This window comes from Oceanimonas sp. AH20CE76 (genome assembly GCF_039654065.1).
Lineage (GTDB): Bacteria > Pseudomonadota > Gammaproteobacteria > Enterobacterales > Aeromonadaceae > Oceanimonas > Oceanimonas smirnovii.
This window is the reverse complement of sequence record NZ_CP155481.1, coordinates 189,645-243,759: the sequence shown is the minus strand read 5'-3', so window position 1 is coordinate 243,759 and position 54,115 is coordinate 189,645. Positions and strand designations below refer to the sequence as shown.

The following is a 54,115-nucleotide window of genomic DNA, read 5'->3' as shown; positions in this document are numbered from 1 at the left end:
CAGAACGGTGTGGGCCGTGTATTGCTGATCGACGGTGGCGGCTCGCTGCGTCGTGCATTGATCGATGCGGACATTGCTGAAACAGCAGCAGAAAATGGCTGGGAAGGGATTGTCTGCTATGGCTGCGTACGTGAGGTGGATGCGCTGGAAGAAACCGATATCGGCATTCAGGCACTGGCGTCCATTCCGGTGAGCGCCGACGATAACAACATGGGTGAGCTGGATGTGCCGGTCAACTTTGGCGGCGTGACCTTTTTACCGGAAGATCATCTCTACGCCGACACCACAGGTATTATTCTCTCGCCGGAAGCCCTCGATATCGAGTAATACTGTTCTGATGATAAAACGCCGGCTTTAAGCCGGCGTTTTTACAGAAAACAGCGGTTATCAGACGCTTTCTTCTACCTGGTCAATTTTGCCCAGCAGTGCCTGCAGGCGCTCTTGCCAGGCTTGCTGCTGCTGACGCAGCTGCTGGTTTTCGTCGCCCAGCTTGCCGTTCTGCTCTTTCAGCTCGTCCACTTCCATCTGCAGCAAAGAAATGGTATCCACCGCCGTCTGGATTTTGGCTTCCAGCTTTTCCAGTACATCAAAAGACATGTTCTAACCCCTGTAATTCACGTTTACCGGCCATCGGGCCACACACCGTCGAGCATACCTTGGCCTCAGGATGACAACAAGATGCCATATGAAGCACAAGCGCAATTGGCGCAAAAATCTGCCTGTTGGCGTCAGATATTCTGACTCATATCAAAAGAAGGCTTGTCTGAACCGGGCCGGCCTACCACCCTGGCCGGCACACCGGCTACCGTGGTGTGAGCAGGAACCGGATCCAGCACTACACTGCCGGCACCAATTTTGGCCCCTTTACCCACTTCAATGTTGCCCAGAATTTTGGCACCAGCACCTATCATCACTCCTTCACGGATTTTAGGGTGGCGATCACCGCCTTCCTTGCCGGTCCCCCCCAGGGTCACACTTTGCAAAATGGATACATCGTTCTCGATAACGGCGGTTTCGCCCACCACTATGCCGGTGGCATGGTCAAACATTATGCCTTTGCCAATGCGTGCCGCCGGATGCACATCCACGCCAAACACCACCGAGATCTGGTTTTGCAGATAGGTGGCCAGCGCCCGCCGGTTGTGATGCCACAGCCAGTTGGCAATGCGGTAGCCCTGCAGGGCATGAAAGCCCTTCAGATACAGCAGCGGGGTGGAGAACAGATCCACAGCCGGGTCCCGCTCCTGCACCGCGCAGATATCGGCAGCCACCGTATCCAGAATGGCGGGCTCTTCATCCAGCGCGTCCTCAATAATTTCCCGCAAACAAATGGCCGGCATCACGTTGCTGTCCAGCTTGTTGGCCAGAATAAAGCTCAGGGAGCATTTAAGGGTGTCGTGGTTCAGAATGGTGGAGTGAAAAAAGCTGCCGAGCATGGGCTCTTCCGCAATCATGCGTTTGGCTTCTTCACGAATGCGCAGCCAGGTTCTGGATTGAATGCCGTCTTCCATGGGTAAAACCTTGTTTTTAAAATGTATGTTCACTTACCTTCGGGTCGGGTCACGAAGGCACTACCGACACAGGATCCATGTGGATAATGATGTCGGCGTCGGGAAACAAGCCGCGAAGTTTGCCCTCGGCCTGGTCGGCAATGCCGTGAGCTTGCACCAGGGGAAGCTGGTCATCCAGCTCCAGGTGCAGCTGAATAAACCGGGTGCGGCCCGAGCGCCGGGTGCGCAGATCATGCAGCCCGCGCACGCCTGCCACGGCCAGACAGCAGTCCATAATGCGCTTTTGCTCTTCATCGGGCAACCGTCTGTCGAGCAACATTTGAGCAGAGTCGTACCCTATTTTCAGAGCACCATACAAAATATGGCCACCAATCAGCACCGCAAACAGAGCATCGGCCCAGTGCCAGCCAAGCCAGGACAATATAATGGCCGCCAACACGGCCACATTCAGCAAAATGTCGGCACGGTAATGTAATTGATCGGCCTTGATGGCCAAAGACTGGGTGCGGCGAATCACATATTGCTGAAACGCAATCAACGCCAGGGTTAATCCCAGGGAAAACAGCATAACCCAGATACCGGCTTCCGGCCGCTCTACTATCTGAGTATTCAGCAGCCGGGAAATACCGTTAATGATAAGGAATACCGCCGAGCCGCTGATAAAGGCAGACTGGGCCAGCCCCGCCAGAGACTCTGCCTTGCCATGGCCAAAGCGATGATCTTCATCCGGCGGCACCAGAGCGTAGCGAATGGCCATCAGGTTTACCAGAGAGGCACTGATATCCAGCAGGGAGTCGGTAAGGGAAGCCAGCATACTGGCGGAGCCGGTATAGAACCAGGCGCCCAGCTTGGCGATAATTAAAAGTCCGGCAACCAGGGTAGCCGCCATGGCTGCCGTGGTTACCAGACGGGAATAAGTCTGAGTCATGAACCGGCTGATAAATACGTTTGCGTTATTATAACGCCGGCCGGATTATCGTCAGGAGATTTCGACCAAAGTACGAGATCAGGCGAGATCACACATCAGCTCTTCCAGCTCATCACGACTGTCTTCCATCAAATGATACAGCTCAAAGGCATCATGAGCCGACAGTGACAGGCAAACCGGTGCGCCGGCCACATCTTCACAGATAACCACCATGCCCCGCTCGCCCCGGCGAAACAGCACATGGTCAAAGTCCACTATGAAGTGTTGCTGTCGTTCAGCTACCTCCACTTCCAGCTCACCACCGGGGTGCAATACCATACTGGCTTTCGCCGAATGCGCATCTGTCAGGACATAGCTGCACTTTCTGATCAACATGACCTTTATCCTCCACTGGTTGCTGGCGTCTGCGACCAAGTGTAGGCCAGATTGCTCAATAAACAACCAGGAAGAATGAATATTATTTCTGTTTACTGTTCGGCACTGACTGCTCCGGCAAACCCCTGCTGCCGCCAGGCTTCATAGCTGATCACCGCCACCGCGTTGGACAGGTTCAGACTGCGGCTGCCGGGCTGCATGGGAATGCGAATACGACAGCCGGGCTCAATGCTGGCCAGCACCTCATCGGGCAGGCCCCGGGTCTCTGGTCCAAACAACAGCACATCACCGGGCTGATAACTTGCCTCATGATGATGACGGCTGCCCCTGGTGGTACAGGCAAAAATGCGCCGGCCGGCCATGGCCTGCACAAAGGCGGCATGGTCTTTGTGCAGGGTGATTTGGCCATAATCGGTGTAATCCAGCCCGGCCCGGCGCAGTCGTTTCTCATCCAGGCTGAACCCCAGCGGCTCTATCAAGTGTAAGCGGCAGCCGTTATTGCGCACCAGGCGCATAATATTGCCGGTATTGGGTGCAATCTCCGGCTCATACAGAGCAATTTCAAACATGCATTATCTCTTTGCGGGCAGCCCGTCGGGCACAAAAGCACGGCGCTGGTCCAGCTGCCGCCAGGCCCAGCCCAGGGTCAGGCCCCGGGCCGCCATAAAACACAACATGGCCAGCCAGAGGGCATGATTACCCAGACTCTGGCTCAGCCACCACACCGGAAAGAATACCCCCAAAGTGGATACCAGCATCATATTGCGCATGGCCCGGCCCTGAGTAGCACCAATAAAAATACCGTCCAGCACAAAACACCAGCAGGACACCAGCGGCATGGCCACCAGCCAGGGTAAAAAACCATAGGCCTGCTGCTGCACCGGTTCAATGCTGGTGATCTGATCAACCAGTGTTTTTCCCGCCAGCCAGAACACCAGAGTAAACAGCATCGCCACCAAAGCGCCCCAGATCAGGTTAAGGCCGCAGGCCAGCCGAAAGTGCCGCCGGCTGCCCCGGCCAATGGCCTTGCCCACCATGGCTTCTGCCGCATAGGCAAAACCGTCCATGCCGTAGGAGATAAACATCAGAAAATTCATCAGCACCGCATTGACGGCCACCACGGCATCGCCCAGCCGGGCCCCCTGAAAGGTCATAAACACAAAGGTCAGCTGCAGGCAGAGCGCACGAATAAAGATATCCCGGTTCAGCCCCAGCAACCGGCGAAAGGCATCGCCGCTAAGGGTATTTCGCCAGAAGCCGGGATCCGGCACAGTGCCGCGTCGCTTGAGAGTGCGCCACACCAGCCAGGCACCCAGCGCCATGGCGGCATAGTCCGCCAGCACAGAGGCGGCAGCAGCTCCTTTTACCTGCCAGCCCAGCCCCACCACAAACCAGATATCCAGTACTATATTGGCCCCGTTACCCAGGATCAGCAGCCACATGGGCGCTCTGGCATTCTGGTTGCCCAGCAGCCAGCCCAGCAGCACCAGATTGGTGAGCGCCGCCGGTGCACTCCAGATGCGCACACTCACATATTGCCGGCCATAGGTTTCTACCTCGGCGCTGGCACCCGCCAGCCGAAAGGCCAGCTCGATAATGGGAACCTGCAGCAGTAACAGCCCCAGCGCCAACGCCCAGGCCAGCACCAGCGCCCGCACCAGCACGCCCAGCAGCTCCTGCTCCCGGCGGGCACCAAAGGCCTGAGCAGTAAGCCCAGTGGTAGACATGCGTAAAAAGCCCAGCAGAAAAAACAGCAGGCTGATAATGGCCGCACCCACGGCCACGCCACCCAGATAATACGCCTGCGCCAGATGGCCGATAACCACTGTATCAACCAGCCCCAGCAGAGGGACGGTAATATTGGACAGCACCATGGGCATGGCCAGGGCAAACACCTGGCCATGCCGGCGGACACTCATCAAGGAAGTCGTCAAGAAAAGCTCGTTATTACACAGTAAGGATCAGTCGGGCCAGCGATTTACAATACGCTCAAAGTCCTGCAGCAGCAGCTGGCCATCCACCAGCGGAATGCCGCTGCCTTCATCAAATACCGGGCGGAACGAGGCATGCAGCTCACCCTTGGGGTTAACCAGAGACACAGAGGCGGAGTGATCCACCAGATAGTCTTGTTCGCCACGCTCGTGCACGCCATAAATCAACCCCAGCTGCTGTACCGCCGGCATCAGCTTATCGTGTTCGGCAGTGGCAGCGATAAATGCCGAATTAAAATGGGCGGTATAGGCTTTGAGTCGCTCCGGCGTATCCCGCTCGGGATCCGCCGACACAAACACCACCTGAGCCTTGTCACTTAATTGCATCAGCTCGGGGTAGATGCGGGACAGATCCGACAGGGTAGTCGGGCAGATATCCGGACAAAAGGTATAGCCCACAAACACCAGGCTCCAGTGATCCTGCAACTGAGCTTCGGTAAAAGGCTGACCTTCGGCGTCGGTCAGCGCAATATTGCTCAGGGGCCGGGGCTCGGGGTATACCACTACGGCTTCTGTCAGGGTATTGGCCCGGTTGTTATACCAGGCAATGCCGCTCAGCGTGCCTGCCACCAGCAGGGTCAGCGCCAGTAACCAAATCAGCTTGTTTGTGTTAGCCATAGTCTATCCAGTGATCCGCCAGAATAAGAACAAACAGCCACATCAGGTGACTGATTGAAAAGCGGAAACATTGTAATGCGGTTTGCGGCCCGGGTCTAAACTTGAGCCGCCAGGCCCACTGCATAAAGCGCAGATTCAGCACCAGCGAACCCAGCAGATAGGCCGGCCCCGACATGCCCACCACCCAGGGCAGCAGACATACCAGGGTCAGCAGCAGGGTATAGAGCAGCACACAGGTTTTGGTGAACTCAATGCCGTGAGTGACCGGCAACATGGGAATATCGGCCTTGGCATAATCGTCCCGCCGGTGAATGGCCAAGGCCCAGAAGTGCGGCGGCGTCCAGGTAAAGATAATCATCACCAGCAACAACGCATAACCGTGAAACTCACCACTGACCGCCGTCCAGCCCAGCAGTGGCGGCATGGCCCCCGCCAGACCGCCAATCACAATATTTTGCGGCGTGGCCCGCTTCAGCCAGACCGTATACACCACCGCATAACCCAGTAAGGAGGCCAGGGTCAGCCAGGCGGTGAGCGCATTAACAAACAACAGTAATATGATCAGACCGATGGCCGAGAGCGCCAGCGCAAACGCCAGTGCCCTGGGCGTGGCTACCCTGCCTTGCGCCACTGGTCTGTGATGAGTGCGCGCCATTTTAATGTCGATGCGCCGGTCCAGCACATGATTAATGGCCGCCGCTCCGCCCGCCATCAAACCAATGCCTGCCGTTGCCGCCACCAGCGTCTGCACCGACGGCAGCACCTCGGTCAGAAACATGCCCACCACGGCGGTCAGCAAAATAAGCGCCACCACCCTGGGTTTGGTCAGTGCGAAATAGTCCTGCCAGATGTGTGACCGGCTGGTGAAAATTGCCAGGCTTCTTGCCATTTTTCCTCCCCAAAGCGCCCCTGGCGCTCTCCCGTTCCGGTTAAAATCAACAGCAATACGGCAGCACCGCCGTTATGAGCCACCGCTACCCACAACGGCAGGTGCAGTACCACATTGGCCACGCCCAGCGCCAGCTGCAGCAGCACCATCAGCCCCAGCGCCAGCCCCCAGAGGCGCAAGCCGGGATGACGACCAAGCTGCCGGGCCAGGGCCAGCAACAGCACGGCGGTGACCATGGCCCACAGCCGGTGAGCGGCATGAATGGTGGCCCGCTCCAGCTGGCTGAGCACGCCATACTGGTAGGTTTCTGCGGGCATGCCATGAGGATGAAAGGCACTCCACTGCCACTGGCTCAGCCAGTCGCCCTGACATACCGGCAGCTCGGTGCAGGCCAGAGCGGCATAGTTGGCCGCCGTCCAGCCACCAAGGGCAATCTGCAGCACCAGCGCCGCCAGCGCCAGCCGGAACAATCCGCTCACGCCCTGCATCTTTGGCTGGGGTCCCTTGTACGCTCCCTGCCGGCACCATAGCCAGAACAACAATGCCAGTATGGTAAAGCCGCCCAGCAAATGCCCCATCACCACAAAGGGCATTAAATTCAGGGTCACCGTCAGCATGCCCAGGGTCGCCTGCCCCAACACCAGCGCCAGCAACAAAAAGGCGGGCAGCCGGTAACGGCGGTTGGCAGGTCTGAGCGACACCAGCGCCATCACTAAAATGGTCAGCCCCAGAGTGCCGGCGGCATAGCGGTGGATCATTTCATTGCGCGCTTTGGTCACTTCCAGCGGCGCATCGGGAAAGCGCTCGGCGGCCAGGGCATGTTCACCGGCACTGGCGGGTACATAATTGAAGCCGTAGCAGCCGGGCCAGTCGGGGCAGCCCAGGCCGGCATCGGTGAGCCGGGTAAAGGCTCCCAGCAGCACCACCACCAGGGTCAGCACAAAGGCAAAGCCACATAATGCACGCATGCAGCCTCCTTATCCGGCCCGGGAATATTTCAGCAGGCGGCGCAGGTCTTCCAGCAGTGCCTTGCCGGTATGGCGGTTCTGTTCTGCGCTCTTGTCCATGGGGTAGCGCATCACCAGCAACCCCGGCGGATCGGCAATATAGACAAAGCCAGCCTCCAGCAATTCATCAGCGGGCTGCTCGGTCACCATCACCCTGCCCTCGTTGCGGCCCAGCGCCAGATCCAGATTATGCAGCAGGCTTTTGGCCGGTGCGCAGTAGTCACAGGGCTCGTCGGTTACCAGCACCAGCCGCCACTGGCCGGCGGCACTGATATTGCCGTTAACCCATTCACCGTGGCCGGCCACACCGGGCGTGAACCAGCCTTTGGCCAGCACCAGCCAGGCCAGCAGCGGAGGAAGTAAAAACACGGCCACCAGGGCCAATACCGGTTTATGTTTCATAAGGCCTCCGATACCACCATATAGCCGCCAGCCAGATGGCTGCGGTCATGGCAAACCATTGCACCGCATAGCCAAGGTGTTTTTCCGGCCCCATCACTACCGGCTGCCACTGGCCGGCGTCCATATCGGTTTTCAGCACCATGGGCAGCACCGGCTGGCCCCAGTGTGCGGCCAGCAACACAGGATCCAGACTGACTACCCGGCGGGACTCTGTAGGGGCATCACCACCAAAACTCAGCGGTGGCTGCCAGGGACGCACCAGCACACCACTGAGTTGCACCGGGCCATCATCAAGGGCGGGAGTAACAGGCAATTGGTCACGATCGGCGCTGGCCGGCCACCAGCCGGTGTCTACCGCCAGCAGCCCCAGCGCGGTTTGCAGCGGCAAAATACGGCGATAACCGGGCTGGCCATTTTCAATCTGGTTATCCAGAAACAGCTCGCCGCCCGCAAGAAATACACCACCGGCCTGCAGCTCGTAACCAAAGGGCTGCTCCATGGTCAGGGCCTCTTTCAGCTCCAGCTGAATGCCGCTGCGCTGCTGCCACTGCTCCAGCAGCACGCGCTTTTCATCGGCCCGGGACAGCTGCCAGATGCCCATGAATACCATCAGCCCGGAGATGGCTGCGGTTAATACCAGTAATCCGCCGCGTTTTCCTATACTCAAGGCTCACATCCTTTTGTTACGCCCGTATATATGCTTCTTAAACTACTGATAATATTATTGTTGTTATTAATGATCGGTAACCTGATGCTGGGCCTGAAAGCCATGCTCAGCCACCGGGATCCGGCGCTGATGGCCCGCTACATCGGCCGCCGGCTCTGGTGTGCCGGGCTTGTTCTGCTGCTGCTGATCATCGCGCTGGCCACCGGTGTGCTGAGCACCAAGCCAACGCCATTTTAAGCACCGTTTGAAACACTTATAAAATATAGACAAAGACAAACAGGCACAGCCAGACCACATCCACAAAATGCCAGTACCAGCTGCTGGCCTGAAAGCCGAAATGCTGGGCCGGCGTAAAATGCCCCTTGTTGACCCTGAGCCACATAATAAACAGCATTATGGTGCCCAGAGTAACGTGAGCACCGTGAAAACCGGTCAGCAGAAAAAAGGTATTGCCATAAATGCCCGAGTCGAGCCGCAGCCCCAGATCCTGATAGGCATGCACGTATTCCCACACCTGCAGGCCGAGAAACAACACCCCCAGCGTCACAGTGGCACCCAGCCAGGCCTTGAGCCGGCTGCGTTGCTGCTGCAACAGGGCCAGGTGCGCGGCATGCACGGTGACCGATGAGGTCAGCAGTATCATGGTATTGATCAGCGGCAGCCCCAGCCAGCCCATGGCGGTGGTTTCCATGCCGCCGGGAGTGGTCAGCAGCGGCCATACCGGCTGAAAATCGGGCCACAGCACCTGGTGGGTCATGGCATTGTTGCCGGCCCCGCCCAGCCAGGGCACCGACAGCACACGGGCATAGAAGAGCGCACCAAAAAAGGCACCAAAGAACATGATTTCCGAGAAAATAAACCAGGTCATGCCCTGGCGAAAGGATCTGTCCATCTGCTCGCTGTAGAGGCCCTGATGAGACTCACTGATCACATTGGAAAACCAGCCGAACAGCATTATGGTCATCACCAGGGTGCCGGCGGCAAACACCACAGGGCCGGCAATGCCCCACAAACCTGCCGACCAGAGCCCGGCCCCGGCCGCCAGCAAAAACAGGCCCAGAGCGCCGGTCAGCGGCCAGGGGCTTTGCGCCGGTACATAATATTTATCCGTTTTGACCGCCATCATTGCCTCCTTGTACAGCCACCTGCTCGCTGATGTCGTAAAGGGTGTAAGACAGGGTAAACACCTCTATGTCGGCGGGCAGGGCTTCATCCACATAAAAGGTCATGGGCATTACCGCAGTGGCCCGGCCATCCAGCGGTTGCTCCTGAAAGCAAAAGCACTCTGTCTTGCGCAAATAGGCTGCCGCCCGCCCCGGTGACACCGATGGAATGGCCCGCAGCACCTGGCCGCTGATGCCCGGATTGGTGACGGTAAAGTCCACCCTGTGCATCTCGCCCGGATGCACGCTCAGGCGCTGCACCGAGGGCGTGAACTCCCCTCTCAGGCCGGCACTCTGGTAGGTGATAAATTCCACCGTAATTTGTCTGTGCTCACTCACACCCTTTGCTGCCGCCGCGGCGATATTGTCGGTTTTACCGTTAAGCCCGGTAATGTCACAGAAGACGTCATACAAGGGCACCAGCGCAAAGCCAAAGCCAAACATGGCCACGGCCAGCAGCCCCAGTTGTCCGGCTTTTTTAGCGATGCTCATTATTTCACCTCGGGGGGCGTATCAAAGGTGTGATAGGGCGCCGGTGACGGCACTGTCCATTCCAGCCCTTCGGCACCCTCCCAGGGGCTGGCCTCAGCCTTGGCACCACCGCGAATACATTTGATCACCACCGCCAGCAGCAACAGCTGCGACAGACCAAAAGCAAAGCCCCCTATGCTGACTAGGGCGTTAATATCGGCAAACTGCAGCGAGTAGTCGGGAATGCGCCGGGGCATGCCACCCAGCCCCAGAAAATGCATGGGAAAGAACAACACATTCACCGACACCACTGAGCACCAGAAATGCCACTTGGCCAGCCGTTCATCAAACATATGGCCGGTCCATTTGGGCAGCCAGTAATACACGGCCGCCAGCACCGAAAAAATGGCCCCGGTTACCAGCACATAGTGAAAATGCGCCACCACAAAATAGGTGTCGTGATACTGAAAGTCCGCCGGTGTAATGGCTAGCATCAGGCCGCTGAAGCCACCGATGGTAAACAGCACAATAAAGGCCAGGGCAAACAGCATGGGCACTTCAAAACTGATGGAGCCCCGCCACATGGTGGCCACCCAGTTGAACACCTTGACCCCGGTGGGCACCGAGATCAGCATGGTGCAGTACATAAAGAACAGCTCCGCCGCCACCGGCATGCCCACGGTAAACATATGGTGGGCCCACACCAGAAAACTGAGGCCGGCAATGGAGGCGGTGGCATACACCATGGAGGCATAACCGAACAGCCGCTTGCGGCTGAAGGCGGGAATGATGGCCGAGATAATGCCAAAGCTCGGCAATATCATGATGTAGACCTCGGGGTGACCAAAGAACCAGAAAATATGCTGAAACAGCACAGGATCCCCGCCCCCGGCGGCTTCAAAAAAGCTGGTGCCGAAGTATTTGTCGGTCAGCACCATGGTGGCAGCCCCCGCCAGCACCGGCATCACCGCAATCAGCAGAAAGGCGGTAATAAACCAGGTCCAGCAGAACATGGGCAGCTTCATCCAGGTCATGCCCGGCGCTCGCAGGTTCCAGATGGTCACAATGACGTTAATGGCCCCCATAATGGAACTGATGCCCATAATATGAATGGCAAACACAAACAGCGCTGTGCTGTCGGGGCCATAGGTGGTAGACAGGGGCGCGTAGAAGGTCCAGCCGAAGTTGGGGCCGCCGCCGGGCACAAACAGGGAGCCCAGCATCAGCACAAAGGCAAAGGGCAGAATCCAGAAGCTCCAGTTGTTCATGCGCGGCAGTGCCATGTCGGGCGCGCCTATCATCATGGGAATCATCCAGTTGGCCAGCCCCACAAAAGACGGCATGACGGCACCGAAGATCATCACCAGGCCGTGCATGGTGGTCATCTGGTTAAAGAAGTTGGGCTCCACCAGCTGCAGCCCGGGCTGAAACAGCTCGGCCCGGATTACCATGGCCATGGCCCCGCCCACAAAGAACATGGTGAGGCTGAACAGCAGATACATGGTGCCAATGTCTTTGTGGTTGGTGGTAAACAGCCAGCGGCCTATGCCCCTGGCGGGGCCGTGATGATGTTCATCACCAGTGAGGTGAATGTCGGCGGTTTCCGTGCGATCCATCTGTGTCATGCTGCCCCCTATTGTCCCTGCCGGGCCTGATCAATGTCTTTGGGCTGCACCAAGTCACCGGTGTTGTTGCCCCAGGCGTTACGCTCATAGGTGATGACCGCTGCCAGCTCTTTCAGCGTCAGCTGTTTGTCAAAGCTCTGCATGGCGGTACCGGCCTTGCCGTACAGCACTATATCTATATGGGCGGCGCGGTCGTTCAGCACCAGCTCACTGCCTTTGAGCGCCGGAAACACACCGGGCAGGCCGGTGCCGCCGGGCTGATGACAGGCGGCGCAGGCTTTCTGATATACCTGTTCACCCAGGGTCATCAATTCTTCCATGCTCATTTCCATGCCCAGCAGATCCTGTTCGGCAGCTTTAGCCTCGGCCTGCTCGGTTTTCAGCTGAGCCAGCCAACCGTCAAACTCTTCCGGCGCGCGGGCATCAACGACGATAGGCATAAAGCCGTGATCCTTGCCGCACAGCTCGGCGCACTGACCGCGATAAAGGCCGGGCTCATTGATGCGGGTCCAGGCTTCATTAATAAAACCGGGCACGGCGTCCTTTTTTACCGCAAAAGCAGGCATCCACCAGGAGTGGATTACGTCGTCGGAGGTGATCAGAAAACGCACCTTGCGATCCGTGGGCAGCACCAGGGGCTGATCCACTTCCAGTAGGTAATTTTCGCCCTTGTTGATTTGCCCCTGAATCTGCTCGGGCATGGTGGCCAGCAGGCTGTAGAACTCGACGCCTTCATTAAAATATTTGTAGTGCCATTTCCATTGGGAGCCGGTGATCTGGACGGTGAGATCCGACTCGGAGGCGTCTTCCATGGCCACCAGGGTTTTGGTGGCGGGTACTGCCATGGCGATAAGAATAACGAAGGGAATAAGGGTCCAGAGAATTTCGACCCTGGTGCTTTCGTGAAACTGGGCCGCCTGAGCCCCTTTGGATTTGCGATGATGAATCATGGCCCAGAACATAATGCCGAACACCACCAGACCAATAACGGCACAAATGGCCAGAATGGTCATGTGCAGCCCGTATACCTGCTGGCTGATATCGGTGACCCCTTCGGTCATGTTAAGGCGTGTTTGCGCTTGTGCAGGCATAACGGCCAGTAATGGCCACAGCAGCAGAATAGGCTTCACGTGCACCCCCAATCATTTCATCCTGTAAACCGGAGTACTCGGCGGTTTTACCCAAATGACTACATGCTTCCATTCGGTGTTTTAAGTAAAGCAGCAGTTAAGGAAATGTAAAATGTAAAAGCGGAGATTGGGGATTGGGGATTGGGGATTGGGGATTGGGGATTGGGGATTGGGGATTGGGGATTGGGGATTGGGGATTGGGGATTGGGGATTGGGGATTGGGGATTGGGGATTGGGGATTGGGGATTGGGGATTGGCAGGCCATGATGAGACAGCGGCCTGCCGAATCAAGAAGCGGCTCAGAAGTCGCCGTTGCGAATCACGCCTACGGCCAGGCCTTCAATAATCAGTTCCTGAGTGCGCAGATCTACTTCAATGGGTGAGAGCTCTTCGTTTTCAGGCAGCAGGTTGACCTTGTTGCCCTTGCGCTGAAAGCGCTTTACCGTGACTTCGTCGTCGAGGCGGGCGACCACTACCTGACCGTTGCGGGCTTCCTGCACCTTGTGCACCGCCAGCAGATCGCCGTCCATAATGCCGATGTTTTTCATGCTCATGCCCTGCACCCGCAGCAGAAAGTCGGCCGACGGATGAAACAGGCCCGGGTCGAGCTGATAGTGGCTTTCTATGTGTTGCTGCGCCAGTATGGGTTCGCCGGCGGCCACCCGGCCAATCAGCGGCAGGCCCGGCTCTTGCTCTGCTTCTTCACCGGCGAGACGAATGCCCCGTGACGTGCCGGGCATCATTTCAATCACGCCCTTTTTGGCCAGGGCCTTGAGGTGTTCTTCGGCGGCATTGGCAGACTTGAACCCCAGCACCTTGGCAATTTCCACCCGGGTGGGTGGCATGCCGGTTTGCTGAATATGATCCTTGATGATGTCCAGCACCTGAGACTGGCGGGGAGTTAGGGCTTTCATGATGAGACCTGTCTGTTTATACAGTTAACTGTCAGTATATCCAGTAATCAGCACAGAGCAAGCCCCGCAGTGCGAAGCGGCAGTGCGGTTCCACTCCGCCGACACGCTACAAGACCTCCATGTAACGCTCGAAAATGCCATCCATGGCGTTTTATGGTCGGCTACGGCAAGCCCTACTGCCACTTCGAGCAAGATCAAAGCCGCTTTATTTACCACAGCGCCAGCACCAGGCCGGCGAAGATGGCCATGCCGGCGTGGTTGTTGTTAAGAAAGGCGCGAAAGCAGGGCATGCGCTCCCGGTCGCGGATCAGCCGTTGCTGATACACAAACAGGCCGGCGGCCACCAGCAAGCCCCAGTAGAAGGGCGCGCCCAGTTCAAAGGTCCGGCCGGCGGCAACCAGCAGAAAAAGGGTGGCCAGCTGCAGCAGGCCCACTATGAGCTTGTCGTGCCGGCCAAATAGAATGGCGGTGGATTTAACGCCAATTTTGAGGTCGTCGTCTCTGTCTACCATGGCATACATGGTGTCGTAGGCAATGGTCCAGGTGAGGTTGGCGGCAAACAGCAACCAGAGCCCGGCAGGCAGTTCATTGCTGGCGGCGGCAAAGGCCATGGGAATGGCCCATGAAAAAGCAATGCCCAGAAACAGCTGAGGCAGATGGGTGTAGCGCTTCATAAAGGGATAGAGCGCCGCCCAGAACAAGCCGGCAAATGCCAGACCAATGGTAAACAGGTTGGTGGTGAGCACCAGCACAAAAGAAATGCCCACCAGCAGGGCAAAAAAGCTCAGGGCCTGGCGCTCGGTCAGTTCACCGGAGGGCAGCGGCCGGGCATGGGTGCGTTTTACATGACCGTCGATATGCCGGTCGGCATAGTCGTTGATCACACAGCCGGCAGAGCGCATGGAAAACACACCGGCCACAAATACCACCAGCAGCCAGAGTGAGGGCATGCCTTCGGCGGCTATCCACAGTGCCCACAGGGTGGGCCACAGCAGCAGCAGGGTGCCAATGGGCTTGTCGAGACGGGCCAGCGCCATATAGGCGCGCCAGCGCGGACGGGAAGGAGACGTCAGGGTGGTCATACTAAATCCTGATAAGGGGCCGAATTCGGCAAAAACAGTTCGGTGACCAGCACGCTGGCTTTGCCGGTGCTGAGGGCAGAGCGACGGGCCCAGGGCATGATGGCCGGCTCGGTGGCGGCCAGCCCCGCATGTGCAGCCAGCTGCTGATATTGGGTTGGGGTCAGGCCGGCCAGTTCAAAGGGAGTGCGGGTCAGATCCGGCGCTTTAAACATCAGCTCGCCCAGCGCCTTGCTGCCCAGACCGGACAAGGCCGGCAGCGCTGCCTGAGTGGCCGGAGAATACAGCGAGGTGGCATAGACCCAGGGAAGATTATCGCAGCACAGCAGCACTTCCCGGCAGTAGCCTTGTCCGGCCTGCAGCCATTCGGCCTGCGCCGGCATCAGCGGCCTTAATACGCCATCGGCCAGCACTTTTACATGAAACTGTGCACAATGACGCCGCAACCGGCGGGTCAGCGAGCCCGGCTCATGCAGCCAGCTTTGCAGCGCCGGTAATGCCGGTGGCAACTGGCCCCAGTGCCACTCACTGTCTATGCTGGGCGTCGTGTTTGTTTCTTGGAATAACAAAGACATAAAAACTCATCGGGTCCTGCCTGGCCGTTTAACTTGACCGCACCGGCAAAAGTTTAAACAATGCCCGCTCGATTCCTTATCGGAGACTCATATGTTTCGGTTTGCTGCCTTTTACCTGCTGCTGGCCGCCTCGGCCACCCTCAGTGCACAGGAACAACCGGCGGAGCCCACCGGGCCAATATATTACACCATGACGCCGGACATTATTACCAACTACCAGAACTCCGAGCAAAACCTGGGCTATGTGAGAGTGGCAGTGGATTTGATGCTGGAGCGGCCGGAGCAGCTGCCGCTGGTGGAGAATAATATGCCGCTGCTGCGGGATGCCCTCAATGATCTGCTGGCAGAGAAAAACCGGCAGGAAATACGCTCCCTGCCGGCCCGCACCGAGCTTGCCAACGAAGGCCGGCAACGGCTGAATGAGCTGCTGCTGAAAGAAACCGGCGAGACTCCGGTGCGGCGAGTGCTGTTTACTACCTTTCTCTACCAGTAAGAGTGCGTCTGTTATCCAGCCAGGCCTGCAGCAGGCCAATCACGGCACCGCCCAGGTGAGCCATATTGGCCACCGGAGTGCCGAGCATATCGGCAAAGCCCAGCACCAGCCAGACAACCATAAACACCGCCATGCCATCGGGCAGGCCAATGCCTCTGGCAGGGTTAAGCCGGCCACTGAGCCACACATAGGCCAGCAGGGCATATACCACTCCCGACAGTCCGCCAAAGCGGGGGCCGCTTTCCCAGAACTGCAGCACATTGGGCAATACGGCTGCCACCAGCAGCAGAGTAAGCAGCTTGCCACTGCCCAGCCGGCGTTCCACCATGCCGCCCAGATACCACCACCAGAACAGGTTAAACACCAGATGCATCAGGGAAAAATGCATCAGCGCCGGCGTAAAGCCGCGCCAGAACTGGGCTCCGAGCAGGTCACTCAGCTGAGCGGGAAAAGACAGCACGCCAAACATGGGCAAACCCAGCCAGCTCAGGCCATAAATGGCCAGGCAGGCCAGTAATACCAGCAAATTAACCGGTCCAGTCTGGCGCAGCACATCACCGAGCAGACCCCGCTGCGGGCCATCGGCAAAGTGCACCTGGCTGTCTCCCCGCTTCCAGGACGCTTCCTGATAGCGCGGATGCAGTGGCTCGGCCAGAAAGCGTTTTACTTCCCGGTGCGCCTCTTCATAGCGGGTTTCATCCACCAGCCAGATATGCACATTGCCGCTGTCGTCCTGGGTCAGCTCACAATGCAGACCGGCTTCGCCCAGATAATCCACAAAGGCCTGCGCCCGGCGCGGATCATCCAGCACCAGCAGCGCTTTCACGAGGCTTCAACCACGGCCTGACTACGCCGCCAGGCTTCAAAGCCGCCATCCAGGCTATACACTTCTTCAAAGCCCTGATTAATCAGGTACTGAGCGGCCCCCTGGCTGCTGATGCCGTGATAGCACATCACTATCACCGGGGTCTCGTAATCTACCTCGTTGGTAAAGCTCACCAGGCTGTCATTGGTCAGGTGAAAAGCACCCTCGGCATGGGCCACAGCAAACGACTGGGGATCACGAATATCCACCAGCCGGGCCCGGCCTTCGCTCAGCATGGTGTGCGCTTCATCCACCGAGATGTGGGCAAACTGTTCCATAAATTCCTCCTCAAGAATACGACGGCCAGTGTACCCAATTCGGCCTCAGCCGCCCAGATAGGCGTTACGTACCCGCTCGTTGGCCAGCAGCGCCGCACCGGTGTCGGCCAGCACCACGCGGCCGTTTTCCAGCACATAGCCCCGGTCGGCCAGCTTGAGCGCCTGATTGGCGTTCTGCTCCACCAGAAAAATGGTCATGCCTTTTTCATCCCGCAACTGAGCTATGGTGTCAAAAATCTGATTAATAATAATGGGGGCCAGCCCCAGAGAGGGCTCGTCCAGCAACAGCAACCTGGGTTTGCTCATCAGTGCCCGGCCAATGGCCAGCATCTGCTGCTCCCCGCCCGACATGGTGCCGGCACGCTGCTGCCGGCGCTCCTTGAGCCGCGGAAACATGGCAAACACCTCGGCCATCAGGCCGGCATGCTCGCGCTTATCTACAAAAAAACCGCCCATATGCAGATTTTCTTCCACCGTCAGCCGGGCAAAAATACGCCGCCCTTCCGGCACGATGGCAATATCCCGGCGCATAATGGCGGCGGTGTCGAGGCCGGTTAAGTCCTGCTGCTCATACATCACCCTGCCCTTGCTGGGCTTGGGATCACCACAAATGCTCATCATCAGGGTGGTTTTGCCCGCCCCGTTGGCCCCGATAAGGGTCACGATTTCGCCCTGTTCAATATGCACTGTCACGTCTTCCAGGGCCTGAATCTTGCCGTAGTGGGCGCAAATATTATCAACATGCAGCATCAGGTTTCTCCCAGATAGGCCTTGATCACATCAGGATGATTGCGCACTGCTTCCGGATTGCCGTCGGCCAGCGGCCGGCCCTGATTCACCACATAGATATGGTCGGAGATATCCATCACCAGTTTCATGTCATGCTCTATCAGCAACACGCTCACGCCTTCATTGGTGCGCAGATCCTGAATAAGCCGGTTCAGCTCCTGAGTTTCAAAGGGGTTCAGCCCCGCCGCCGGTTCGTCCAGCATCAGCAGCGCCGGCCGTGCCGCCATGCAGCGGGCAATTTCCAGCCGGCGCTGCTGACCATAGGCCAGGTTGCCGGCAGCGCGGTTGGCAAATTCGGTCAGATTCACTTTTTCCAGCCAGTAATGAGCCCGCTCCAGCCCTTCCCGCTCGGCCCGGCGAAAGGCCGGGGTTTTCAGCAAGCCCGCAAGAAAGTGCGTATTAAGGTGGGCATGCTGGGCCACCAGCAGATTTTCCAGCACCGTCATTTCCTTAAACAGGCGCACATGCTGAAAGGTGCGCACCATGCCCAAACGGGCAATTTTATGGCCGGGCAGGCCGGCAATGGCCTGACCGCGAAAGTTCACACTGCCACCACTGGGCCGGTAAAACCCCGATAAGCAGTTGAAGACGGTGGTTTTGCCGGCCCCGTTGGGGCCGATAATGGACACGATTTGCCGCTCCTTCATGGCCAGCGCCACGCCGTCTACCGCCACCAGGCCGCCAAAGCGCATGGTGAGGCCGGCTACGTTCAGCAGTTCACTCATGATTTCAGCTCCATATGAGGGCGATGCATAGGCAGCAGGCCTTGCGGCCGCCAGATCATCATCAGCACCATCAGCAGGCCAAACAGCAGCATGCGGTATTCATTAAATTCCCGGGTCAGCTCGGGCAATATGGTCATGATAATGGCCGCCAGCACCACGCCAATTTGTGAGCCCATGCCCCCCAGCACGACGATGGCAAGAATAATGGCCGACTCGATAAACACGAATGATTCCGGGCTGATAAAGCCCTGCCGGGCGGCAAAAAAGCAGCCGGCAAAGCCGGCAAAAGCGGCTCCTATGGTAAAGGCACTGAGCTTGATCAGCGTCGGGTTCAGCCCCAGGGAGCGGCAGGCGATTTCGTCTTCCCGCAGCGCCTCCCAGGCCCGGCCCAGCGGCATGCGCAGCAGCCGGTTGATAATAAAGATGGTCAGCACCACCAGTATCAGCGCCAGCAGATACAGAAAAATCACCTTGTAGCCCGAGTTATAGGCAATGCCGAAAAACTCGTGAAAGGTGTTATCGCCCCGGCGCTCGAACTCCAGCCCGAACAGGGTGGGTTTGGGAATACCGGCAATGCCGTTGGGGCCGCCGGTGACCTCCGTCATGTTATTGAGCAGTATGCGAATAATTTCGCCAAACCCCAGGGTGACGATGGCCAGATAATCCCCTCGCAGCCGCAGCACCGGAAAGCCCAGTAAAAAGCCCGCCAGCGCCGCCAGGGCACCGCCCAGCAGCAGACAGGTCCAGAAATCCAGCCCGAAGTAAGCATTGAGCAGCGCATAGCTGTAGGCACCCACCGCGTAAAAGGCGACGTAACCCAGGTCGAGCAGACCCGCCAGCCCCACCACCACGTTCAGCCCCAGCCCCAGCATCACATAAATCAGGGTCAGGGTGGCCAGATCCACAGCCCCGCGGGAGCCCATAAAAGGCCACACCAGCAGGATGCCCAGCACCAGCACGGTCACAATGCGATACAGCCAGGGCTGCTCTTCCGGGGCCGGCAGCGCAAAGCTGCCCTTGCGATCCGCCAGATAGCGAAAAGGCTTGCGCCATTGCTCGGCAAACAACTGGGCCACAAACACCAGCCCGGCCCCCAGCGCCAGCCACTGCCAGCTGGTATTCAGCCGGTTGGCCACTATCAGTTGCGTGCCCTCGGTTTCCAGCCGAAAGCCAAGCAGCCAGCCCGCCAGCAGCAGAAACAGACCCGCGGCAATAACAGAAGGTTTAAGTCGGCTCATACCTTTTCTACCTCCGGTTTGCCCAGAATGCCGGTAGGCATAAACAGCAGCACAAAAATAAGCAGGCCAAAGGACACCACGTCTTTGTATTCGGTACTGAAATAAGCGCCTGTCATAGCCTCGGTCACGCCCAGCAGCAGGCCGCCAATCACGGCACCGGGAATGCTGCCAATGCCACCGAGCACGGCGGCGGTAAAGGCCTTGAGCCCGGCAATAAAGCCGATATAAGGGTTGATCACACCGTAATAGGAGCCCAGCAACACACCGGCCACCGCCGCCAGCGCGGCACCAATCACAAAAGTGAGCGCGATAATGCTGTTGCTGTTAATGCCCAGCAGGTTGGCCATTTTCAGATCTTCGGCGCAGGCCCGGCAGGCCCGGCCCATGCGCGAGCGGGAAATAAACAGCGACAGCAAGGTCATGGCAATAAAGGTGACCACAAAAATGATCAGCTGCATATAAGACAGGCTGGCCTGAAAGCCCTCTCCGCCAAAGCTCCAGCCACCCGGCAACAGCGGCGGAATGGCCACATCCCGGGAGCCCTGGGCCAGACGCATCATGTTTTGCAGAAAAATGGACATGCCGATGGCCGAGATAAGGGCAATCAGCCGTTTGCTGTGGCGCAGCGGCCGGTAGGCCACCCGCTCGATGGAATAACCATAGACGCTGGTAATGATAATGCTCACCAGAAAGGCGGCACACAGCAGCAGCACTGTGCTGTCTATGCCCAACATGGCCAGGGCCGTCATCACCATAAAGGCGGCGTAGGCCCCAATCATGTAAACCTCGCCGTGGGCGAAGTTAATCATGCCGATAATGCCATACACCATGGTGTAGCCGATGGCGATCAGGGCGTAGGTGCTGCCGATGGTCAGACCATTAAGCAGCTGCTGAATAAAATAAAGAAGGGGCTCGGACATACAACCTTTCCTTGTCGTAGCACGATGAGCGCCGTCAATGCAGGCGGAGCAGGCTCCGCCCGTTGACGATGAAATGTCTTACTATGATTAAAGCTGAGTGGAAGAGCCGTCTTTGTGCCACTCGAACACGCCGAACTCAAAGCCCTTGAGATCGCCCTTGTCGTCCCAGGACAGCGGCCCCATCACGGTTTCTACCGGCTCGGCGCGCAGCGCCGTGGCCACGGCTTCCGGATCGGTACCGGCCCGTTTTATGCCCTCGGCAAAGGCCTCAATGGCGGCGTAGGTGGTCCACACAAAGGGGCCGGTGGGATCTTCACCTTTAGCCTGAATGGCGGCCACTATGTCGGCGTTGGCCGGCTCGAGGTCATATTTTTTGGGCAGGGTCACCAGCAGGCCTTCCGAGGCATCACCGGCAATGGAGGTAATATCTTTATGACCGACTCCTTCCGGACCCATAAAGCGGGCATTGAAGCCTTTTTCAGCAGACTGACGCAAAATCAGCCCCAGCTCAGGGTGGTAACCGCCGTAATAGACAAAGTCCACCTTGTCTCTCTGCAGTTTGGCAATCAGCGCCGAGAAGTCTTTATCGCCGGAGGTAATGCCCTCATAGGCCACCACATTGGCACCGGATTCCTTCAGGGCATCGCGCACGCTGGAGGCCAGACCTTCACCGTATTGCTTCTTGTCGTGAATAATGGCGATGCGCTCGGGTTTTACCTTATCCACGATATGGCGTGCGGCTGTGGGGCCCTGATCGCTGTCGAGGCCTATGGTGCGCATCACAAACTCAAGATCACGCTCGGTAATGGTGGGGCTGGTGGCCGCCGGCGTAATCATCAGAATGCCTTCGTCGTCATACACATCCGACGCCGGCAGGGTGCTGTCGGAGCACAGATGGCCGGCCACAAACTGAATGCCGTCATTGACAATGCGGTTGGCCACCGCCACCGCCTGCTTGGGATCACAGGCGTCGTCGAACTCCACCGCTTCCAGGGTGTGCTCGCCCAGCTTGCCCGATTTGTTGATAAGCTCCACCGCCATGCGGCCGCCGGTAAACTGCATATCACCATACTGGGCCACCGGACCGGTAATGGGGCCGGCAATGGCAATTTTAATGGTCTCGGCGCTGGCAGCAAAGGCAGCGCCATAACCCAGGGCCGCAAACACTGCCAGTGCGACCGCCTTTTTATTCCTTGTCACCATACGAACATCCTCTATTCGAACAGGGCAGCCGGAACGGCTCCGGCCGTCTTCCACAGTTCTAACCCTTGTACAAAATTAGCACAAGAGGAAAATGCTTCGAATGGGACCGGACTCTTGCTCACTACCACAGGAAAGCGCTGCCATGATGAACTGCGATCAACATGATTATCTGGAGATTGCCTGTATGTATCGTTATGAAATCAGGCTGACACTGACCACAGGCGAACAAATTACCGGCATAGCACTGGACACCAGCCGCAATGAACACAAAGAGGAATGCCTGAAGCTGAACACAGGCACGCAGGTGTGCCTGCTGCCGCTGTCGGGCCTGGCCAGCATGAGCGCCACCAGGCCCAATCCGCATTTTCAGCACATTAACTTCAGCTAGGCGGTAATACCCTCGCGGGCGGTGCCCTGACTGGCAAACCGGCTGCTGTCGTAATAAAGCAGGCCATGCCGGCGGGCCAGCGGTGCCAGCCGGCGGGCAATTTGCCGGCCCATGCGCTGGCCGTTGCGGCTGGTGTAACCGGCATCAAACTGCATGGCCGGCGCCGCCGGCAGTGCCTCTGGCATGGCTTCTGCCAGCGGCGGCGACAGCACTTTGCAGATCAGCTCACTGACCACGCGGTTAACTGCCGAGCCCACACCATAGCCCTGCCATTCCGGCAGCAGATACAGGCTGTTCAGGGTCATTTCCAGTGCCGGTGCCGGCCGCTCTGCGGGAATGTCGACGGCAAAGCTCAGCACCCAGTTGCCCACCATGCGCGGCTGTTTCTGTTGATGGTCCAGCAGGGCCACATTACAGCGATAATCCATGCCGAAGTCGTGAATACGCGGTGCCGCATCGGCACCTTGTTCTTGCGGCCGGCTCTCGCCCCAGAACAGAGGCCGGGGCGCATACACATCTTTATGCTCGTGCAGGGCGCTATGGCGAAAACGCTCAAACAGCGGCCTGTGCTTGGGGTGGTGCCAGTCCATCAGCTGTAAAGACAGCCGGTCCAGCCATTCGGGAAATAACCAGGGATAATCGGAAAACTCATCACGCAGCCGGGTGTAATCCAGCAGGTGATTCAGGGTCCAATGTCCACGGCTGAGGTAGCCGGCCTCACGGACAAAGGTGTGCTTGAGATGTTTGAACAGGGGATAAGTATCGGCGGCCACCCGCCGGCGCTGATGTTGGGCAGGCATTATGTAAACCACCCCTTCTCGCTGTATTCACCGGTAGCAACACACAACAGGGGCCGCGCCGCCAGGCTGATGCCGCCCGGCCGTTCACAATGAGAAAACTGCATAGGCTTTGTCTCCGTTTTTGACACAAAGCAAGGCATTGTAATACATGATGCAATCATGTAAATGCACCCAAAGGAAGAGTACGTTTATCGAGCTAAAGCTTGCTGCTCTTTGCCAATAAAAATTCAACCAAGCTACAAATCAACCTTTATACCCTCAAAAAAAGTGTTAACCTCGCAACCCGCGACAAAAACTGACGCCACTATAACCAAAAACCAACGCTTAACTTCAGGTAAAAAATAATGAAAAAGGCAATATTTGTAGCTTTACTCTCTACCCTTACGCTTTCAGCGTGCTCTATGCGCGTCGCAGATATGACCGTTGGCAGCACGAAGAATTACAACATTAATGCAGCAGAGTTTGTTAAAGGAAAACGGGTAAAAGGTGAAGACACCTATCCGGTAATTATTTTTCCACTGGGCATTCCTAATGTTAAGACAGCCATGGATAAAGCTATCGAAACTGATAAGTGTGCGGTTGGTCTATCTGATGTAGTTATTACTCAGCTGAACCATGCATTCATTTTCGGCTCTATCGGCTTCAGAGTCGAGGGTGACCAAATCATTGACACTACACAGCCAGGTTGTAATAGAGGCTAATAAAAACTACGACCAGCACTTGGCGGAAGTACAAACTTCATACCTAACTTCCGCCATTATTATTTTCACTCCCCAAAATCCATCGACAGAAACAACCGGCGATAACCGGTGGGCACCGGCGGTGATCGATGCCAAAGACCACAGCCTTCCTGGCCCTGCCAGCCTTCCCCTTTCATCAGCGCCACCTCGCCCGCCGCCAGTTGCTGCCACTGCGCCGGCTCCGCTCCGCCCTGTTCCAGCAGCTGGTTCCGCTGCGGTGTATTCAGCCAGTGAGTGCCCGGGCCGGAATAAGTGCTCACCAGCCGGCAGGGCAAGCGGTCGGTATGAAAGCGCGGACACATGGCGGTTTGCAGGCTGGCCAGCCGCACGCCTACCCGTTTCAGCTCAAATAAACAGGCAAACATTTCCGCCAGCTGCTGCACATCCTTTGCCAGCGCCGCCCGGCCCGGCAGATCCGGCAGCTGTTCCGCCAGCGCGGTTGCCACTTGCTGCGGGGGTAACAGCTGCCGCACGCTGACCCGGCTGCTCGCCTGATGCAGCCGGGCGACATAATCCGTTATGTTCGCCGGCAGCGGTCGCTGCCACACCGCCAGATTGCAGTCCGGCTGATAGATGCGAGCAAGCACGCCGGCTTCTTTGCCGGCATCTGACACCGGCGACAATTCGGTCATATTCATGTTCAAGGTTCCTTGCTGATACACGAAGAAAAAAAGATATGTTATGTTATAACAACAAACACCTTTAAATCCACGGCCAGCATACGGAGCCACTACCATGCACTGCCATTCTCCCCTTCCCGTTACTGTGTTGTCCGGCTTTCTCGGTGCCGGCAAAACCACAGTGCTGAACCATATTCTCAATAACCGGCAGGGCCTGCGGGTGGCAGTGATCGTTAACGATATGAGCGAGGTGAATATCGATGCGGCCACGGTACAGCAGCAGGTCAGCCTGCACAGAGGCGAAGACCGGCTGGTGGAAATGAGCAATGGCTGCATCTGCTGTACCCTGCGGGAAGATCTGCTGCAGGAAGTCGGCCGGCTGGCCACTGAAGGCCGCTTCGATTGTCTGGTGATCGAGTCTACCGGCATCTCGGAGCCCATGCCGGTAGCCGAAACCTTTACCTTTGAGAGCGAAAACGGCCAATGCCTGAATCACATTGCCCGGCTCGATACGCTGGTGACGGTGGTGGATGCGGTGAACTTTCTGGCGGATTTTCAGGCCGCCGACGCCCTGGCCGAACGAGGCGAAAGCCTGGGTGAGGAAGACGAGCGCAGCGTGACCGATCTGCTGATTGAACAGGTGGAATTCTGCGATCTGTTACTGATCAGCAAAACCGATCTGGTGAGCGACGCGCAGCTGGCAGAGCTCACCGCCATTCTTGCCCGGCTAAACCCGACAGCCGAGATACTGCCCGTCAGTCAGGGCCGGGTACCGCTGCACAAGGTGCTGAACACAGGGCGCTTTAACTTTGAGCGGGCCGCCAGCGCTCCGGGCTGGCTGCAAGAGCTGCGCGGCGAGCACCAGCCGGAAACCGAGGAATACCATATCGGCAGTTTTGTTTATCGGGCCCGCCGCCCCTTTCATCCTCAGCGCTTCTTTGCGTTTTTGCACCAGCCTCAGGAGCAGGGCCGGCTGCTGCGCTCCAAGGGCTTTTTCTGGCTGGCCAGCCGCCCCGATTTGGCCGGCCAGTGGAACCAGGCCGGTGGCATTGCCTATCACGGTGGTGCCGGCCTGTTCTGGCAGGCCGTGCCCAAAGAAGAATGGCCCGAGGATGAAGAAAGCCGGGAGCATATACTGGCTAGCTGGGCCGAGCCCTATGGCGATCGCCGGCAAGAGCTGGTGTTTATTGGTCAGGGGCTGAACCAACACGCAATTTGCCAGCAACTGGACGCCTGCCTGCTCACCGACGACGAAATGCGCGCGGGCGCTGCGGGCTGGCAACGGCTGCCCGACCCCTTTCCGGCCTGGGAGTAGACGGCACTGACATCACTGGCGCACAATAGCCGCCATTGTTGAGCCAAGAGCCTGTGCAATGAAAACCAATCTGATCACCCGTGCCGGCTGGCACAAGCTGGATGAAGAGCTTAAATATCTGTGGAAGGTGGAGCGCCCTGCGGTGACTCAGTCGGTGTCGGAAGCGGCCGCCCTCGGCGACCGAAGCGAGAATGCAGAGTATATCTACGGCAAGAAAAGACTGCGGGAAATTGACCGCCGGGTGCGCTATCTGATGAAGCGGCTGGAAGCGGTGAAGATCATCGATCACGACCCGCGCCAGAACGGCAAGGTGTTTTTTGGTGCCTGGGTGGAGCTGGAAAACGAAGACGGCGAGGTCGTGCGCTACCGCATTGTCGGCCCCGACGAAATCGACACCAAAAACAACCACATCACCATCGACTCTCCCATGGCCCGGGCGCTTATCGGCAAACAGACAGACGACGAAGTGCTGGTAAAAACGCCGTCGGGCACAAAGGAATGGTACATCAATAAAATTCAGTACCAGCCCTTTGAACATGAATAAGCTCTTTATTCCAGCCAGCGGTAAAGGGTGCGGCGGGTAATGCCAAGAATCTCTGCCGCCCGCCGTTTATTGCCCTCGGTGGCGGCCAGCACCCGGTGAATATGCCGGCGCTGCACCGTTTCCAGACTGGGCAGCGCTTCAGCATGCTCTGACGCTCGCCCCTCGCCGGCGGCGGGTTCTGGCCCGGCGTCGCCCTGCTCGCGAATGCGCTGGGGCAGATGCTCCACGTCTATCAGGGCACCATCACAAAAGGTGGCGGCCCGCTCCACGGCGTTTTGCAACTCACGCACATTGCCCGGAAAGGCATAATGCTGCAGCAAGGCACTGGCCTCATCGCTGAATCCCTTGATATGGCGCTGCTGCCGGGCGTTGAACCGGGTCAGAAAAAACGCCGCCAGCCGCTGTATGTCGTCCCCCCGCTCCCGCAGCGGCGGTATCTGCAGGGCAAAGGTTTCCAGCCGGTAAAACAGGTCTTCCCGAAAGCTGCCATCGGCCACCGCCTCGGTTAAATTGCGGTTGGTGGCGGCGATAATGCGCACATCCAGCTGAATTTCATGGTCACTGCCCACCGGCCTGACCTTGCCGTCCTGCAACACCCGCAGCAGCTTGGCCTGCAACGGCAGAGGCATTTCTCCCATTTCATCCAGCAGCAGGGTGCCGCCATTGGCCTGCTGAAACAGGCCGGCCCGCCGGCTTTTGGCACCGGTAAAAGCACCGGCGGCATGACCGAAGAACTCGCTTTCCATCAGCTCACCGGGAATGCCGCCGCAGTTCACCACCATATAGGGGCCGGCACTGCGCTGACTTTGATCGTGCAGCGCCCGGGCCACCAGCTCCTTGCCGGTGCCGCTTTCTCCCTGCACCAGCACGGGGGCGTCGGCAGTAGCCACCTGCCGGATCTGATGAAACAGCTGCTGCATGGCCGGGCTTTGCCCGATAATGCCGTGAAACTGCTCAATAGCCAGCATATTGCGATATTGCTGCACTTCGCGGCGTAACCGGCGGTTTTCCAGCAGCCGGCTCACGGTAAGCAGAAAATGATCCATCTCCAGCGGCTTGGTTAAAAAGTCATCGGCACCGGCCTGCAGGGCTTTGACTGCCTGCTGCACAGAGCCAAAGGCGGTAATAATCAGTACCGCCGGCGGCATCTCCTGCGCCTTGAGGGCCGGCAACAGGCTGAGACCGTCCTTGCCCGGCAGACGCAGGTCGCTTATCAGCAGATCCGGCGGCTGCGTCTGCAGCCAGTGCCGTCCCTGCTCCGCATCGCCGCAGGCGGTAACCCGGTAGCCTTCAGCCTCCAGCTCTTCTTCCAGCAGCTCCCGCAGAGCAGCATCATCTTCCACCAGCAGAATATGGTCGGTTTTGCTCATGCCGGCACCTCCTTGAGTGCATGATTCAGAGGCAATACCAGACAGGCCTCGCAGCCTCCCTGCCCATGGTTAGCCAGGGTAAAATCACCGTCCTGCTCGTCTGCCACCGCCTGCACTATGGCCAGGCCCAGACCGGTGCCTTCACCAGGCGACTTGGTGGTGAAAAACGGCTCTGTCAGGCTGGCAGCATCATGTCCTGCGGGCAGGCCGGGGCCGTTGTCACGTACGCAGATGGTCAGCCGGTCTTCACTCGCGGCGGCCGTAATCTCAATATGACTGGCTCCCGCCTGCAGGGCGTTGCGCAGCAAATTCAGCAATGCCAGCTCCAGCCGGCCCGCATCGGCCGCAAAAGGCGGCAACCCCGAGGGCACCTGCCGGCTTAACCGGCAGCCACCGGCTTCCAGCTCGGGGGCCATGGCGGCCGAGGCATCGGCGATCACTTGTCCGGCATGCAGCAGCCGGGTCTGAATGGCGGCGGGCCGGCAATAATCCAGCAACTGGCGCACTGTGCGGGTAAGGCGCTGCACCTGGGTACGAATGCCGTTCAGATTATGCTGTTGCTGTGCATTAAGACTGCCGGAACGCTCCAGCCGTCGGGCGCGGCCGTCAATCACACTCAGGGGCGCGCCCAGCTCATGGGCTATGCCCCGGGCCATGCTGCCGATGGCGGCCATTTTTTCATTATCTTTCAGCTGGGCCAGCAGCCGGGTTTCCGCTTCACGGTGCGCATCCAGACTGCGGTGCGCGGCTTCTATGCTGTCCAGCATGCGGTTCAGTCCCAGCGCCAGGCTGGCTACCTCCTGCGGGCCATTCAGCGCTGCCCGGTGAGACAGCTCGCCGTCTTTCACTCTCTTCATATGCGCCAGCAAATTATCCACATAACGCCCCACGCCACCGTAGTGCCCCAGCAGCACACTGGCCAGGATCACCAGGCTGAACAGGCCCCAGCCCACCCAGGCAATGACCGTAAACTGCTGCAGGGCCCGGTCGAAGTCGCTGGCCCGGCGGGAGATCTGGATCAGCCCCCGTATCTGGCCGCCGGTATCAAACACAGGCAGAAAATGGGAAAACAAGCGCCGGCCATCCACCCGGCTGAAGGCCTCCTGACTTTCGCCGGTAAAGCGAATGCGCGCCGGAATAGTGGTGGCGGTCAGATCTTTCACGGCAAAGCCGGCGGCGGCAATGCGGTTGCCATCCACATCAAATACCGAGGCCCCATACACCTCACCCAGCACAAACACCGAGCGCAGCGCTACCGCCACTGCCTCCATATCGCCTCTGTTGACCGCATCGCCAATGGGAATGCTGATGGCCCGGCCCAGCAGCTCAAGATCGTTTTTAAGGCGCTGTTCCTGATATTGATTGGCCTGCTCCAGCCCCAGACGAATGCCAAAGGCCGTGAGCAGCACCAGAGGCAGCACCACAAACAGCAGCAGGGTGCGTTGCAGGCCGCTGATGCGCCAGCGAAAAGCTGTGTTATTTGTAAACGGGTTATTTTTGCTCATGTGTAATATGTATACATAAATACGCATCCAAAACCCAGCCGCACAGATCACCAAAACGCAAAATAAATTAAATAAACTATTAAAATCATAAACTTATAAATAAAAATAAAATCTGGCACGTTTTCTGTATCAGTGAGAGCACTTTCAACCAGAGGAGTGCTTTTATGACCAAGCTCAAAACCCTGACCACCGCCATTGCCTTTGCCACCTTCGGCATGACCGCCACCGCCGCCATGGCTCAGCAGGCACCGGCACCGCAAACCAGTGCACCGGCCCAGCAGTTTGAACAAGGCCAGGCTGCAGCACCCGTGACTGATGGCGAGCTGAAAAAGTTTGTAAAAGCCAATGAAGAAGTGGCTCAAATTCGCGATGAATTTTCGCAAAAACTGAATCAGGAGCAGGATCAGCAAAAAGCACAGGAACTGCAGATGCAGGCTCAGGAAGAAATGATGAAGGCAGTGGAAAAGCACGATCTTGACGCACCCACCTACAATGCCATTGCCGCCCGCCTGCAGACGGATCCCGAGCTTCAGGACAGAGTCAGCGCCCTGCAATAAGTTTTAATGGTGAGTCCGGGGCCTGCGGGCCCCTTTTTTGTGGCCGGCTGTCAGCCCCGGCCACGCTTTGTTTAGCCGGCGGTTCTGTTTCATAATGCTCGCCCTGCTTTTTCAATTGACTGCAAGCCGGGCAAGCCCCGCTGCCGGAGCACAAGCTGATGAACACCATAAACCACATTCTGGCCAATGAACTGGCCGTGCCTCAGTCTCAGGTAGATGCCGCCGTCAGGCTGCTGGACGAAGGGGCCACAGTGCCCTTTATTGCCCGCTACCGCAAGGAAGCCACCGGCGGCCTGGACGACACTCAGCTGCGCACCCTCGACAGCCGCCTCGGCTATCTGCGCGAGCTGGAAGACAGACGGGCGGTGATCCTCAAATCGGTGGACGAACAGGGCAAGCTGAGCCCGGCACTAAAGGCCGAGCTGCTGGCCGCCGACACCAAAACCCGACTGGAAGACCTTTACCTGCCTTACAAACCCAAACGTCGCACCAAGGGCCAGATTGCCATTGAGGCCGGCCTGGCACCCCTGGCCGATACTCTGTTTACCGACCCCAGTCAGGATCCACAGCGGCTTGCAGAGCAGTTCATCAATGTCGAGGCCGGCGTGATTGATGCCAAGGCAGCACTGGACGGTGCCAAATATATTTTAATGGAGCGTCTGGCCGAGCAGGCGGATCTGCTGGAAGCGGTGCGCAGCTACCTGCAACAGCACGGCCAGCTGCAGGCCAGAGTGGTGGAAGGCCAGGAGCAAACCGGTGCCAAGTTCAAGGACTACTTCGAGCACAATGAACCCATCAGCAAGGCACCGTCGCACCGGGTGCTGGCCATGCTGCGGGGCCGCAATGAGGGCGTGCTGGCACTAGGGCTGACCGTAGACAGCGATGCCGAACGTCACCCCTGCGAGACCATTATTGCCCGCCATGCCGGCTGGCAGGACCGAGGCCGCCCGGCCGACAAATGGCTGGCGGGCGTGTTCAGCTGGACCTGGCGGGTGAAGCTGTCGTTGCAGATGGAAACCGAGCTGCTGGGCCAGGCCCGGGAGCGGGCCGAGCAAGAAGCCATTCGCGTGTTCGCCCTTAACCTCAAGGATCTGCTGATGGCCGCTCCCGCCGGTGCCCGTGTGACCATGGGGCTGGATCCGGGCATTCGCACCGGGGTCAAGGTGGTGGTGGTGGATAATACCGGCAAGCTGCTGGAACACGCCACCGTGTATCCGTTTCAGCCTCACAACAAGGTAGAGCAGAGCCTGCGCATTCTTGGGGAGCTGTGCCGCAAACACAGTGTCAGTCTGGTGAGCATCGGCAACGGCACCGCCTCGCGGGAAACCGAGCGGCTGGTGGAGCAGCTGATAAAACAAAGCCCCGAGCTCAAGCTGCAAAAGGTGGTGGTGAGCGAGGCCGGTGCCTCTGTGTATTCCGCCTCGGAGCTGGCCGCCAGCGAGTTTCCCGATCTCGACGTATCGTTGCGAGGGGCCGTGTCCATTGCCCGCCGGCTGCAGGACCCATTGGCGGAGCTGGTAAAAATCGATCCCAAAAGCATTGGCGTGGGCCAGTATCAGCACGATGTGTCCCAGACCCAGCTGGCCCGCAACCTGGATGCGGTGGTGGAAGACTGCGTGAACGCCGTGGGCGTGGACGTGAACATGGCCTCGGCCCCGCTGCTGGCCCGGGTCTCGGGCCTGACTCCCACTCTGGCCCAGAACATAGTGGCCTGGCGCAACGAGCAGGGCGTGTTTGCGGATCGTAAACAACTGCTCAAGGTGCCCCGCCTTGGCCCCAAGGCCTTTGAACAGTGCGCCGGCTTTTTGCGCATTCAGGGCGGCAAGAACCCGCTGGATGCCTCGGCGGTGCACCCGGAAGCCTACCCGGTGGTGACCCGCATGCTGGAGCAGCTCAAGCAGCCGGTCAACGCCGTGCTGGGTAATGCCGGCCTGCTCAAGACCCTGGATCCGAAAGACTATACCGACGAGCACTTTGGCCTGCCAACCGTGCAGGACATTCTCAGGGAGCTGGATAAACCGGGCCGGGATCCGCGCCCCGAGTTCAAAACCGCCCGCTTTATGGACGGAGTGGAAAAGCCCGCGGATCTTATTCCCGATATGGTGCTGGAGGGGGTCGTCACCAATGTCACCAACTTCGGTGCCTTTGTGGACATAGGCGTGCATCAGGACGGGCTGGTACATATATCAGCGCTCACCGACCGCTTTGTGCAGGATCCGCGTGAAGTGGTGAAGGCCGGCGATATCGTCCGGGTGAAGGTGCTGGAGGTGGATCTGCAGCGCAACCGCATCGCCCTGACCATGCGTCTGGACCAGAGCGCCGCCGAGCACGCCGAAGGCAAGAGCACGCCGCGCCGCAATGAGCGCAGCCGCAATGACAATAACAAGAGCCAGCGCCAGCAACGTCCGGCCCGACGTGAGCAACCGGCTCCGCAGGGTGCCATGGGCGCGGCCCTGGCAGCGGCATTGCAGAAGAAGAAGTAACAGGCTGCCATGCGCCTCGATAAATTCATCTGTAAAAGCACGGAGCTGAGCCGGGCCGAGGCCCGGCAGGTCATTACTGCCGGCGAGGCCCGGGTCAATGGAGAGGTCATCACCAATGAGGCCACTCAGGTGCACGAAAACAATCTGGTGACCCTGGCCGGCCAGCGGCTGGTGCCCCGTCCGTTTCGTTACTTTATGATGCACAAGCCCGCCGGCACCCTGTGCTCCAATGTGGACGGCGTTTATCCATCGCTGTTCCGCGGGCTCAACATAGACAAGCCCGACGAGCTGCATATTGTCGGTCGCCTCGACGCCGACACCACCGGCCTGGTGCTGCTCACCGATGACGGCCGCTGGTCGTTCAATATTACGCGGCCCGAGCAACACTGTGCCAAGGTGTATCGAGTCAGCTTGAGAGATCCGCTGGATGGCGGAGTGGCCGAGCGCTTTGCCCAAGGGCTGCTGTTACAGGGCGAAACCAGGCCCACTCAGCCCGCCAGGGTAGAGGCCAGCGGCCCGCGCGAGGCGCTGCTGACCATTACCGAAGGGCGCTTTCATCAGGTAAAGCGCATGTTTGCCGCGGTAGGCAACCGAGTAACCGGTCTGCACCGGGAGCAGATTGGCAACATTCGGCTGAATGTGCCGGCAGGTCAATGGCGCACACTGACCGCCACCGAGGTGGCCGGCATCTGACTGCTGAAACTGCGTTTAAAACATCGTCATTCTGAGTCTGAACCGGTATCTTGCTACCAAACCCGTTTTTTATAACCTGTGGAGACTGCCATGCATATTCAGCTTGTATCCTTTGATAACGAACATCAGCCGGCCATTCGTGCCGTGCGCAATACGGTTTTTATCGAAGAGCAGCGCATTGATCCCGGGCTGGAATATGATGGTCTGGATGATGCTGCCATTCATGTGCTGCTGAGCATAGACGGTCAATGGGCCGGCACCGGTCGCATGCTGAAGGACGGCCATATAGGCCGCATTGCCGTGCGCAAGGAATTTCGTGGTCTGGGGCTGGGGGCCAGAGTGGTGCAGGCGCTGGTAGATGAAGCCGGCCGGCAAGGCCTGAAACGGGTTTATCTGGGGGCACAGAAGTATGCCACCGGCTTTTACCAAAAGCTGGGATTTACACCTTACGGAGACGAATTTCTTGATGCGGGTATCGTGCATATTTCCATGGAAAAGAACCTGATCTAACTCTTCAGTCAGAAAGTAAAATACACCTTATACTCAGGCGTTACCGGCATTTTCCTCGGCTTTTTAAGGGATCTTGCCGTACTAAGCCATGCCAGATGGTTACTTTGCATTCTAATTAAATTTCACTTATTAGCGCCTTTTCTGTACAATTGGCGCGTTCATGCATTGAACAAAGTGAATTGATGAAAGTTTCCAACCTCAGCCTTAATGAACAAAGGCTGGTGGCCGGCCTCAGTGGCGGCTTCCTGCTCCTCTTCGTAGTTCTCGCCTTTTTTGACCTGCAACAGATGACCCAATGGATCAACCAGGGCTTTGCCTGGACCATTGATGTATTCGGCCCTCTGTGGCAGGTGTGGATGCTGGCCAACCTGGTGATTGCCCTGGTGCTTGGCCTGACCCGCTACGGTGATATTCGTCTGGGCGGTAACGTCGCCCCCGACAGCTCCACCTTTCGCTGGCTGGCGGTGATCATGTGTACCCTGCTGGCCGGTGGCGGCGTGTTCTGGTCTGCCGCCGAGCCCATGTATCACTATGTGACCACACCGCCGCTGTTTGCGGAGTCTGAATCGGGTGTGTCCCAGGTGTCTGCCGCTCTGGCCCAAAGCTTTATGCACTGGGGCTTTCTGGCATGGGCCGCCCTGGGCACTCTCTCTGCCATCGTAGTGGTATATGCGCATTATCACAAAGGCCTGGCCATGCGCCCGCGCACCCTGCTCTATCCGCTGCTGGGTGACAAGGTGGAAACCCACTGGCTGGGCACCATGGCCGATGTGGTGTCCATTATTGCGGTGGCCGCCGGTACCATAGGCCCCATTGGCTTTCTGGCTACTCAGCTGGGCTTCAGCTTTGAGGCGCTGCTGGGCTGGGAGAACAACTATGGTCTGCAGCTGGCCATTCTGGGTGGTCTGGTGGCCATTTACACTCTGTCGGCGTCTACCGGCATTGAAAAGGGCATTCAGTGGCTGTCCAGCGCCAACGTGGTACTGGCGGTGATCCTGCTGGCCATTATTCTGCTGGCAGGGCCGGGCAACTTCATTATTGATGCCTTTCTTAACGGCATGGGTATCTATCTGCAGGACTTTATGCCCATGGCGCTGAACCGGCAGGATGACAGCTGGCTGGGCTGGTGGACCCTGTTTTTCTGGGGCTGGTTTATTGGTTACGGCCCCATGATGGCGCTGTTTATTGCCCGCATTTCTCGGGGCCGCTCCCTGCGCGAACTGGTGATGGCAGTGGCGGTGATGGCCCCGCTGGTCACCAACTTCTGGTTCTCCAGCATTGGCGGTGCCGGCATTTTCTACGAGCAGGCCGCAGCCGGCGTGGTGTCGGGTCCGCTGCAGGAAAGCGGTCTGCCCGCGGCGCTGCTGGCAGTGACTCAGCAGCTGCCTCTGGCCGAGCTGATGGTGCCTGCTTTTCTGGTGCTGACGGTGATTTTTGTGGCCACTACCGGTGATTCCATGGCTTATTCCATTGCCATGGCCATCAGCGGCGACCACACCCCGCGCACCCGCCAGCGTATTTTCTGGGCCCTCACCATGGGTCTGGTGGCGGCGGTATTGCTGCGTATGGGCGAAGGCGGCATCAATGCGCTGCAGTCCTTTATCGTGATCACCGCAGCCCCTGTGTCACTGCTGCTGCTGCCAGTGCTCTGGACCGGCCCGCGTATGGCCCATGCCATGGCTTATGAGCAGGGCATTGTGACTCAGGCACCGCGCAGCAAGGTGGCATCTACAGAGAGTGCCTCCTGACATCACTTGAACGAGAGCCTTATGGCTCTCGTTTTTTATCTGCTTTCTCTCCGCCAAAGCTGGTTTTTGGAACCATCTTTGTTCTATCTTGTCTGGGTTATGGCGCAAACAACACGGAGTGACTCATGTCCTGGACCCCACAACAACTGCACGACCTGCTGGCCAAGCGCCACGGCTGGCAGTGCTCACTGGAAAATGATTCTTTGCTGATCACCAATGAAGAAGGGCTGGACGCTTTTCTGGCGGTCTCCGGCGAGCAGATTATTGCCGAAACCCTGCTGTTTCCTGCCAGCGTGGTCACCGATGCGGCAGCTCTGAACGACACCATCCTTCGCACCCATCAGCTGTTTCCGCTGACCACAGTGGGCATCAGCCACATTAACGGTGACGACTACTACATTGCCTTTGGTGCACTGTCTTCTGGCTCAAAAGAAGAAAGTGTGCAAATAGAAGTGGAAACCCTGTTCCGCAATACCGAAGCCTTTCTCGAGCTCTATCAGGACCATCTGCAAGGAGTAACCTCATGAGCGTATGGAAAAAACTGGTCACCGCCATCAAGGGCGGTGCCAACGAGGCCGCTGAAGCCGTGGCCGACAGCCAGGCCCTGCGCATTCTGGAGCAGGAAATTCGCGAGGCCAAACAGGAGCTGCGCCGCTCCGACGAGTCTCTCACCGGCATTATGGCCAAACGCAAGCTGGCCCAGCAGAAGGTAGACGCCATCAGCGCCAGCATCGCCGACTATGAGAACCATGCCCGGGCCGCCATGGCCAAGGAAAACCGCGAGCTGGCACTGGAATGCGCTCAGCGGGTGAGCGAGCTGAAAAACGAGCAGGATGCAGAAAAGTCCTATCTGGATCAGTTCACCGCCTCTGAAAGCACACTGAAAGACAATATCAGTGCCGCCAAAAACCGCCTGCGCCAGCTGGAGCAGCAACTGGATGTGGTCAAGGCCACCGACAGCGTGCAAAAGGCCCAGGCGGCGGTCTCTTCCCGCCATACCGGTGCCAACTCCCGCATGAAGACAGCGGTGGAGTCGCTGGATCGCATCAAGCAGAAACAGACCCAGCGTCAGGCCGAGCTGGACGTGGCCGCCGAGCGCGCCGCCACCGAAAGCGGCGATGCCCTGGAGCAGAAGCTGAAAAGCGCCGGCATTACCGGCAGCCAGTCGGCGGGAGCCGAAGACGAGCTGTCCCGCATTTTAGGCAAGTAATATGTTTGACTGGCTGAAAAAGAAAATACAGCCGGCGGCTCCCCAGACAGAGCCGGCCCCGGAGGTGCTGGGGCTGCGCCTGGGCGGCGGCTTTGAGCTGGACGCCCTGCGGCTGTCGCTGCTTGAAAGTCAGGTCACCTTTGAAGGGGCCGCCAGCACTCAGATTATTCAGGCAGTCGGCCGGGTGATACTAGATGAAAGCCACCAGCTGCTGCGCTTTTACACCGACGACGACGGCTTTGTGCAGGTGCTGCTGAGCGGCGGCACCACAGACGACTGCGTGACCGAAGTCAAGCTCTGGTATTTTTATCGCACCACACCGGTAGACGGCAGCAAGGCCTGGAATACTCTGCTGGAAACGGAACTGGTGCAGCCCGAGTGGGATCTGGGCGGTCGAGTGTTCAGCAAGGCATGGGACAACACAAAGCCCGTGGCCATGACCGAGACCACCTGGCTGCAGAATGGCAGCCGCAGCGATACCGATCAGTTTGTGATGCTCTATGAGCGCGCGCTGGACAACGATGACGCCGAAATACTGATGGTGGCCGGCGAAGAAAAAATCACCGGCAATCAGGCCGAACACAGCCTGGTGCTGGCCACCGGTATCGACCTGGGGCCGACGGATTTGCGCTTTGTAAGCTGAATCCAACAGTATGCCGATAAAAACGAATCGTGATTTTCAAAACGGAATAAAAGGATATTCATGGACGCTCTGTTAACTTCTCTTGCGGGCCTGGGCCCGTTTCTGCTCTATTTCGCCATGTCCATCATCATGCTGCTGCTGTTCAAGTGGCTGTATGTGCTGGTAACCCCCTATGACGAATGGCGGTTAATCAAGGAAGATCACAACCTGGCTGCCGCCATTGCGCTGGTGGGTGCCTTTGTGGGCTTCTCGCTGGCAGTAGGCAGTGCCGCTGCCAACTCGGTATCACTGCTCGACTTTGCCGTCTGGGGTGTGGTTGCGCTGGTGGCCCAGTTGCTGGCCTTTGTGATAGTGCGGCTGATGTTTCTGCCCAAGGTGGCCGAACGCATTAATGACGGCCAGGTCTCGGCCGGTGCCGTAGTGGGCGGTCTGTCGGTGGCGGTGGGCCTGCTCAACGCTGCCTGCATCACCTACTGAGGAGGCAATATGAAACGCTCCCGACGCCAGCTCTTGACCAGCATGACGCAGCGCATTGGCAAACCCGTGAGTGCTGCCATTGCCGGCTCAGTCATGCTTACCGCCTGCGGCCAGCAAGATCCGGAAGTGCAGGTATATCAGTCGCCGGAAGACTGCAGCAATGCCAATCCGGAGCAGGCCGAGCAATGCCGGGCCGCCTATCAGCAGGCGCTGGCAGAGTCGGCCGATACCGCACCCAAATATAACCGCGAGCACGACTGTGAAGCCGACTTTGGCGGCGGCAACTGTGTGCCCTATCAATATCAGGGCAACAACTGGTTTATGCCCGCCATGGCCGGCTTTATGTTTGGCCGCCTGCTGGACCAGAACCGCTATATTCATCACCCTGTATATACTTCACGCAACCCCTATTCGCCCTACTATGGGCACTGGACCACAGCCGGTGGTTACCGGCTGGGCAAGGCCAGTTACGGCAAGCGCATGCCGGTAAGCCGGGAAGCGCTCAAGCCCAAACCCAAGGTCACCCGCACCATTTCCCGGGGAGGCTTTGGCTCGTCGGCTCAGGCCAAAAGCAGCTGGAGCAGCAGCAAACGCGCAAGCAGCCGCTCCCGGGGCTGGGGCGGCTGATGCTGAGAGTGGCACACAGCGAGCGCCCGCACTGGCGCTCGCTGGCTGAGCAGCTGGGTTTTGGCTTTCATACCATGTATGGCGAACCCTACTGGGATGAAACCGCCTATTACCAGTTCACTCTGAAGCAAATAGAGCAGGACATAGAAGACCCCACTGCCGAACTGCATCAAATGTGCCTGCAAGTGGTAGACAGAGTAGTGCGGGACGAACAGCTGCTGCGCCGTTGTGGCATTCCTGAAGCGCGCTGGCAGGAAGTGGCCGACTCCTGGCACAGGCGGGATCCCAGCCTCTATTCCCGGCTGGATCTGGCCTATAACGGCCGGGGTCAGGCCAAGCTCTATGAAAACAACGCCGACACCCCAACCAGTTTGTTTGAAACCGCCTTCTGGCAGTGGCTCTGGCTGGAAGACAATGTGGATGCCGGCCGGCTGCGGCGGGACGCGGATCAGTTCAATCTGTTGCAGGAGCGGCTGGTGAACCGTTTTCGCGCCCTAGCACCGGATTACGCCGGCCAGACCCTGCATTTTGCCTGCTGCAAAGACACCGAAGAAGACAGAGGCACGGTGCAGTATCTGGAAGACTGCGCAAAGGAAGCCCGCCTGAACACCGCCTTTGTGTTTGTGGAAGACATAGGCCTGGGGGAAGGTGGCTGGCTCACCGACAGCCATGACAACACCATAGACTGGCTGTTCAAGCTCTACCCCTGGGAATTTATGTTTGAGGAAGAATACGCCGAGCACCTTGCCTCCAGCCGGGTCAACTGGCTGGAGCCCATGTGGAAATCAGTGCTGTCCAACAAGGCGTTACTGCCGCTGCTGTGGCAGCAGTTTCCCGGCCATCCCAACCTTCTTCCCGCCTATTTCGGCGACGATCCTGCTCGTTTTCAGCTGAATGAATATGTGCAAAAGCCGCTGTTTTCCCGGGAAGGCGCCAATATACGCATAGTGCACCACGGTGAGGTGGTGGCTGAAGTGGACGGCCCCTACGGCGAGGAAGGCTTTATTTATCAGGCCTGGCATCCGCTGCCGGTGTTTGGTGGCCGCCATGCTCTGGTAGGCAGCTGGCTGGTAGACGATGCCCCCGCCGGCATTGCCATGCGCGAAGACACCAGTCCCATTACTCAGGATCTGTCCCGCTATCTGCCCCATATTATTCTGGGTTAATTCGCTCTCCCAATATTCGAAAGGAGGGCAAAGGGAGCAGCTTCACGACCGATCAAATGCCATGGCCGAAAATTGCTCCTGCATTTTCGTCATTCCCGCCATCCATGGCGGTCAGATGCATTTGCCGAGCATTACATGGAAGTACTTGAAGCGTGTCGTGAAGTTGGCCGTTTGGCCGACTTGCGCTCTGGATCAGAAGTAATACTGCAGACCCACGCCGTAGAGGTTGTCCTGATCGTCCATCTTGTTCAGCATAAACTCTGCATAAATCTTGGCTTTGGGCATCAGGTAATATTCGGCTGCGAAAATATATTCATCCACCCAGTGCAGGTGCGCATTTTCACGCATGCTCTGCCGGCTGTAACCCACACCAAACGCCATTTTTTCACGGGAATAGGAAACAACTGATTCCCAGTAATCTACCCGGCGCATGCTGTAAACACGGTTCTCTTTAAGAGAAAAAACCTGCCAGTTACGTTGAAAGTCGGTGCGCCCCCGGGTTACGGCGGCATAAAAGCCATCGGGTGTGCTATAGCTCAGGCCCACCGCCATATTGCTGACATCACTGTTAGGATCAGCTTCCCGCTTGTTTTCATAGGCCACCACAGCCCCCAGACCATTTTGAGCCTGGTACCCTACAGAGCCACCATACTGAGCCCTGGTACCATCATGAGTGTTACTATATTCCGCAGAAACAACCTGACCTGCCAGACAAAAAAGTGGATTATTCTGAGACAGGTTCTGACACAGAATTATTCAATGCAAAAAAGTTACTTTTTTAACTAACAATTTACTGGCAATTCTTCATCAAAATCATGTATTTTGTCGTCAAATTGCGACATCAAAGCAAAAATCGCGCATAAATAGGATTATGATCCGATACGGTTGGCATATCGATAGCTGTCGCCGAACGCAGTTTAAGATCCCGATAAAAGATAAAATCCAGCGGTTGGTGCAGATACGTCTTAACATAATGGGCATTGTCCATTACTGCCTGACGTAACCCCGTCGCCCGGCAAAAACGGCGCAAATACAAGCGCCGCTGCCGACTCCATGCATTAAAGTCGCCGGCTACAATCAGTGGTCCGGTATGGTGCAGCAGCTCAATACGCACCTGCTCCATTTCTTTAAGAAACAGCCCCGCATGAACAAAGTTAATCGCATGCATGTTGACCACCAGCAGGGTTTCATCCTCAGGCAGTGGATGACGGGTGAGGATCAAACTTTTGTGAGTGGCAAAGCGCAGCTCCCGGCTTTGAGTCAGTAAAGGCTTTACATCATTAAAGGCACAGCGTCCGGCGGTAAGCACACCAAACATCTGCTTGCGGGTCTGCATATTGGGAGCGGCAGCCCAGGACCAGCTTTCCAGCCAGGTTTCCCCCATGGGTGCCAGTCGAGCCTCTTGTAGCAATAGTAAGCTGGTCGGGTAAAGTAACGTCAGATCGGTAATGCTTTGATGAAAACGGGCATCCTGGGTCAGTTTCTGGGCGTTCCAGCACAGAACACCAATATCGTCACCGGACAGCGGCTGATGCTGATGCAACAGACGGGACGGTGTGGTGCGGGGTCTCAGCATTCAAATTCACCTGTGCAACACAATACCATTGCCAGAGTGTATCAGCAGCCAGATGTCTTGAGCAGAAAGAGAGACAAGAACAAAAGAAGGACCGGAGTAACGCTGCTTACTCCGGCCAAATGGGAGAGAACCGGTAAAAGCTTAAAAATTCATCGCCAGCCAGGCGTCGGGCGCAACCCGAAAGTCGAGCGCCATGGTCACGCTGATGGCGGTGATGGTAATGATGGACAGCACAAACACACGGCGGGCCCAGCCCAGCTCCTCGGCCCCCCGGCGATAACCGTTAAAGGCCATCACCAGCCACCACAGGCTGGTGGCACAGGCCACCGTCATAAAGGTGAGACCGGTGTAACCACTGAGCGGCAACAGAGCAGTCACCAGGCAGAACAGCGCAATGTAGAGCACGATTTGCCGCTTGGCTCTGGCCATTCCCTTCGCCACCGGCAGTACCGGAATGCTGGCCGCCGCATAATCCTCGTAGCGGAAAATGGCGATGGCGTAGGAATGGGGCATCTGCCACAGGCTGAACATCAGCAGCAAAATGGCAGCACCGGCGTCAAACTGACCGGTAACGGCGCAATACCCCACCACCGGCGGCACAGCGCCGGACAGGCTGCCCACCAGGGTGCCGTACACAGAGGCGCGCTTCAGCCACAGGCTGTACAGGCCCACATATACCCCATAGCCAAAGGCGGCAAAGCCGGTGGCCACAGTGTTGGTGAACCAGGCCAGCAGACCGAACCCCAGCCCCCCCAGCACCAGCCCGTACACCAGCGCGGTGCGCACCGCCAGCTCGCCGGTCACGGTCACCCGGTTGCGCGTGCGGCGCATGCGGGCGTCAATATCCCGGTCGATGCAGTTGTTCACGGCACAGCCGGAGGCCACCACCAGCGACAGCCCGATAACGGTGGCCCACATCAGCGACCAGTCGATATCGCCGCGAGCGGCCATGAAAAAGCCGCCGGCCACCGAGATCAGATTACCCATGATGATGCCCGGCTTGGTGACCTTGAGGTAAGGCCGAATCATAAAATGCCCCTTGGGATGAACCCCTTGTTCGCGTGTTTATGCCTGTATCCGGCCCGGTTGCCCGGGCCGGAACACCGTCTTAATACATCATCATTTCGTTGGAGCTGATGATGATCCATACCGACAGGCCCACCACCATCACGATAATGAGGGCGGAGAACAGGAATGCCACTGTGTTTTCCCGGCTGCCGGGCTTGAAGCTCAGGTGCAGAAAGTACTTGAGGTGCACTACTATCTGCACAATGGCCAACAACACAACCGTGCCCAGGGTCGCCCCCGGGCTCAGCTGCCCGGTCATCACCGCCCAGAACGGAATGGCGGTCAGGATCACCGACAGCACAAAGCCGGTGAGATAGGATTTCACACTGCCGTGATCCACAGCGTCATGGTTATGACTCATGCCATTGCCCCCATCAGATACACAACGGTAAACACACAGATCCACACCACGTCGAGGAAGTGCCAGAACATGCTCAGGCAGCCCAGACGGGTCAGGGTACGGGGGCCTGTGCCCCGCGTCATCAGCTCCACCATCAGCACCAGCATCCACACCAGGCCGGCGGTCACATGCAGACCGTGCATGCCCACCAGAGTGAAGAAGGAGGTGAGAAAGGCGCTGCGTTGCGGACCATTGCCAGACTCAATCAGGTGATGGAACTCATAGAGCTCCATACCGATAAAGGTGGCACCCAACGCAAAGGTCACCAGCAGCCACAGCAGGGCCAGGCCCCGCTTGTGGTTGTGGCCGGCCAGCATGGCAAAGCCGTAGGTGATGCTGGAAACCAGCAGCACCGCGGTTTCCACCGCCACGAACTTGAGATCGAACAGCTCACGGCCACCCGGACCGCCGGCGGTGTTCATATAGAGCACCGCATAGGTGGCGAACACCGAGGCGAACAGCAGGCAGTCGGTCATCAGATAGAGCCAGAAACCGAACAGGGTATTGCCCCCGGTGTCGTGGTGCTCTTCTTCGTGGTGCTCATGCACCTGTTTGAGATCAACGGATACGGCTTCCATCAGGCCTCCTTCATCACGTTACGCAGGTGTGCCTGCTCAATGCGCTCGACTTCGTCGGGCTGCACGTAATAGTCGGTGTCGGTGTCATAGGCCCGGCACAGGAAGACAACAAAGCTGGCCACCAGACCGGCAATCACCATCCACCAGATATGCCAGATGGCACCAAAGCCGGCGGCAGTGGCAGCGGCGGCAATCAGCACACCACAGGCGGTGTTCTTGGGCATGTGAATGGGCTGATAGCTGCTCTGTGGCTGATAGGCGATGCCCTTTTCCTTCATGTCGGTAAAGGCGTCGATATCGCTCACATGGGGCAGTTTGGCGAAGTTGTAGAACTGGGGCGGAGAGCTGGTGGACCACTCCAGGGTGTGGCCGCTCCAGGGGTCGCCGGTCAGATCCTTGTTCGCTTCGCGATCACGGAAGGCGGTATACAGCTGGTAGAACTGCACCAGAATACCGATCAGAATGAAGACAGCGCCCACGGCGGCCAGGTACAGCCAGAAGTTCCAGGCCGGGTTGTCGGTGCTGTTCAGGCGACGGGTCATGCCCAGAAAGCCCAGCACATACAGCGGCATAAAGGCCACGTAGAAGCCGATTTGCCAGCACCAGAAGGACACCTTGCCCAGCTTTTCGTCGAGATGAAAGCCCATGGCTTTCGGGAACCAGAAGGCAAAGCCTGCCAGGTAGCCGAACACGGCACCACCTATGATGGTGTTGTGGAAGTGAGCAATCAGGAACAGGCTGTTGTGCAGCACAAAGTCGGCTCCCGGTACCGCCAGCAACACGCCGGTCATGCCACCAATGGTAAAGGTGGTCATAAAGCCTAAGGTCCACAGCACAGGCACGGTAATGCGCAGGCGGCCGCGATACATGGTAAACAGCCAGTTGAACAGCTTCACCCCGGTGGGCACGGCGATGATCATGGTCATGACGCCAAAGAAGGCGTTGACGTTGGCGCTGGAGCCCATGGTGAAGAAGTGGTGCAGCCACACGATAAAGCCCAGCACCGAAATGGCACCGCTGGCATAGACCATGGAGTTGTAGCCAAACAGCCGCTTGCCGGTAAAGGTGGAGATCACTTCAGAGAAGATACCAAAGGCCGGCAAAATCAGAATGTACACCTCGGGATGACCCCAGGCCCAGAACAGGTTGATGTACATCATGGCGTTACCGCCGGCGGCGTTGGTGAAGAAGTGGAAGTCCAGGTAGCGATCCAGGGTCAGCATGCCCAGCACCGCAGTCAGGATGGGGAAGGACGCCACGATCAGAATGTTGGCCCAGGTGCAGGTCCAGGTGAAGATCGGCATCTGCATCAGCTTCATACCCGGCGTTCGCATTTTGAACACGGTCACCAGGAAGTTAACGCCGGTGAGCAGGGTACCGATACCCGATATCTGCAAGGCCCAGATGTAGTAATCCACCCCCACGCCCGGACTGAAGTCCAGCTCCGACAGCGGCGGATAGGCCACCCAGCCGGTCTTGGCGAATTCACCCAGACCGAGGGAGATATTCACCAGCACGGCACCGGACACCGCCAGCCAGAAGCTGAGGTTGTTCAGAAAGGGGAAGGCCACGTCGCGGGCACCGATCTGCAGCGGCAGCACTATGTTCATCAGGCCGATCATGAAGGGCATGGCCATAAAGATGATCATGATGACACCGTGGGCGGTGAAGATCTGGTCGTAGTGTTCGGGTGGCAGATAACCGTCGGCACCATTGGTAGACAGTGCCAGCTGGGCCCGCATCATGATGGCGTCGGCAAAGCCGCGGATCAGCATGACAAAGGCCAGCACGATATACATGATGCCCAGTCGCTTGTGGTCCACCGACGTGATCCAGTCGCGCCAGAGCAGGCCCCATTTCTGATAACGGGTGATCAGGAAGGCGATCACCACGGCGGCAATGGCCACCACGCCCAGGGTCACCATGATAATGGGCTCATGGTAGGGCACGGCGTCAAGTGTGAGTTTACCTAGTAACGACATATTATTTCTCAGCCTCCGTCATGGTGCTGGCTGAATGATGCTGGGAATGCGCATCGCCCTTTATGGGGTGATGGTCCTGCATAAATTTCATCACAACGTTGTGGAACAGATTCGGGCTGACATCGCCGAAGTATTCCACCGGATGGTGTTCACTGGGTTTGGCCAGCTGCCGGTAGGCCGCCATATCGAGGGTGTGTTCGCTCGTTTTCACCTTATTCACCCAGGCGTCAAAGCCGGCTTCGTCTTCGGTGGCAATGGCGTCAAACTTCATGCCGGTAAAGCCTTCGCCGCTGTAGTTGGCGGAGATGCCGTCATAGCGACCGGCCTCGTTGGCAATCAGGTGCAGCTGGGTTTCCATGCCCGCCATGGAGTAGATCTGGCCACCCAGTTGCGGAATAAAGAAGGAATTCATGGTGGTGTCGGAGGTAATGCGGAACTCCACCGGCACGTCTTTCGGGAACGCCAGCTCGTTGACGGTGGCAATGCCCTGCTCCGGATAGATAAACAGCCACTTCCAGTTCAGTGACACCACCTGCACCACCAGATGCTCTTTCTCATGGTCCAGCTTTTTATACGGGTCCAGCTCATGAGTAGAGCGCCAGGTAATAACACCCAGAATTACGATAATAATGACGGGAATTATCCACACCACGGTTTCAATTTTGGTGGAGTGAGACCATTTGGGAGCATAAGCCTCGTTGCGTCCTTCCCGGTATTTCCAGGCAAAGAACAAGGTCATAACGATCACCGGAATCACCACCAGCAGCATCAGGCCGGTAGCCACCATGATCAGGTACTTTTCATCGGCACCGATCTGGCCCTTGGGATCCAGCACGCCGCCTTCGCAGCCGGACAGCGCAAAGGACGCCGCCCCTGCCAGCAGCAGGTTAACTAACTTTCGAATAAACAAAGGAAACCTTCCCCTATTCCTATGGGTCTAGCTTGCCGCTTATCGGCAAGACCATATTGGAACTTTCGGGTATGACCCGATGGCGAAGAATGACGCAGACAAAACGGACGTAATGGTTACGTCGTCAGACTGTCAGACTCCGCAGGGGAAAACAGGTGGCGCGCGACAACTGTGCGCTTTTAACAGAGCACGGCGCGGCTTGGTTGAAGCAGAAAAGCAGGGTTTGCGTTGAGTGAGCCGGGGCCAGTTAAAGGTTTGCAGCAATAAATGCAGCAACAGCAACAGCCATTGCAGCAACAGCGGCGCAAAGACCAGCAAGGAAGTACACAGCAGTGCCTTGAGTGCATCCAGGGGCTGCAGATCTGCCAGCTGTGCCTGATATTCAAACACATCGGCAGACAGGCCGGTCCAGCTCAGCAGCCAGTCACCCACCAGCTCCAGCATCATGAGGGCACCAAGCACACCAAATCCGTCCATACCAGATCGCGACAACGACGCCAGGTCGTGCCATCTCTCGGCTATGGGCAGGTGCAACATCGGGCTCAAGGGCTGTTTCCGTTGGTTCTATCTGTTATTAAATCAGTGACACAGAGCACAAAGGCTGTTTTTTTGACCGCGAAAGGCTACCAAACTTTGATCCAGCACACAACAAGAGCATTTATTTTTAGCCTGCTAAAGCACCACTTTTACCGCCAGTACCAGTAGTACCAGGCCACTGAGCTTGTCTATTATAAATGACTTTTCACGCAGCCAGCCCAGCACAGGCCCGCGAGACAGCAACAAGGCCACCAGCACATACCAGAGCGCATCAATGCCGCCGGCGGTGAGCATCATGATGCCACCCTGCTGCCAGCCGGTATCGGCGCGCACAAACTGGCTGAACAGGGCCACAAAGAAAATGGCCAGCTGAGGGTTAAGAAAGGCCACCATAAAGCCCTCAAAAGCACCCTGCCGGCCGCGTACGACATGGCCACTTTCCCCTGTAACTGCCGGCTGTGGCTTCGCCAGCAAGGCTTTGATGCCAAGCCAGGCCAGAAAGGCGGCACCACCGTAGCGAATAATATCGAATAACAGCGGATTGCGGGTGATCAGCAGCGCCAGCCCCAGGGCGGTGATCAAAGCATAAAGCCCCACTCCCAGGCCATGGCCCAGCGCCGTAAGCACACCGTGGCTCTGGCCGCCGCGCACCGTATTGCGCATCACCACCGCCAGGCTGGGGCCGGGACTCACGGCACCCATGATGCAGATGGCCGCCAGGGCCAGCCAGCTCGACAATTCCATGCTTTTACCTCGCTATAACGAATAGCTGCATTTAAGCATAATTTGCTGTAACTATTGAGTTTTACCTGACGGACTTTCTACACTGTGCGTCTTCTGCCGGCAACTTGCTCTGGAGTTTTGATTAGATGCGCTACGACTGGATACTGTTTGACGCCGATGACACTTTGTTTCATTTCGATGCATTTGGCGGCCTTAAGCGTACTTTTGCCGAATTTGGCGTTAACTTCGATGAAAGTGCCTTTGCACACTATCAGGCTCAGAATCAGCCGTTATGGGTGGCTTATCAGAATGGTGATATTGATGCCGAAGAGCTGCGCCATCGCCGTTTTGCCCTCTGGGCCGAACGGCTGGCGGTGACCACACAACACCTGAACGAGACCTTTATGAACACCATGGTGGAGGTGTGCACCCTGCTGCCCGGTGCCAGTGAGCTGATTGCCGGGCTGGAAGGCAGAGCTCGGCTGGGCATTATTACCAACGGTTTTGCCTCCATGCAGCAGGCAAGGCTGCAGCGCGCCGGCTGGGAGCATGCTTTTTCACCTCTGGTAGTATCGGAAGAGGTGGGCGTGGCCAAGCCCGATCCGGGCATTTTTGAGCATGCGCTGGAGCTTATGGGTAACCCCGATCGCAGCCGGGTGCTGATGGTGGGTGACAACCCCCACTCCGATATTCTCGGCGGCCTCAACGCTGGCCTGCACACCTGCTGGCTCAACACTCAGGGCAAGCTCACCCCTGCAGGCATTACTCCCCACCATGAAGTGACGTCCCTTGGCCAGCTGCAGCAGTGGCTGCTGAAGGCGTGAGCTCTTCGCTTAAATACCGTGCAATGTTCGTTATCTGAAACGCAGTGCACCACGTCGTCCCAAGGGCACTACTTCGCCGACTCGCCGTGAACCCCTCCCTGGGGGCTCCGCTGCGCCATCCCTGGCGCAGAGGGTGCGGCGAAGCAGACGCCCTCAGGCCTTCCTTACATGACCACAGAGCCGGCTGACCATATCTATCAGGCAACGCTTTGTATCACGAAGCAGCAGCGTGGATTGCCGGAGCCGACCGTCACATGCCAAGGACGGCATGTGCCGAGCGCCCCATGGATGGGCTAGAAGCGTGTCGGCAGAGTGCAACCGCGCTGCTGCTTCGCTTTGCGGCATCCATAGACAACTGGTGCCTCGCTCCAAACACAAAAAGGCAGCCCGAAGGCTGCCTTTTTTATCGTTCCAGCTGCTGCTTAGCGACGGTTGCCGCGGTAAGCAGGGGACGAGTTCAGCACCATGTGGCGGTTCACGTCCTTGTACAGCAGGTAACGGAAGCGGCTGGGGCCGGCGGCGTAGCAGGCCTGCGGGCAGAAGGCGCGCAGCCACATGTAATCACCGGCTTCAACTTCAACCCAGTCCTGGTTCAGGTGGTAAACGGCTTTACCTTCCAGCACGTACAGGCCGTGCTCCATTACGTGAGTTTCGTCGAACGGAATCACACCACCAGACTGGAAGGTCACGATGTTAACATGCATGTCGTGACGCAGGTCGGTCGGATCGGTGAAGCGGGTGGTAGCCCAAACGTCATTGGTGTCCGGCATGGAAGTCGGCTCAATGTCGTTCTCGTTGGTCACAAAGGCTTCCGGCACGTCGATGCCGTCTACAAATTCGTAGGCCTTGCGCAGCCAGTGGAAACGTACCGGCTCACCGCTGTTGTTCTTCACGGTCCAGTTGGCACCCGGCGGCAGGTAGGCGTAGCCACCCAGCTCCATGTGATGCTCTTTGCCTTCCAGAGTCAGGGTCATTTCACCTTCAACGATGAAGATAACGCCTTCGGCACCGGCATCCAGCTCAGGCTTGTCACTACCACCGTTGGGAGACACTTCCATGATGTAGTGAGAGAAAGTCTCGGAGAAACCGCTCATCGGACGGGCGATCACCCACAGGCGGGTTTCGTCCCAGAACGGCAGGAAGCTGGTGACGATATCGCTCATTACGCCTTTCGGAATAACGGCGTAAGCTTCGGTGAAGACAGCGCGATCGTGGATCAGTTGAGTCTGCGGGGGCAGACCGCCCTTGGGGGCATAATAGGTATTACGGGCCATTACTTTGTCCTTTATGCTTGATGGTTGGACATTTGCCAACGAGAGCAACACGGCAGCTTATCATGGCGCCATATTGCTTAAATGCTGAACACGTGGATTGTAGTGTATGAAATAATAATTTATAAATTAAATAATACAATGATACCCAGTGGACTTCCCACTACCAGGAAAAAATGACTCAACTGACAACACTCGATCCCGTGCTGCTGCGCAGCTTTGTGGCCGTGGTGGATACCGGCAGTTTTACCCGCGCCGCCGACAGCACGCACCTTACCCAGTCCACCGTCAGCCAGCAGGTACGCAAGCTGGAATCCCAGCTTGGCTGCGAACTGCTTAACCGCAAGGGCCGCTACATTACCGCCACCCTGGAAGGCGAGCGGGTGCTCAACTACGCCCGGCGCATACTGCAGCTAATGCAGGAAGCCGTGGCCCAGACCAGCCTGAGCATAGAGCAGCAGAAAATTCGCTTAGGGGTGCCGGAAGACTTTGCCACCCACGCCATCATGCCGGCGCTGGCGGCCTTTGCCAGCGAGTATCCCGGCATTCGGCTGGAGGTAAAAAGCGGCCTGTGCAGCGATATCTGGCGGGAGTTTCAGCGCGGCGAGCTGGATCTGGCGCTGGTCAAGCAACGCCCGGGCAGCGTGCCGGGCATGGCCAGCTGGCCCGAGCCGCTGTGCTGGATAGACAGTCTGGAAAGCAACAACCTGGCCAGTCAGCCGGTGCCGCTGGTCACCTTTCCCATCGGTGGTCTTTACCGGGGCGAAATGGCCCACACCTTTGACCGGCTGGGCCGCAGCTGGCGGCTGGCCTATGTCAGCACCAGCCTGTCGGGGGTATGCTGTGCGGTGGAGGCCGGCTTTGGTATTTCCCTGCTGCCGCGGCGGCTGGTGACCACCAAGCACCGCATTCTCTCCGAGGCCGATGGCCTGCCGGACGTGCCGGATCTGGAGCTGACCCTGCACGCCCAGGATAAACTCTCGGCCCACAGCAAGCTGCTGGCCGAGCGGCTGATCAGTGCCTGCGATAACACCTGCCGGCAGTAGCCACGCCGGCGTTAATCCTGCTTGATATGCTCATTGGCACCATAACCGTGCTTTTCCTGCCACAGGTCAAACACGGCGGTTTTTTCGTCCAGCGGCAGGTGCAGGGTTTCCACGCCCTGCTCACCAAAGGGCTGCTGCATACGCTGATACAGATATTCGGTAGACCAGCCATAGCCCTCGCCCACGTCGTCGCCAGCGCAATACACCAGCCGCGATACGCCGGCCTGGATCATGGCGGCCATGCACATGGCGCAGGGCTTGCCGCTGGCATACATGGTGCTGCCGGCAAACAATGATTGTTTATGAGTGCGGGCAGCATTACGCAGCGCCTGAATTTCGGCATGGGCGGTAGGATCATGCTCAACATAGGTCTGGTTTACCCCTTCCGCCAGCACTTTGCCGTCCTTCACCAGCACGGCACCAAAGGGCTGGCCGCCCTTGGCTACGTTGTCCCGCGCCAGATCAATGCTCGTTTTCAGATAATCCAAATCGGCCATCATGCCTGCTCCCATATAAAACAACGGCCCGGTGAGGCCGCTGTAACGTTTTTAATAAAATCAGTAAGTTGGCATCATAGACCGCCGGTCATCACGATCAAGCCCTACAGATCGGCAAAGATATGCTTGAGATTAATGTCTTCTTCGGTGGGAGGCTCCAGCTGCAGCTGGGCTTCTATCTCGTTGAGATGATCAATCATCAGCTGCACCGCCCGCTCTGTGTGGTGCCCGGCAATGGCGGCCAGCAGGTCGTTATGCTCGCTGCAGGAAGGGCCGGCATGATGATGCCCCTTGCGCGCGCCACCTGGCTGCTGATACAGGGCCACAATCAGTGATGAGCGGGGAATGATCTCATGCAGAAAGGAGGTCAGCACAGGCTTGTTGGCCAGTTTGCCAATCAGCAGATGAAACTCGCCGGACAGCCGAATGCGCAGACTCTGATCCCCCTGCTCTGCCGCCTGATGTTCTTTATGCAAATGTTCCTGCAGCAGCTTTTTCTCCCGCAGAGTACACTTACTCGCCAGCTCCCGTACCAGCTCGGCTTCAAGCAACCGGCGCGCCTGAAAAATATCTCTGGCTTCTTCCGGCGTCGGCTCAGCAACAAAAGCGCCGCTGTTGGGCACCAGGTTCACCAGCTTGTGATAAGAAAGCTGCAGCAGCAGCTTGCGCACAAACCCCCGGCTTAAGCCAAACGTCTCACACAACTCTTCTTCCTTCAGCCGGGTACCCGGTAACAGCTTGTGGGCAACGATCGCCTCCCAGATACGCTGATATACCTTATCCAGATCCTTGTTTTTATTATTCATGGATTTGTCCTTTGTGCTCTGCGGCCATTTAACTTCAGGTTAACATGGCTTTTTATTGTCAACAATCTTGTTTTCGTTCGTTAAAAACTCTCTTTATTAATAGCCATTACCGCTGCCCGGGTAGCAGCAAGTACAGGTACTACAAGGGGAATATCAAAGTGAGGCTGCAACCTTAATGCTGAACCGGTAAGCGGCCCTCCACCAATGATGACAGCGTCCGCTCCGTCTTTTACTACCGCCTGGCATACCGCTTCACTCAGTGCATGATCCAGTTTGTCGGAAGACATCACCAGCTCAGTGGGATCACCGGTTGTTACCCGAGTGCCGCAAAACTGTTGCTCCAGACCCAGCGTCATGGCTTTGTGTTTAAAAAAAGCCAGCAGCTCGGCATCGGGAGTAATAGTGGCAATGGCAAAACGCCGCCCTTCACGGGCTGCAGCCAGATAGGCCGACTCGGCAATGCCCACTACCGGCACCTTCACACGCTGACGCAGTTCAGCCAGTCCCGGATCAGAAAAGGCCGCTATCATCAGTGCTGCCGAGCCTTTGGCAGCCGCTGCTGTGCCCAGCTCAAGCACACCGGCAGTGGCCGCCCTGATCTCGGCCGGCGTGGTCAGCAGGGCCGGCACTCCCGTATTGGTCAGGCCCTGCACTTGCACACCGCCCCCCGCAACCTGTCCGGCCAGCGCCACCATGGCTGCCGTGGCGCTTTCACTGGAATTGGGGTTGATCAGCATTAATGTTTTCGCCACTTCAGGCATATGACTCAGAACCTTGAAAAAAACATGTATGGATCATCTCCATCATAACAAGGGGTCATTAGCCGGCAAGACCGCCTTGTCAGTATTGACGCTTGGGCTTTGGTACCAGCAAGTAATAAAAAACACCGCCAAGCGCTGCGCCAATCATCCAGCCGTAACCATTGAGATCACTGAGCGCCGGTACCCAGACAGTTGCAACGGAGAACACAGCGGCCATGGCAAAGGCAATCATCGCCTTTTTATTCCAGCCGCTCTGGTAGAAATAGGCTCCCTCGGGATCCCGTGAAAACAACTCCTGCATATTCAGGCTCTGGCGTTTAATAAGGTAGTAATCCACTACAATAATGCCGTAAAAAGGTGCCACAATGGCCCCCAGCGCGTTCACAAAGCCGGAAATCCCCATTTGGCTAATCACTGCCACCCAGAGTCCGCCCACAAAGAAGGCAACCACCGCAGTGATCAGGCCACCAATGCGAAAGCTAATCACCTTTGGAAACAGGTTGGCCAGGTCATAGGCCGGCGGAATAAAGTTAGCCACCAGGTTGATGCCCACGGTCGCCGCAAAGAAAGTCAGCGCCGCCACAATGGTCAGAGGCAAAGAGTCAACCCGGTCCACAATATCTGCAGGGTTGGTCAGTGCCTCACCAAACAACACCAGAGTGCCGGCCGTAATGATCAACGCAATAAAGGAAAAGAAGGCCACATTCAGGGGCAGCCCCACAAAGTTGCCAATTTTCATCTGCCGCTCGCTGCGCACAAAGCGGGTAAAGTCACCAAAGTTGATCACAACGGCAGCAAAATAGGCCACCATGGTGCCGACAATGGCAGAAAAAGCCGCCACGTCACTGCCCTGATAATCACCGCCGCCATCAAAGATGGTCGCCACGGCCGGCAGCAGCTGATCACCGGCCTGATACCAGACTACCAGCATCAGCACCAGCATCACCGCATACACCAGTGGCCCGGCCCAGTTCAGAAACACGGTGATTTTTTCGATACCCTGCCAGAACAGAGCTATCTGAAATACCCAGACCAGCATAAACGACAGCCAGGCGGTACCCGACATACCGAGAAATTCACTGTTACTCTGACCAAACAGCGCTGTCAGTAACAGAGTCACGGCGGTAGAAGCAAAGTAGGTTTGCACTCCGTACCAGAAGATACCGATAATGGCCCGCAGCAGCGCCGGAAAATTGGCACCGCGCACCCCCATGCTGGCCCGAATCATCACCGGAAAGGGAATGCCGTATTTGACGCTGGGCTTGCCGCTTAAATTCACCAGCACCATCACAATAAAACCGGCCAGAATAATGGCTGCCATCACCGCCCAGCCGTTCAGGCCGTAACTCAGAAACAGCGACGCCGCCAGGGTGTAGCCAAACAGACTCTGAATATCGTTGGACCAGACGTTAAAAATTTCAAACCAGCCCCAATGCCGGTCCTTGTGCTTGAGCGGAGCCAAATCTTCGTTATAGAGCAGCGGATCGTGATGGGTTATTTCAAGTTGCTTGTCATCCATGCTTTTTCTCCCGGGATAAAAACAAAAACAGCTCCGCAGCTGATGTGCGGAGCTGAATGACTTAGTTGCGAAAACGCTGACAGGGCTGCCAGTACTGCATCAGCAGGTAGTAGGTGACACCGGCCGGGATCAGGCTGGCGTACCAGGACACCGAGGAGAAGGTCAGGGCCACCAGGGCACCGGCCAGGGCGGCAATCACGGCGGCGTAGTTCACGCCCTTGTAAGGACCGTTCTCGTCATACAGCTTGGTAATATCCAGCTTGCGGCGGCGCAGAATGAAGTAGTCCACCACCATCACCGCAAAGATGGGGCCGAGAAAGGCGGAGTAGGTCTGTACGAACAGCTGCAGGCCGGCGGAAGATTCT

64 protein-coding genes (2 of these 64 only partly in view) are annotated in these 54,115 nt (G+C 57.7%); 20 read left to right on the top strand and 44 right to left on the bottom strand.

All coding sequences use genetic code 11. The annotated features are described in order from the left end of the window. A protein-coding gene (rraA, locus tag N2M06_RS01250) for a ribonuclease E activity regulator RraA (protein WP_317075618.1) crosses the window boundary here: on the top strand, positions 1 to 327 show its 3' portion. 159 nt of this gene lie to the left of the window's left edge; only the last 327 of its 486 coding nucleotides appear in the window; its start codon lies beyond the left edge, outside the window; the stop codon is at positions 325 to 327. Between the two features lie 60 nt (positions 328 to 387). Here rraA and N2M06_RS01245 read toward each other — a convergent pair whose 3' ends face one another. From N2M06_RS01245 to N2M06_RS01195, 11 genes are all read right to left on the bottom strand, one after another. After that, positions 388 to 597, bottom strand: a complete 210-nt coding sequence (locus N2M06_RS01245; protein ID WP_019934798.1) for a cell division protein ZapB — start codon at positions 595 to 597, stop codon at positions 388 to 390. A gap of 131 nt (positions 598 to 728) precedes the next feature. Next, positions 729 to 1,511, bottom strand: coding sequence for a serine O-acetyltransferase (cysE, locus tag N2M06_RS01240; RefSeq protein ID WP_346351364.1), 783 nt, complete (start codon positions 1,509 to 1,511; stop codon positions 729 to 731). Positions 1,512 to 1,560: 49 nt separating this feature from the next. Next, a complete protein-coding gene (locus N2M06_RS01235; RefSeq protein WP_346351363.1) occupies positions 1,561 to 2,439 on the bottom strand; it encodes a cation diffusion facilitator family transporter in 879 nt (292 codons plus the stop codon). A 78-nt stretch (positions 2,440 to 2,517) separates the two neighbouring features. Continuing rightward, the gene (locus N2M06_RS01230; RefSeq protein ID WP_346351362.1) at positions 2,518 to 2,814 is read right to left on the bottom strand and encodes a hypothetical protein; all 297 of its coding nucleotides are present in this window, start codon (positions 2,812 to 2,814) and stop codon (positions 2,518 to 2,520) included. A gap of 92 nt (positions 2,815 to 2,906) precedes the next feature. After that, positions 2,907 to 3,383, bottom strand: a complete 477-nt coding sequence (locus tag N2M06_RS01225) for a tRNA (cytidine(34)-2'-O)-methyltransferase (protein ID WP_346351361.1) — start codon at positions 3,381 to 3,383, stop codon at positions 2,907 to 2,909. 3 nt (positions 3,384 to 3,386) lie between these two features. Continuing rightward, a complete protein-coding gene (gene dinF, locus N2M06_RS01220) occupies positions 3,387 to 4,733 on the bottom strand; it encodes an MATE family efflux transporter DinF (RefSeq protein WP_346352144.1) in 1,347 nt (448 codons plus the stop codon). 42 nt (positions 4,734 to 4,775) lie between these two features. Continuing rightward, positions 4,776 to 5,423, bottom strand: a complete 648-nt coding sequence (locus tag N2M06_RS01215) for an SCO family protein (RefSeq protein WP_346351360.1) — start codon at positions 5,421 to 5,423, stop codon at positions 4,776 to 4,778. Then, entirely contained in the window at positions 5,416 to 6,312 is an 897-nt protein-coding gene (gene cyoE, locus N2M06_RS01210) for a heme o synthase (protein ID WP_346351359.1), read from the bottom strand. Before cyoE (N2M06_RS01210) ends, N2M06_RS01215 begins: the two co-directional genes overlap by 8 nt. After that, the gene (locus tag N2M06_RS01205; RefSeq protein ID WP_346351358.1) at positions 6,249 to 7,280 is read right to left on the bottom strand and encodes a COX15/CtaA family protein; all 1,032 of its coding nucleotides are present in this window, start codon (positions 7,278 to 7,280) and stop codon (positions 6,249 to 6,251) included. The genes cyoE (N2M06_RS01210) and N2M06_RS01205 overlap by 64 nt, the downstream gene beginning before the upstream one ends. Positions 7,281 to 7,289: 9 nt before the next feature. Continuing rightward, on the bottom strand, positions 7,290 to 7,721 hold the full coding sequence (locus N2M06_RS01200) for a hypothetical protein (RefSeq protein ID WP_346351357.1): 432 nt from the start codon (positions 7,719 to 7,721) through the stop codon (positions 7,290 to 7,292). Next, a complete protein-coding gene (locus N2M06_RS01195) occupies positions 7,711 to 8,388 on the bottom strand; it encodes an SURF1 family protein (RefSeq protein ID WP_346351356.1) in 678 nt (225 codons plus the stop codon). The genes N2M06_RS01200 and N2M06_RS01195 overlap by 11 nt, the downstream gene beginning before the upstream one ends. Before the next feature lie 30 nt (positions 8,389 to 8,418). Between N2M06_RS01195 and N2M06_RS01190 the strand changes: the two genes are divergently transcribed. Further along, entirely contained in the window at positions 8,419 to 8,625 is a 207-nt protein-coding gene (locus N2M06_RS01190) for a DUF2909 family protein (protein ID WP_040614565.1), read from the top strand. Between the two features lie 16 nt (positions 8,626 to 8,641). Here the strand turns inward: N2M06_RS01190 and N2M06_RS01185 are convergent, their stop codons facing one another. The 7 genes from N2M06_RS01185 to N2M06_RS01155 form a co-directional block, all read right to left on the bottom strand. Continuing rightward, positions 8,642 to 9,514, bottom strand: coding sequence for a cytochrome c oxidase subunit 3 (locus N2M06_RS01185; RefSeq protein ID WP_346351355.1), 873 nt, complete (start codon positions 9,512 to 9,514; stop codon positions 8,642 to 8,644). Then, positions 9,492 to 10,043, bottom strand: coding sequence for a cytochrome c oxidase assembly protein (locus N2M06_RS01180; protein ID WP_346351354.1), 552 nt, complete (start codon positions 10,041 to 10,043; stop codon positions 9,492 to 9,494). The genes N2M06_RS01185 and N2M06_RS01180 overlap by 23 nt, the downstream gene beginning before the upstream one ends. Beyond that, on the bottom strand, positions 10,043 to 11,638 hold the full coding sequence (gene ctaD / locus N2M06_RS01175) for a cytochrome c oxidase subunit I (protein WP_317075693.1): 1,596 nt from the start codon (positions 11,636 to 11,638) through the stop codon (positions 10,043 to 10,045). The genes N2M06_RS01180 and ctaD overlap by 1 nt, the downstream gene beginning before the upstream one ends. Positions 11,639 to 11,655: 17 nt before the next feature. Continuing rightward, positions 11,656 to 12,789, bottom strand: a complete 1,134-nt coding sequence (coxB, locus tag N2M06_RS01170; protein ID WP_346351353.1) for a cytochrome c oxidase subunit II — start codon at positions 12,787 to 12,789, stop codon at positions 11,656 to 11,658. A gap of 287 nt (positions 12,790 to 13,076) precedes the next feature. After that, entirely contained in the window at positions 13,077 to 13,691 is a 615-nt protein-coding gene (gene lexA, locus N2M06_RS01165) for a transcriptional repressor LexA (RefSeq protein ID WP_346351352.1), read from the bottom strand. A 209-nt stretch (positions 13,692 to 13,900) separates the two neighbouring features. Then, entirely contained in the window at positions 13,901 to 14,773 is an 873-nt protein-coding gene (ubiA, locus tag N2M06_RS01160) for a 4-hydroxybenzoate octaprenyltransferase (protein WP_346351351.1), read from the bottom strand. Beyond that, the gene (locus tag N2M06_RS01155; protein ID WP_346351350.1) at positions 14,770 to 15,345 is read right to left on the bottom strand and encodes a chorismate lyase; all 576 of its coding nucleotides are present in this window, start codon (positions 15,343 to 15,345) and stop codon (positions 14,770 to 14,772) included. The genes ubiA and N2M06_RS01155 overlap by 4 nt, the downstream gene beginning before the upstream one ends. Positions 15,346 to 15,436: 91 nt before the next feature. On the opposite strand from N2M06_RS01155, the gene N2M06_RS01150 reads away from it, so the two are divergent. After that, complete coding sequence (locus N2M06_RS01150) at positions 15,437 to 15,838, top strand: flagellar basal body-associated FliL family protein (protein ID WP_317075630.1); 402 nt, start codon at positions 15,437 to 15,439, stop codon at positions 15,836 to 15,838. Here N2M06_RS01150 and glpG read toward each other — a convergent pair. From glpG to N2M06_RS01115, 7 genes are all read right to left on the bottom strand, one after another. Then, the gene (glpG, locus tag N2M06_RS01145; RefSeq protein WP_317075631.1) at positions 15,819 to 16,664 is read right to left on the bottom strand and encodes a rhomboid family intramembrane serine protease GlpG; all 846 of its coding nucleotides are present in this window, start codon (positions 16,662 to 16,664) and stop codon (positions 15,819 to 15,821) included. The two genes, N2M06_RS01150 and glpG, sit on opposite strands and share 20 nt — an antisense overlap. Then, the gene (glpE, locus tag N2M06_RS01140; protein WP_346351349.1) at positions 16,661 to 16,981 is read right to left on the bottom strand and encodes a thiosulfate sulfurtransferase GlpE; all 321 of its coding nucleotides are present in this window, start codon (positions 16,979 to 16,981) and stop codon (positions 16,661 to 16,663) included. Before glpE ends, glpG begins: the two co-directional genes overlap by 4 nt. Before the next feature lie 45 nt (positions 16,982 to 17,026). Next, positions 17,027 to 17,731 (bottom strand): ATP-binding cassette domain-containing protein, encoded by a 705-nt coding sequence (locus N2M06_RS01135; RefSeq protein ID WP_317075633.1) that lies wholly within the window; start codon positions 17,729 to 17,731, stop codon positions 17,027 to 17,029. Then, entirely contained in the window at positions 17,731 to 18,498 is a 768-nt protein-coding gene (gene livG / locus N2M06_RS01130; RefSeq protein WP_346352143.1) for a high-affinity branched-chain amino acid ABC transporter ATP-binding protein LivG, read from the bottom strand. Before livG ends, N2M06_RS01135 begins: the two co-directional genes overlap by 1 nt. Continuing rightward, positions 18,492 to 19,733: a high-affinity branched-chain amino acid ABC transporter permease LivM gene (locus N2M06_RS01125; protein ID WP_346351348.1), complete on the bottom strand. Its 1,242-nt coding sequence runs from the start codon at positions 19,731 to 19,733 to the stop codon at positions 18,492 to 18,494. The genes livG and N2M06_RS01125 overlap by 7 nt, the downstream gene beginning before the upstream one ends. Further along, positions 19,730 to 20,653 (bottom strand): high-affinity branched-chain amino acid ABC transporter permease LivH, encoded by a 924-nt coding sequence (gene livH / locus N2M06_RS01120; RefSeq protein WP_019934774.1) that lies wholly within the window; start codon positions 20,651 to 20,653, stop codon positions 19,730 to 19,732. Before livH ends, N2M06_RS01125 begins: the two co-directional genes overlap by 4 nt. Positions 20,654 to 20,740: 87 nt before the next feature. Further along, positions 20,741 to 21,856: a branched-chain amino acid ABC transporter substrate-binding protein gene (locus tag N2M06_RS01115; RefSeq protein ID WP_346351347.1), complete on the bottom strand. Its 1,116-nt coding sequence runs from the start codon at positions 21,854 to 21,856 to the stop codon at positions 20,741 to 20,743. Between the two features lie 142 nt (positions 21,857 to 21,998). Here N2M06_RS01115 and N2M06_RS01110 point away from each other — a divergent pair, with 142 nt between their 5' ends. Next, the gene (locus N2M06_RS01110; protein ID WP_317075636.1) at positions 21,999 to 22,244 is read left to right on the top strand and encodes a Rho-binding antiterminator; all 246 of its coding nucleotides are present in this window, start codon (positions 21,999 to 22,001) and stop codon (positions 22,242 to 22,244) included. On the opposite strand, the gene N2M06_RS01105 is transcribed toward N2M06_RS01110, so the two are convergent. Further along, complete coding sequence (locus N2M06_RS01105; protein WP_346351346.1) at positions 22,241 to 23,044, bottom strand: hypothetical protein; 804 nt, start codon at positions 23,042 to 23,044, stop codon at positions 22,241 to 22,243. The two genes, N2M06_RS01110 and N2M06_RS01105, sit on opposite strands and share 4 nt — an antisense overlap. 344 nt (positions 23,045 to 23,388) lie before the next feature. Here N2M06_RS01105 and N2M06_RS01100 point away from each other — a divergent pair, with 344 nt between their 5' ends. Beyond that, positions 23,389 to 23,745: a hypothetical protein gene (locus N2M06_RS01100; RefSeq protein ID WP_019934769.1), complete on the top strand. Its 357-nt coding sequence runs from the start codon at positions 23,389 to 23,391 to the stop codon at positions 23,743 to 23,745. Positions 23,746 to 23,810: 65 nt separating this feature from the next. Here the strand turns inward: N2M06_RS01100 and N2M06_RS01095 are convergent, their stop codons facing one another. Continuing rightward, complete coding sequence (locus N2M06_RS01095) at positions 23,811 to 24,422, bottom strand: DUF1826 domain-containing protein (RefSeq protein ID WP_346351345.1); 612 nt, start codon at positions 24,420 to 24,422, stop codon at positions 23,811 to 23,813. 97 nt (positions 24,423 to 24,519) lie between these two features. Here N2M06_RS01095 and zigA point away from each other — a divergent pair, with 97 nt between their 5' ends. Together zigA and greB are read left to right on the top strand one after the other, a co-directional pair. Continuing rightward, positions 24,520 to 25,719 (top strand): zinc metallochaperone GTPase ZigA, encoded by a 1,200-nt coding sequence (zigA, locus tag N2M06_RS01090; RefSeq protein ID WP_346351344.1) that lies wholly within the window; start codon positions 24,520 to 24,522, stop codon positions 25,717 to 25,719. A 58-nt stretch (positions 25,720 to 25,777) separates the two neighbouring features. Next, complete coding sequence (gene greB, locus N2M06_RS01085) at positions 25,778 to 26,263, top strand: transcription elongation factor GreB (RefSeq protein WP_346351343.1); 486 nt, start codon at positions 25,778 to 25,780, stop codon at positions 26,261 to 26,263. Between the two features lie 5 nt (positions 26,264 to 26,268). On the opposite strand, the gene N2M06_RS01080 is transcribed toward greB, so the two are convergent. Then, a complete protein-coding gene (locus N2M06_RS01080) occupies positions 26,269 to 27,633 on the bottom strand; it encodes a sigma-54 dependent transcriptional regulator (RefSeq protein ID WP_346351342.1) in 1,365 nt (454 codons plus the stop codon). After that, positions 27,630 to 29,138 carry an ATP-binding protein gene (locus N2M06_RS01075; protein ID WP_346351341.1) on the bottom strand — a complete coding sequence of 503 codons (1,509 nt, stop codon included), beginning with the start codon at positions 29,136 to 29,138 and terminating at the stop codon, positions 27,630 to 27,632. Before N2M06_RS01075 ends, N2M06_RS01080 begins: the two co-directional genes overlap by 4 nt. A 164-nt stretch (positions 29,139 to 29,302) precedes the next feature. Between N2M06_RS01075 and N2M06_RS01070 the strand changes: the two genes are divergently transcribed. From N2M06_RS01070 to N2M06_RS01020, 11 genes are all read left to right on the top strand, one after another. Further along, positions 29,303 to 29,695, top strand: coding sequence for a DUF4168 domain-containing protein (locus N2M06_RS01070; RefSeq protein WP_317075642.1), 393 nt, complete (start codon positions 29,303 to 29,305; stop codon positions 29,693 to 29,695). Positions 29,696 to 29,853: 158 nt separating this feature from the next. Next, positions 29,854 to 32,178 (top strand): Tex family protein, encoded by a 2,325-nt coding sequence (locus N2M06_RS01065; RefSeq protein ID WP_346351340.1) that lies wholly within the window; start codon positions 29,854 to 29,856, stop codon positions 32,176 to 32,178. Positions 32,179 to 32,187: 9 nt separating this feature from the next. Further along, complete coding sequence (locus tag N2M06_RS01060; protein WP_346351339.1) at positions 32,188 to 32,871, top strand: pseudouridine synthase; 684 nt, start codon at positions 32,188 to 32,190, stop codon at positions 32,869 to 32,871. A gap of 90 nt (positions 32,872 to 32,961) precedes the next feature. After that, the gene (locus N2M06_RS01055) at positions 32,962 to 33,381 is read left to right on the top strand and encodes a GNAT family N-acetyltransferase (RefSeq protein ID WP_019934760.1); all 420 of its coding nucleotides are present in this window, start codon (positions 32,962 to 32,964) and stop codon (positions 33,379 to 33,381) included. A gap of 182 nt (positions 33,382 to 33,563) precedes the next feature. Next, positions 33,564 to 35,129, top strand: a complete 1,566-nt coding sequence (locus N2M06_RS01050) for a BCCT family transporter (protein ID WP_317075645.1) — start codon at positions 33,564 to 33,566, stop codon at positions 35,127 to 35,129. A 125-nt stretch (positions 35,130 to 35,254) separates the two neighbouring features. Further along, positions 35,255 to 35,656, top strand: a complete 402-nt coding sequence (locus N2M06_RS01045; RefSeq protein WP_019934758.1) for a YjfI family protein — start codon at positions 35,255 to 35,257, stop codon at positions 35,654 to 35,656. Next, positions 35,653 to 36,339 (top strand): PspA/IM30 family protein, encoded by a 687-nt coding sequence (locus N2M06_RS01040; protein WP_346351338.1) that lies wholly within the window; start codon positions 35,653 to 35,655, stop codon positions 36,337 to 36,339. Before N2M06_RS01045 ends, N2M06_RS01040 begins: the two co-directional genes overlap by 4 nt. A gap of 1 nt (position 36,340) precedes the next feature. Beyond that, a complete protein-coding gene (locus tag N2M06_RS01035) occupies positions 36,341 to 36,982 on the top strand; it encodes a YjfK family protein (RefSeq protein WP_346351337.1) in 642 nt (213 codons plus the stop codon). A 60-nt stretch (positions 36,983 to 37,042) separates the two neighbouring features. Then, positions 37,043 to 37,459 (top strand): DUF350 domain-containing protein, encoded by a 417-nt coding sequence (locus tag N2M06_RS01030; RefSeq protein ID WP_019934755.1) that lies wholly within the window; start codon positions 37,043 to 37,045, stop codon positions 37,457 to 37,459. A gap of 9 nt (positions 37,460 to 37,468) precedes the next feature. Next, positions 37,469 to 38,086 carry a DUF1190 domain-containing protein gene (locus N2M06_RS01025; protein ID WP_019934754.1) on the top strand — a complete coding sequence of 206 codons (618 nt, stop codon included), beginning with the start codon at positions 37,469 to 37,471 and terminating at the stop codon, positions 38,084 to 38,086. Next, positions 38,086 to 39,252 carry a glutathionylspermidine synthase family protein gene (locus tag N2M06_RS01020; RefSeq protein ID WP_346351336.1) on the top strand — a complete coding sequence of 389 codons (1,167 nt, stop codon included), beginning with the start codon at positions 38,086 to 38,088 and terminating at the stop codon, positions 39,250 to 39,252. Before N2M06_RS01025 ends, N2M06_RS01020 begins: the two co-directional genes overlap by 1 nt. Before the next feature lie 192 nt (positions 39,253 to 39,444). Here the strand turns inward: N2M06_RS01020 and N2M06_RS01015 are convergent, their stop codons facing one another. The 9 genes from N2M06_RS01015 to N2M06_RS00975 form a co-directional block, all read right to left on the bottom strand. Continuing rightward, positions 39,445 to 39,963, bottom strand: a complete 519-nt coding sequence (locus N2M06_RS01015) for a porin (protein WP_346352142.1) — start codon at positions 39,961 to 39,963, stop codon at positions 39,445 to 39,447. A gap of 130 nt (positions 39,964 to 40,093) precedes the next feature. Next, positions 40,094 to 40,828 (bottom strand): endonuclease/exonuclease/phosphatase family protein, encoded by a 735-nt coding sequence (locus tag N2M06_RS01010; protein ID WP_346351335.1) that lies wholly within the window; start codon positions 40,826 to 40,828, stop codon positions 40,094 to 40,096. Positions 40,829 to 40,969: 141 nt separating this feature from the next. Then, entirely contained in the window at positions 40,970 to 41,857 is an 888-nt protein-coding gene (gene cyoE, locus N2M06_RS01005) for a heme o synthase (protein WP_346351334.1), read from the bottom strand. Between the two features lie 79 nt (positions 41,858 to 41,936). Next, entirely contained in the window at positions 41,937 to 42,257 is a 321-nt protein-coding gene (gene cyoD, locus N2M06_RS01000; protein WP_019934748.1) for a cytochrome o ubiquinol oxidase subunit IV, read from the bottom strand. Beyond that, on the bottom strand, positions 42,254 to 42,874 hold the full coding sequence (gene cyoC / locus N2M06_RS00995; protein ID WP_346351333.1) for a cytochrome o ubiquinol oxidase subunit III: 621 nt from the start codon (positions 42,872 to 42,874) through the stop codon (positions 42,254 to 42,256). The genes cyoD and cyoC overlap by 4 nt, the downstream gene beginning before the upstream one ends. Beyond that, a complete protein-coding gene (gene cyoB, locus N2M06_RS00990; protein ID WP_346351332.1) occupies positions 42,874 to 44,856 on the bottom strand; it encodes a cytochrome o ubiquinol oxidase subunit I in 1,983 nt (660 codons plus the stop codon). The genes cyoC and cyoB overlap by 1 nt, the downstream gene beginning before the upstream one ends. A gap of 1 nt (position 44,857) precedes the next feature. Further along, the gene (cyoA, locus tag N2M06_RS00985; RefSeq protein ID WP_346351331.1) at positions 44,858 to 45,766 is read right to left on the bottom strand and encodes a ubiquinol oxidase subunit II; all 909 of its coding nucleotides are present in this window, start codon (positions 45,764 to 45,766) and stop codon (positions 44,858 to 44,860) included. Positions 45,767 to 45,898: 132 nt separating this feature from the next. Continuing rightward, positions 45,899 to 46,303, bottom strand: a complete 405-nt coding sequence (locus N2M06_RS00980; RefSeq protein ID WP_040614562.1) for a hypothetical protein — start codon at positions 46,301 to 46,303, stop codon at positions 45,899 to 45,901. A 135-nt stretch (positions 46,304 to 46,438) separates the two neighbouring features. Next, positions 46,439 to 47,047: a LysE family translocator gene (locus N2M06_RS00975; protein WP_346351330.1), complete on the bottom strand. Its 609-nt coding sequence runs from the start codon at positions 47,045 to 47,047 to the stop codon at positions 46,439 to 46,441. Between the two features lie 125 nt (positions 47,048 to 47,172). On the opposite strand from N2M06_RS00975, the gene yjjG reads away from it, so the two are divergent. Further along, on the top strand, positions 47,173 to 47,850 hold the full coding sequence (gene yjjG / locus N2M06_RS00970) for a pyrimidine 5'-nucleotidase (RefSeq protein ID WP_346351329.1): 678 nt from the start codon (positions 47,173 to 47,175) through the stop codon (positions 47,848 to 47,850). A gap of 422 nt (positions 47,851 to 48,272) precedes the next feature. On the opposite strand, the gene N2M06_RS00965 is transcribed toward yjjG, so the two are convergent. Next, positions 48,273 to 49,124: a bifunctional allantoicase/(S)-ureidoglycine aminohydrolase gene (locus N2M06_RS00965; RefSeq protein ID WP_317075658.1), complete on the bottom strand. Its 852-nt coding sequence runs from the start codon at positions 49,122 to 49,124 to the stop codon at positions 48,273 to 48,275. A 173-nt stretch (positions 49,125 to 49,297) separates the two neighbouring features. Between N2M06_RS00965 and N2M06_RS00960 the strand changes: the two genes are divergently transcribed. After that, a complete protein-coding gene (locus tag N2M06_RS00960; RefSeq protein WP_346351328.1) occupies positions 49,298 to 50,167 on the top strand; it encodes a LysR substrate-binding domain-containing protein in 870 nt (289 codons plus the stop codon). Between the two features lie 11 nt (positions 50,168 to 50,178). Here N2M06_RS00960 and N2M06_RS00955 read toward each other — a convergent pair whose 3' ends face one another. The 5 genes from N2M06_RS00955 to N2M06_RS00935 all read right to left on the bottom strand — a co-directional run. After that, on the bottom strand, positions 50,179 to 50,667 hold the full coding sequence (locus tag N2M06_RS00955) for a nucleoside deaminase (protein ID WP_346351327.1): 489 nt from the start codon (positions 50,665 to 50,667) through the stop codon (positions 50,179 to 50,181). A gap of 101 nt (positions 50,668 to 50,768) precedes the next feature. Then, positions 50,769 to 51,470: a GntR family transcriptional regulator gene (locus tag N2M06_RS00950; RefSeq protein ID WP_019934738.1), complete on the bottom strand. Its 702-nt coding sequence runs from the start codon at positions 51,468 to 51,470 to the stop codon at positions 50,769 to 50,771. An 80-nt stretch (positions 51,471 to 51,550) separates the two neighbouring features. Next, positions 51,551 to 52,231: an aspartate/glutamate racemase family protein gene (locus N2M06_RS00945; protein WP_346351326.1), complete on the bottom strand. Its 681-nt coding sequence runs from the start codon at positions 52,229 to 52,231 to the stop codon at positions 51,551 to 51,553. 79 nt (positions 52,232 to 52,310) lie between these two features. Further along, positions 52,311 to 53,750: an NCS1 family nucleobase:cation symporter-1 gene (locus N2M06_RS00940; RefSeq protein WP_346351325.1), complete on the bottom strand. Its 1,440-nt coding sequence runs from the start codon at positions 53,748 to 53,750 to the stop codon at positions 52,311 to 52,313. A gap of 61 nt (positions 53,751 to 53,811) precedes the next feature. Beyond that, positions 53,812 to 54,115, bottom strand: the end of a protein-coding gene (locus N2M06_RS00935) for an NCS1 family transporter (protein ID WP_346351324.1). 1,085 nt of this gene lie beyond the right edge of the window; only the last 304 of its 1,389 coding nucleotides appear in the window; its start codon lies off the right edge, out of view — the gene reads right to left on this strand; the stop codon is at positions 53,812 to 53,814.

Excerpts from the sequence above, each read along its gene's own strand:
- N2M06_RS01245 (WP_019934798.1), bottom strand. The coding sequence starts at position 597 with ATGTCTTTTGATGTACTGGAAAAGCTGGAAGCCAAAATCCAGACGGCG.
- cysE (WP_346351364.1), bottom strand. The coding sequence starts at position 1,511 with ATGGAAGACGGCATTCAATCCAGAACCTGGCTGCGCATTCGTGAAGAA.
- N2M06_RS01235 (WP_346351363.1), bottom strand. The coding sequence starts at position 2,439 with ATGACTCAGACTTATTCCCGTCTGGTAACCACGGCAGCCATGGCGGCT.
- N2M06_RS01230 (WP_346351362.1), bottom strand. The coding sequence starts at position 2,814 with ATGTTGATCAGAAAGTGCAGCTATGTCCTGACAGATGCGCATTCGGCG.
- N2M06_RS01225 (WP_346351361.1), bottom strand. The coding sequence starts at position 3,383 with ATGTTTGAAATTGCTCTGTATGAGCCGGAGATTGCACCCAATACCGGC.
- dinF (WP_346352144.1), bottom strand. The coding sequence starts at position 4,733 with ATGAGTGTCCGCCGGCATGGCCAGGTGTTTGCCCTGGCCATGCCCATG.
- N2M06_RS01215 (WP_346351360.1), bottom strand. The coding sequence starts at position 5,423 with ATGGCTAACACAAACAAGCTGATTTGGTTACTGGCGCTGACCCTGCTG.
- cyoE (WP_346351359.1), bottom strand. The coding sequence starts at position 6,312 with ATGGCAAGAAGCCTGGCAATTTTCACCAGCCGGTCACACATCTGGCAG.
- N2M06_RS01205 (WP_346351358.1), bottom strand. The coding sequence starts at position 7,280 with ATGCGTGCATTATGTGGCTTTGCCTTTGTGCTGACCCTGGTGGTGGTG.
- N2M06_RS01200 (WP_346351357.1), bottom strand. The coding sequence starts at position 7,721 with ATGAAACATAAACCGGTATTGGCCCTGGTGGCCGTGTTTTTACTTCCT.
- N2M06_RS01190 (WP_040614565.1), top strand. The coding sequence starts at position 8,419 with ATGCTTCTTAAACTACTGATAATATTATTGTTGTTATTAATGATCGGT.
- N2M06_RS01185 (WP_346351355.1), bottom strand. The coding sequence starts at position 9,514 with ATGATGGCGGTCAAAACGGATAAATATTATGTACCGGCGCAAAGCCCC.
- N2M06_RS01180 (WP_346351354.1), bottom strand. The coding sequence starts at position 10,043 with ATGAGCATCGCTAAAAAAGCCGGACAACTGGGGCTGCTGGCCGTGGCC.
- ctaD (WP_317075693.1), bottom strand. The coding sequence starts at position 11,638 with ATGGATCGCACGGAAACCGCCGACATTCACCTCACTGGTGATGAACAT.
- lexA (WP_346351352.1), bottom strand. The coding sequence starts at position 13,691 with ATGAAAGCCCTAACTCCCCGCCAGTCTCAGGTGCTGGACATCATCAAG.
- ubiA (WP_346351351.1), bottom strand. The coding sequence starts at position 14,773 with ATGACCACCCTGACGTCTCCTTCCCGTCCGCGCTGGCGCGCCTATATG.
- N2M06_RS01155 (WP_346351350.1), bottom strand. The coding sequence starts at position 15,345 with ATGTCTTTGTTATTCCAAGAAACAAACACGACGCCCAGCATAGACAGT.
- N2M06_RS01150 (WP_317075630.1), top strand. The coding sequence starts at position 15,437 with ATGTTTCGGTTTGCTGCCTTTTACCTGCTGCTGGCCGCCTCGGCCACC.
- glpE (WP_346351349.1), bottom strand. The coding sequence starts at position 16,981 with ATGGAACAGTTTGCCCACATCTCGGTGGATGAAGCGCACACCATGCTG.
- N2M06_RS01135 (WP_317075633.1), bottom strand. The coding sequence starts at position 17,731 with ATGCTGCATGTTGATAATATTTGCGCCCACTACGGCAAGATTCAGGCC.
- N2M06_RS01125 (WP_346351348.1), bottom strand. The coding sequence starts at position 19,733 with ATGAGCCGACTTAAACCTTCTGTTATTGCCGCGGGTCTGTTTCTGCTG.
- livH (WP_019934774.1), bottom strand. The coding sequence starts at position 20,653 with ATGTCCGAGCCCCTTCTTTATTTTATTCAGCAGCTGCTTAATGGTCTG.
- N2M06_RS01115 (WP_346351347.1), bottom strand. The coding sequence starts at position 21,856 with ATGGTGACAAGGAATAAAAAGGCGGTCGCACTGGCAGTGTTTGCGGCC.
- N2M06_RS01110 (WP_317075636.1), top strand. The coding sequence starts at position 21,999 with ATGATGAACTGCGATCAACATGATTATCTGGAGATTGCCTGTATGTAT.
- N2M06_RS01105 (WP_346351346.1), bottom strand. The coding sequence starts at position 23,044 with ATGCCTGCCCAACATCAGCGCCGGCGGGTGGCCGCCGATACTTATCCC.
- N2M06_RS01100 (WP_019934769.1), top strand. The coding sequence starts at position 23,389 with ATGAAAAAGGCAATATTTGTAGCTTTACTCTCTACCCTTACGCTTTCA.
- N2M06_RS01095 (WP_346351345.1), bottom strand. The coding sequence starts at position 24,422 with ATGAATATGACCGAATTGTCGCCGGTGTCAGATGCCGGCAAAGAAGCC.
- zigA (WP_346351344.1), top strand. The coding sequence starts at position 24,520 with ATGCACTGCCATTCTCCCCTTCCCGTTACTGTGTTGTCCGGCTTTCTC.
- greB (WP_346351343.1), top strand. The coding sequence starts at position 25,778 with ATGAAAACCAATCTGATCACCCGTGCCGGCTGGCACAAGCTGGATGAA.
- N2M06_RS01080 (WP_346351342.1), bottom strand. The coding sequence starts at position 27,633 with ATGAGCAAAACCGACCATATTCTGCTGGTGGAAGATGATGCTGCTCTG.
- N2M06_RS01075 (WP_346351341.1), bottom strand. The coding sequence starts at position 29,138 with ATGAGCAAAAATAACCCGTTTACAAATAACACAGCTTTTCGCTGGCGC.
- N2M06_RS01070 (WP_317075642.1), top strand. The coding sequence starts at position 29,303 with ATGACCAAGCTCAAAACCCTGACCACCGCCATTGCCTTTGCCACCTTC.
- N2M06_RS01065 (WP_346351340.1), top strand. The coding sequence starts at position 29,854 with ATGAACACCATAAACCACATTCTGGCCAATGAACTGGCCGTGCCTCAG.
- N2M06_RS01060 (WP_346351339.1), top strand. The coding sequence starts at position 32,188 with ATGCGCCTCGATAAATTCATCTGTAAAAGCACGGAGCTGAGCCGGGCC.
- N2M06_RS01055 (WP_019934760.1), top strand. The coding sequence starts at position 32,962 with ATGCATATTCAGCTTGTATCCTTTGATAACGAACATCAGCCGGCCATT.
- N2M06_RS01050 (WP_317075645.1), top strand. The coding sequence starts at position 33,564 with ATGAAAGTTTCCAACCTCAGCCTTAATGAACAAAGGCTGGTGGCCGGC.
- N2M06_RS01045 (WP_019934758.1), top strand. The coding sequence starts at position 35,255 with ATGTCCTGGACCCCACAACAACTGCACGACCTGCTGGCCAAGCGCCAC.
- N2M06_RS01040 (WP_346351338.1), top strand. The coding sequence starts at position 35,653 with ATGAGCGTATGGAAAAAACTGGTCACCGCCATCAAGGGCGGTGCCAAC.
- N2M06_RS01035 (WP_346351337.1), top strand. The coding sequence starts at position 36,341 with ATGTTTGACTGGCTGAAAAAGAAAATACAGCCGGCGGCTCCCCAGACA.
- N2M06_RS01030 (WP_019934755.1), top strand. The coding sequence starts at position 37,043 with ATGGACGCTCTGTTAACTTCTCTTGCGGGCCTGGGCCCGTTTCTGCTC.
- N2M06_RS01025 (WP_019934754.1), top strand. The coding sequence starts at position 37,469 with ATGAAACGCTCCCGACGCCAGCTCTTGACCAGCATGACGCAGCGCATT.
- N2M06_RS01020 (WP_346351336.1), top strand. The coding sequence starts at position 38,086 with ATGCTGAGAGTGGCACACAGCGAGCGCCCGCACTGGCGCTCGCTGGCT.
- N2M06_RS01010 (WP_346351335.1), bottom strand. The coding sequence starts at position 40,828 with ATGCTGAGACCCCGCACCACACCGTCCCGTCTGTTGCATCAGCATCAG.
- cyoE (WP_346351334.1), bottom strand. The coding sequence starts at position 41,857 with ATGATTCGGCCTTACCTCAAGGTCACCAAGCCGGGCATCATCATGGGT.
- cyoD (WP_019934748.1), bottom strand. The coding sequence starts at position 42,257 with ATGAGTCATAACCATGACGCTGTGGATCACGGCAGTGTGAAATCCTAT.
- cyoC (WP_346351333.1), bottom strand. The coding sequence starts at position 42,874 with ATGGAAGCCGTATCCGTTGATCTCAAACAGGTGCATGAGCACCACGAA.
- cyoB (WP_346351332.1), bottom strand. The coding sequence starts at position 44,856 with ATGTCGTTACTAGGTAAACTCACACTTGACGCCGTGCCCTACCATGAG.
- N2M06_RS00980 (WP_040614562.1), bottom strand. The coding sequence starts at position 46,303 with ATGTTGCACCTGCCCATAGCCGAGAGATGGCACGACCTGGCGTCGTTG.
- N2M06_RS00975 (WP_346351330.1), bottom strand. The coding sequence starts at position 47,047 with ATGGAATTGTCGAGCTGGCTGGCCCTGGCGGCCATCTGCATCATGGGT.
- yjjG (WP_346351329.1), top strand. The coding sequence starts at position 47,173 with ATGCGCTACGACTGGATACTGTTTGACGCCGATGACACTTTGTTTCAT.
- N2M06_RS00965 (WP_317075658.1), bottom strand. The coding sequence starts at position 49,124 with ATGGCCCGTAATACCTATTATGCCCCCAAGGGCGGTCTGCCCCCGCAG.
- N2M06_RS00960 (WP_346351328.1), top strand. The coding sequence starts at position 49,298 with ATGACTCAACTGACAACACTCGATCCCGTGCTGCTGCGCAGCTTTGTG.
- N2M06_RS00955 (WP_346351327.1), bottom strand. The coding sequence starts at position 50,667 with ATGATGGCCGATTTGGATTATCTGAAAACGAGCATTGATCTGGCGCGG.
- N2M06_RS00950 (WP_019934738.1), bottom strand. The coding sequence starts at position 51,470 with ATGAATAATAAAAACAAGGATCTGGATAAGGTATATCAGCGTATCTGG.
- N2M06_RS00945 (WP_346351326.1), bottom strand. The coding sequence starts at position 52,231 with ATGCCTGAAGTGGCGAAAACATTAATGCTGATCAACCCCAATTCCAGT.
- N2M06_RS00940 (WP_346351325.1), bottom strand. The coding sequence starts at position 53,750 with ATGGATGACAAGCAACTTGAAATAACCCATCACGATCCGCTGCTCTAT.